The 57,671-nt window shown below is 71.5% G+C and carries 48 protein-coding genes (1 of these 48 running past the window's edge); 22 read left to right on the top strand and 26 right to left on the bottom strand.

Annotated features, from left to right (window positions below; translation table 11 throughout):
- Both IF88_RS0119395 and IF88_RS0119390 read left to right on the top strand, forming a co-directional pair.
- A protein-coding gene (locus IF88_RS0119395; protein WP_030713567.1) for an MFS transporter crosses the window boundary here: on the top strand, positions 1-1,065 show its 3' portion. It extends 174 nt beyond the left edge of the window; the window shows 1,065 of its 1,239 coding nt (coding positions 175-1,239); its start codon lies off the left edge, out of view; the stop codon is at positions 1,063-1,065.
- The gene (locus IF88_RS0119390) at positions 1,062-2,048 is read left to right on the top strand and encodes a hypothetical protein (protein WP_030713565.1); all 987 of its coding nucleotides are present in this window, start codon (positions 1,062-1,064) and stop codon (positions 2,046-2,048) included. Before IF88_RS0119395 ends, IF88_RS0119390 begins: the two co-directional genes overlap by 4 nt.
- Positions 2,049-2,094: 46 nt before the next feature.
- On the opposite strand, the gene IF88_RS42190 is transcribed toward IF88_RS0119390, so the two are convergent.
- From IF88_RS42190 to IF88_RS0119370, 4 genes are all read right to left on the bottom strand, one after another.
- The gene (locus tag IF88_RS42190) at positions 2,095-2,592 is read right to left on the bottom strand and encodes a hypothetical protein (RefSeq protein WP_051837175.1); all 498 of its coding nucleotides are present in this window, start codon (positions 2,590-2,592) and stop codon (positions 2,095-2,097) included.
- A gap of 217 nt (positions 2,593-2,809) precedes the next feature.
- Complete coding sequence (locus IF88_RS0119380; RefSeq protein ID WP_030713553.1) at positions 2,810-3,460, bottom strand: hypothetical protein; 651 nt, start codon at positions 3,458-3,460, stop codon at positions 2,810-2,812.
- Positions 3,457-4,272 (bottom strand): ATP-binding cassette domain-containing protein, encoded by an 816-nt coding sequence (locus IF88_RS0119375; protein WP_030713551.1) that lies wholly within the window; start codon positions 4,270-4,272, stop codon positions 3,457-3,459. The genes IF88_RS0119380 and IF88_RS0119375 overlap by 4 nt, the downstream gene beginning before the upstream one ends.
- Positions 4,269-4,943: an AIM24 family protein gene (locus IF88_RS0119370; protein WP_030713549.1), complete on the bottom strand. Its 675-nt coding sequence runs from the start codon at positions 4,941-4,943 to the stop codon at positions 4,269-4,271. Before IF88_RS0119370 ends, IF88_RS0119375 begins: the two co-directional genes overlap by 4 nt.
- A 71-nt stretch (positions 4,944-5,014) precedes the next feature.
- Here IF88_RS0119370 and IF88_RS0119365 point away from each other — a divergent pair, with 71 nt between their 5' ends.
- The 4 genes from IF88_RS0119365 to IF88_RS0119350 all read left to right on the top strand — a co-directional run bounded on the left by IF88_RS0119365 (position 5,015) and on the right by IF88_RS0119350 (position 10,100).
- Positions 5,015-5,767: an aminoacyl-tRNA hydrolase gene (locus IF88_RS0119365; protein ID WP_051837172.1), complete on the top strand. Its 753-nt coding sequence runs from the start codon at positions 5,015-5,017 to the stop codon at positions 5,765-5,767.
- A 133-nt stretch (positions 5,768-5,900) separates the two neighbouring features.
- Positions 5,901-7,304, top strand: coding sequence for a DUF692 domain-containing protein (locus IF88_RS0119360; RefSeq protein WP_030713543.1), 1,404 nt, complete (start codon positions 5,901-5,903; stop codon positions 7,302-7,304).
- Positions 7,301-8,359 (top strand): TIGR04222 domain-containing membrane protein, encoded by a 1,059-nt coding sequence (locus tag IF88_RS0119355; protein ID WP_030713541.1) that lies wholly within the window; start codon positions 7,301-7,303, stop codon positions 8,357-8,359. Before IF88_RS0119360 ends, IF88_RS0119355 begins: the two co-directional genes overlap by 4 nt.
- 100 nt (positions 8,360-8,459) lie before the next feature.
- A complete protein-coding gene (locus tag IF88_RS0119350) occupies positions 8,460-10,100 on the top strand; it encodes an alpha/beta fold hydrolase (protein ID WP_030713538.1) in 1,641 nt (546 codons plus the stop codon).
- 113 nt (positions 10,101-10,213) lie between these two features.
- On the opposite strand, the gene hemQ is transcribed toward IF88_RS0119350, so the two are convergent.
- Positions 10,214-10,927, bottom strand: coding sequence for a hydrogen peroxide-dependent heme synthase (gene hemQ, locus IF88_RS0119345; RefSeq protein ID WP_030713537.1), 714 nt, complete (start codon positions 10,925-10,927; stop codon positions 10,214-10,216).
- A 4-nt stretch (positions 10,928-10,931) separates the two neighbouring features.
- Entirely contained in the window at positions 10,932-12,437 is a 1,506-nt protein-coding gene (gene hemG, locus IF88_RS0119340) for a protoporphyrinogen oxidase (protein ID WP_078892991.1), read from the bottom strand.
- A 138-nt stretch (positions 12,438-12,575) separates the two neighbouring features.
- On the opposite strand from hemG, the gene IF88_RS0119335 reads away from it, so the two are divergent.
- On the top strand, positions 12,576-13,709 hold the full coding sequence (locus IF88_RS0119335) for a DUF4349 domain-containing protein (protein ID WP_063754816.1): 1,134 nt from the start codon (positions 12,576-12,578) through the stop codon (positions 13,707-13,709).
- Positions 13,710-13,769: 60 nt separating this feature from the next.
- Entirely contained in the window at positions 13,770-15,152 is a 1,383-nt protein-coding gene (locus tag IF88_RS0119330) for an FAD-dependent oxidoreductase (RefSeq protein WP_030713528.1), read from the top strand.
- A gap of 96 nt (positions 15,153-15,248) precedes the next feature.
- Here the strand turns inward: IF88_RS0119330 and hemE are convergent, their stop codons facing one another.
- The gene (gene hemE / locus IF88_RS0119325) at positions 15,249-16,313 is read right to left on the bottom strand and encodes a uroporphyrinogen decarboxylase (protein WP_030713525.1); all 1,065 of its coding nucleotides are present in this window, start codon (positions 16,311-16,313) and stop codon (positions 15,249-15,251) included.
- A gap of 91 nt (positions 16,314-16,404) precedes the next feature.
- Here hemE and IF88_RS0119320 point away from each other — a divergent pair, with 91 nt between their 5' ends.
- From IF88_RS0119320 to IF88_RS0119310, 3 genes are all read left to right on the top strand, one after another.
- Positions 16,405-17,067 (top strand): DUF3000 domain-containing protein, encoded by a 663-nt coding sequence (locus tag IF88_RS0119320; protein ID WP_030713522.1) that lies wholly within the window; start codon positions 16,405-16,407, stop codon positions 17,065-17,067.
- Positions 17,068-17,338: 271 nt separating this feature from the next.
- A complete protein-coding gene (locus tag IF88_RS0119315) occupies positions 17,339-18,001 on the top strand; it encodes a helix-turn-helix transcriptional regulator (RefSeq protein WP_007267191.1) in 663 nt (220 codons plus the stop codon).
- Positions 18,002-18,151: 150 nt separating this feature from the next.
- Positions 18,152-19,435: an HRDC domain-containing protein gene (locus IF88_RS0119310; protein ID WP_030713519.1), complete on the top strand. Its 1,284-nt coding sequence runs from the start codon at positions 18,152-18,154 to the stop codon at positions 19,433-19,435.
- Between the two features lie 54 nt (positions 19,436-19,489).
- Here the strand turns inward: IF88_RS0119310 and IF88_RS0119305 are convergent, their stop codons facing one another.
- Positions 19,490-20,662 carry an alpha/beta hydrolase gene (locus IF88_RS0119305; RefSeq protein WP_030713516.1) on the bottom strand — a complete coding sequence of 391 codons (1,173 nt, stop codon included), beginning with the start codon at positions 20,660-20,662 and terminating at the stop codon, positions 19,490-19,492.
- Positions 20,663-20,979: 317 nt separating this feature from the next.
- Here IF88_RS0119305 and IF88_RS0119300 point away from each other — a divergent pair, with 317 nt between their 5' ends.
- From IF88_RS0119300 to IF88_RS0119290, 3 genes are all read left to right on the top strand, one after another.
- Positions 20,980-22,206: a thiolase family protein gene (locus IF88_RS0119300; protein ID WP_030713513.1), complete on the top strand. Its 1,227-nt coding sequence runs from the start codon at positions 20,980-20,982 to the stop codon at positions 22,204-22,206.
- Entirely contained in the window at positions 22,203-24,332 is a 2,130-nt protein-coding gene (locus tag IF88_RS0119295; RefSeq protein WP_030713511.1) for a 3-hydroxyacyl-CoA dehydrogenase NAD-binding domain-containing protein, read from the top strand. Before IF88_RS0119300 ends, IF88_RS0119295 begins: the two co-directional genes overlap by 4 nt.
- A gap of 91 nt (positions 24,333-24,423) precedes the next feature.
- Positions 24,424-25,464, top strand: a complete 1,041-nt coding sequence (locus IF88_RS0119290) for an LCP family protein (protein ID WP_030713508.1) — start codon at positions 24,424-24,426, stop codon at positions 25,462-25,464.
- Positions 25,465-25,530: 66 nt separating this feature from the next.
- Here IF88_RS0119290 and IF88_RS0119285 read toward each other — a convergent pair whose 3' ends face one another.
- The 6 genes from IF88_RS0119285 to IF88_RS0119260 all read right to left on the bottom strand — a co-directional run bounded on the left by IF88_RS0119285 (position 25,531) and on the right by IF88_RS0119260 (position 34,039).
- Positions 25,531-27,015 (bottom strand): amino acid permease, encoded by a 1,485-nt coding sequence (locus tag IF88_RS0119285; RefSeq protein ID WP_030713505.1) that lies wholly within the window; start codon positions 27,013-27,015, stop codon positions 25,531-25,533.
- 132 nt (positions 27,016-27,147) lie between these two features.
- The gene (gene dxs, locus IF88_RS0119280; protein WP_030713502.1) at positions 27,148-29,064 is read right to left on the bottom strand and encodes a 1-deoxy-D-xylulose-5-phosphate synthase; all 1,917 of its coding nucleotides are present in this window, start codon (positions 29,062-29,064) and stop codon (positions 27,148-27,150) included.
- A 261-nt stretch (positions 29,065-29,325) separates the two neighbouring features.
- Entirely contained in the window at positions 29,326-30,612 is a 1,287-nt protein-coding gene (locus tag IF88_RS0119275; protein WP_030713499.1) for a sugar ABC transporter permease, read from the bottom strand.
- Between the two features lie 26 nt (positions 30,613-30,638).
- The gene (locus tag IF88_RS0119270; RefSeq protein WP_030713496.1) at positions 30,639-31,427 is read right to left on the bottom strand and encodes an ATP-binding cassette domain-containing protein; all 789 of its coding nucleotides are present in this window, start codon (positions 31,425-31,427) and stop codon (positions 30,639-30,641) included.
- Positions 31,428-31,591: 164 nt separating this feature from the next.
- Positions 31,592-32,707 carry a sugar ABC transporter substrate-binding protein gene (locus IF88_RS0119265; protein ID WP_030713494.1) on the bottom strand — a complete coding sequence of 372 codons (1,116 nt, stop codon included), beginning with the start codon at positions 32,705-32,707 and terminating at the stop codon, positions 31,592-31,594.
- A gap of 117 nt (positions 32,708-32,824) precedes the next feature.
- Positions 32,825-34,039 (bottom strand): ROK family transcriptional regulator, encoded by a 1,215-nt coding sequence (locus IF88_RS0119260; RefSeq protein ID WP_030713492.1) that lies wholly within the window; start codon positions 34,037-34,039, stop codon positions 32,825-32,827.
- A gap of 377 nt (positions 34,040-34,416) precedes the next feature.
- Between IF88_RS0119260 and mgtA the strand changes: the two genes are divergently transcribed.
- Positions 34,417-35,754 (top strand): magnesium-translocating P-type ATPase, encoded by a 1,338-nt coding sequence (gene mgtA, locus IF88_RS0119255; protein ID WP_324617202.1) that lies wholly within the window; start codon positions 34,417-34,419, stop codon positions 35,752-35,754.
- A 168-nt stretch (positions 35,755-35,922) separates the two neighbouring features.
- Here the strand turns inward: mgtA and IF88_RS0119250 are convergent, their stop codons facing one another.
- The 4 genes from IF88_RS0119250 to acnA all read right to left on the bottom strand — a co-directional run bounded on the left by IF88_RS0119250 (position 35,923) and on the right by acnA (position 42,287).
- Complete coding sequence (locus IF88_RS0119250; RefSeq protein WP_030713485.1) at positions 35,923-36,849, bottom strand: carbohydrate ABC transporter permease; 927 nt, start codon at positions 36,847-36,849, stop codon at positions 35,923-35,925.
- 13 nt (positions 36,850-36,862) lie between these two features.
- The gene (locus tag IF88_RS0119245; protein WP_030713482.1) at positions 36,863-37,807 is read right to left on the bottom strand and encodes a carbohydrate ABC transporter permease; all 945 of its coding nucleotides are present in this window, start codon (positions 37,805-37,807) and stop codon (positions 36,863-36,865) included.
- A 42-nt stretch (positions 37,808-37,849) separates the two neighbouring features.
- The gene (gene ngcE, locus IF88_RS0119240; RefSeq protein WP_037806374.1) at positions 37,850-39,274 is read right to left on the bottom strand and encodes an N-acetylglucosamine/diacetylchitobiose ABC transporter substrate-binding protein; all 1,425 of its coding nucleotides are present in this window, start codon (positions 39,272-39,274) and stop codon (positions 37,850-37,852) included.
- A 295-nt stretch (positions 39,275-39,569) separates the two neighbouring features.
- The gene (gene acnA, locus IF88_RS0119235; RefSeq protein WP_030713477.1) at positions 39,570-42,287 is read right to left on the bottom strand and encodes an aconitate hydratase AcnA; all 2,718 of its coding nucleotides are present in this window, start codon (positions 42,285-42,287) and stop codon (positions 39,570-39,572) included.
- A gap of 519 nt (positions 42,288-42,806) precedes the next feature.
- Between acnA and IF88_RS0119230 the strand changes: the two genes are divergently transcribed.
- Both IF88_RS0119230 and IF88_RS0119225 read left to right on the top strand, forming a co-directional pair.
- Positions 42,807-44,336: a helix-turn-helix domain-containing protein gene (locus IF88_RS0119230; RefSeq protein WP_030713472.1), complete on the top strand. Its 1,530-nt coding sequence runs from the start codon at positions 42,807-42,809 to the stop codon at positions 44,334-44,336.
- A gap of 182 nt (positions 44,337-44,518) precedes the next feature.
- On the top strand, positions 44,519-45,109 hold the full coding sequence (locus IF88_RS0119225; protein WP_051837168.1) for a hypothetical protein: 591 nt from the start codon (positions 44,519-44,521) through the stop codon (positions 45,107-45,109).
- On the opposite strand, the gene IF88_RS0119220 is transcribed toward IF88_RS0119225, so the two are convergent.
- Both IF88_RS0119220 and IF88_RS0119215 read right to left on the bottom strand, forming a co-directional pair.
- Complete coding sequence (locus tag IF88_RS0119220; protein ID WP_030713466.1) at positions 45,110-46,072, bottom strand: MerR family transcriptional regulator; 963 nt, start codon at positions 46,070-46,072, stop codon at positions 45,110-45,112.
- Between the two features lie 114 nt (positions 46,073-46,186).
- Positions 46,187-46,414, bottom strand: coding sequence for a hypothetical protein (locus IF88_RS0119215; RefSeq protein ID WP_030713464.1), 228 nt, complete (start codon positions 46,412-46,414; stop codon positions 46,187-46,189).
- A gap of 170 nt (positions 46,415-46,584) precedes the next feature.
- On the opposite strand from IF88_RS0119215, the gene IF88_RS0119210 reads away from it, so the two are divergent.
- Entirely contained in the window at positions 46,585-46,833 is a 249-nt protein-coding gene (locus tag IF88_RS0119210; protein WP_030713461.1) for a hypothetical protein, read from the top strand.
- A gap of 12 nt (positions 46,834-46,845) precedes the next feature.
- Here the strand turns inward: IF88_RS0119210 and IF88_RS0119205 are convergent, their stop codons facing one another.
- A complete protein-coding gene (locus IF88_RS0119205; protein WP_030713458.1) occupies positions 46,846-47,151 on the bottom strand; it encodes a putative quinol monooxygenase in 306 nt (101 codons plus the stop codon).
- A gap of 222 nt (positions 47,152-47,373) precedes the next feature.
- Here IF88_RS0119205 and IF88_RS0119200 point away from each other — a divergent pair, with 222 nt between their 5' ends.
- From IF88_RS0119200 to IF88_RS0119190, 3 genes are all read left to right on the top strand, one after another.
- A complete protein-coding gene (locus tag IF88_RS0119200) occupies positions 47,374-48,792 on the top strand; it encodes a cytochrome P450 (RefSeq protein WP_030713455.1) in 1,419 nt (472 codons plus the stop codon).
- Between the two features lie 81 nt (positions 48,793-48,873).
- Positions 48,874-49,155 carry a hypothetical protein gene (locus tag IF88_RS0119195; RefSeq protein ID WP_030713452.1) on the top strand — a complete coding sequence of 94 codons (282 nt, stop codon included), beginning with the start codon at positions 48,874-48,876 and terminating at the stop codon, positions 49,153-49,155.
- 138 nt (positions 49,156-49,293) lie between these two features.
- Complete coding sequence (locus IF88_RS0119190) at positions 49,294-49,812, top strand: FBP domain-containing protein (protein WP_030713449.1); 519 nt, start codon at positions 49,294-49,296, stop codon at positions 49,810-49,812.
- A 36-nt stretch (positions 49,813-49,848) separates the two neighbouring features.
- On the opposite strand, the gene IF88_RS0119185 is transcribed toward IF88_RS0119190, so the two are convergent.
- A complete protein-coding gene (locus tag IF88_RS0119185) occupies positions 49,849-51,402 on the bottom strand; it encodes an MFS transporter (RefSeq protein WP_030713446.1) in 1,554 nt (517 codons plus the stop codon).
- A gap of 83 nt (positions 51,403-51,485) precedes the next feature.
- Here IF88_RS0119185 and IF88_RS0119180 point away from each other — a divergent pair, with 83 nt between their 5' ends.
- The gene (locus IF88_RS0119180; RefSeq protein WP_030713443.1) at positions 51,486-53,573 is read left to right on the top strand and encodes a S9 family peptidase; all 2,088 of its coding nucleotides are present in this window, start codon (positions 51,486-51,488) and stop codon (positions 53,571-53,573) included.
- Positions 53,574-53,663: 90 nt separating this feature from the next.
- Here IF88_RS0119180 and IF88_RS0119175 read toward each other — a convergent pair whose 3' ends face one another.
- The 4 genes from IF88_RS0119175 to IF88_RS0119160 all read right to left on the bottom strand — a co-directional run.
- Positions 53,664-54,689, bottom strand: a complete 1,026-nt coding sequence (locus tag IF88_RS0119175) for an oligopeptide/dipeptide ABC transporter ATP-binding protein (RefSeq protein WP_030713440.1) — start codon at positions 54,687-54,689, stop codon at positions 53,664-53,666.
- Positions 54,686-55,690, bottom strand: a complete 1,005-nt coding sequence (locus IF88_RS0119170) for an ABC transporter ATP-binding protein (protein WP_030713437.1) — start codon at positions 55,688-55,690, stop codon at positions 54,686-54,688. The genes IF88_RS0119175 and IF88_RS0119170 overlap by 4 nt, the downstream gene beginning before the upstream one ends.
- Entirely contained in the window at positions 55,690-56,676 is a 987-nt protein-coding gene (locus tag IF88_RS0119165) for an ABC transporter permease (RefSeq protein ID WP_030713434.1), read from the bottom strand. The genes IF88_RS0119170 and IF88_RS0119165 overlap by 1 nt, the downstream gene beginning before the upstream one ends.
- On the bottom strand, positions 56,673-57,671 hold a 999-nt coding region (locus tag IF88_RS0119160; protein ID WP_107050571.1), incomplete at its 5' end, for an ABC transporter permease. The genes IF88_RS0119160 and IF88_RS0119165, both read right to left, overlap by 4 nt.

The following is a 57,671-nucleotide window of genomic DNA, read 5'->3' as shown; positions in this document are numbered from 1 at the left end:
CCCCTCCAGTTCGGCTTCCTGGACGGGATGTTCAACGGGGCCACCGCCCTCGTGCGGCTGCTCGGCGGCCGGCTCGCCGACCGTCGCGGCCGTCACAAGCGGGTCGCCGGCGCCGGCTACCTGCTCTCCGCGCTGTCCCGGCTCGGGCTGCTCCTCGCCGGGGGCGCCACCGCCGGGATCGCCGCCGCGCTCGCCGCCGACCGCCTCGGCAAGGGCATCCGCACCGCCCCGCGCGACGCCCTGATCTCGCTCAGCGGGCCCCCGGAGGCGCTCGGCCGGTCCTTCGGCGTGCACCGTGCCATGGACACCACGGGCGCCCTCCTCGGGCCGCTCGCCGCGTTCGCCGTGCTGTGGGCGACCGCCGACGCCTACGACGCGGTGTTCGCCGTCAGCTTCTGCGCCGGCCTGCTCGGAGTGCTCCTGCTCGTCCTGTACGTCCCGGCCGCGGCCACCGCCGTGCCCGGACCCGCACGCCCGCCCAGGACCGCGGCCCTGCGCGACCCCGTCTTCCGCCGCGTCCTGTACGCCGCGGCCCTGCTCGGCGCCACCACCGTCGGCGACGCCTTCCTCTACCTGCTGCTCCTGCGCGGTCTCGACCTGCCGCCCGCCCTGTTCGCGCTGCTGCCGCTCGGCGCCGCCGCCGTCTACCTCCTGCTCGCCGTCCCCGCGGGCCGGTTCGCCGACCGGTCCGGACGACGGCCGGCCTTCCTGCTCGGGCACGGCGCCCTGCTCTGCGCGTACGCCGTGCTGCTGGCGCCCGTCTCCTGGCCGACCGTCATCGCCGTCCTGGCCCTGCTGGGGATCTTCTACGCCGGCACGGACGGCGTCCTCATGGCACTGGCCGCGCCGGCGCTGCCCGCGCAGGGCCGGGCGGGCGGACTCGCGCTGCTGCAGACCGGCCAGGCACTGGCCCGGCTGCTCGGCGCCGCCGGGTTCGGGGCGGTCTGGACCCTCTGGGGACAGCGGCCCGCCCTGTGGGCGGCCGTCCTCGCGCTGACCGGGGCGCTCGTGGCCGCCTCGCGCATCCTGCCCGCCGCTCCCCCGACCACCCCGGAGGCACCGTGAACCCCCCGTCCCGACGGCTGCGCCTGACCTTCGTCATCGCCGCGGTCCTGCTGCTGGCGGGAGGCTCACTGGGCTACGTCCTGCACGCGCGGCACCGGGAACGGCCGCCCGGGCAGCGGGCCGACGCCTCCTTCACCCTCGCGGAACCCGGCCTCTACTTCCGGGACTCGGCCGGCGGACGGGTCGCGCGCCAGGGCGGCCCGGGCCTGCCGCGGGTGACGGGCGGCCCTTCCTGCGACCGCTTCCACGCCGCCGGCGAGCACGCCCTGTGTCTGCGCAAGCTGCCCGGGGTCCCGCCCCGCACCGATGCCCTCGTACTCGACCGGCGGCTGCGCGAGATCCGCCGGGTGACCGTGCCCGGCATCCCCAACCGGGCCCGCGTCTCCGCCTCCGGGCAGCTCCTGTCGTGGACGACCTTCACGACCGGCGACTCCTACGCCACCACCGCGTTCTCCACCCGGACGGCGATCCTGGACCTGCGCACCGGCTATCTGGTCAAGTCGATCGAGCAGATCCCGTTGACCCTCGGCGGGGCCCGGCACCACGACTCCGACGTCAACTACTGGGGCGTCACCTTCGCCGCCGACGACAACCGTTTCTACGCCACCGTCTCCACCCGGGGCACCACCCACCTGGTCGAGGGAGACCTGCGCGCCTGGTCGGCGAAGGCACTGCGGGAGAACGCCGAATGCCCCTCGCTGTCACCGGACGGCACGCGCGCCGCCTTCAAGAAGAAGGTCTCCGACGACCCCCGGACGCCCTGGCGGCTGTACGTCCTCGACCTCGCGACGATGCGCGAGCACCCCTCGGCCGAACCCCGCAGCGTCGACGACCAGGCCGCCTGGCTGGACGACTCGACCCTCGCCTACGCCCTGCCGGGACAGGACGGCCGCGCGAGCGACATCTGGTCGGCCCGGGCGGACGGCACGGGCGAGCCCCACCTCCTCGTCCCGGGCGGTTCCTCACCCGCCGAGGTGGGCTGAGGGGTACCGTGCCGCCTGTCGGCACGGCACCCCTCAGAGTCCTGACCTACCGCTTGACGGGGGTGTTCGGCAGGGGCGAGAACCCGGTGCCGCACGCCGCCACGATGGTCGACGGCGCGAAAGGCGTGCTGTCGCTGGTGCACACGGCCTGGTGCTGTGCCCCGTCGCGGGTCAGCAACGTGATGTAGAGCAGACCCGGGTTGCTCTCGGTGACCGAGGTCGCGGTGCCGATGACGCAGTCCGGCGCGTTGTCGAGGAGGCCCAGGTTGATCCACACGCCCGGGTTCCGGCTGTCGTTGAGGAACGCGTGTCCTTGCGCGTCGCTCGCGACACGGAAGATCACGCCGTCCGGGAAGTTGACGTAGTCCGGAGCGGCAGAGCTGACGTCGCGGGCGCCGCACTTCTTGCCCGCAGCCATGGAACTGCTGGGATCCGCGGTCCCCGGGCCGTCGTCGGCGACCGCGGACGGGACCATGAGCGCCCCGAGCAGTACCGCTCCCGATACGACCGACATGCCCCGCGCGGCCCAAGCCAGCTTCTTCATGTGCTTCCTTTCCTGGAGGGAGGCCCTCCGCTGCATGCAGCGTGGCCACTTCTACGGGAACGGGCATCCCCGCACCCGACGGAATGGTCACCGGAAGCCATGAGTCATCACTCTTTGGAACTGCGAGAACCTACGAATGGCGGCGGCCGGGCAGCCATCTGCCCGGTGGCCGCCGAGCCGGCCGCGCCGGGGCCGGCCCGGGCTTCGCGGACCCGTTCTAGGCGTTCCGCGCGGCGGCGAGGCAGGCCGCCGCACCCGCCGCGCCCGCCAGCAGCAGCGCCCCCGCGAAGGCCGCGAGGGGCAGCGGTGCGCAGCCCGAGCGCGCCCCCGCGACCAGGGCGGACAGCGCACCGCGGGCCGGGGAGGGCGCGAGGACCAGGGCCAGCAGGGAGCCGAGGGCCGCGGCCAGGACCCCGTAGCCGCGGCGCCGCACCAGCGGCCTGCTGCACAGCGCCCCCACGGCGGCGCCGGTCAGCGCGCACACCGCCACCGTCAGGCCGCCCGAAAGGGCGGTCCGGGCGGGGTCGGGCCCGGTCCCGTCACCGAGCAGCAGCGCCACGGCCGCGCCCGCCGCGCCGGTGAGCAGCGCCCCGGCGAGGGCGGTGAGCAGGGCCGCCGCGTGCACCCGTACCGGACCGGCTGCGGCGGCCGTGACGTCGCGGGCCGCGGCCGGCTCGTTGCCGACGCAGATCCGGACCAGCCAGGCCGTGAGCGGGACCAGGCCCACGGCCGCGTAGCCGAGGGAGTCCAGTACCGGGTCGCCCGGCCGGATCCCGACGGCCACGAAGGCGGCGTACAGGGCGAAGGGGGCGAGCCAGCGCTGGGAGCGCAGCAGCAGGGCGCCCTGGTAGCGGAGCAGAGCGGTCACGGCAGTTCCTCCACGGCGCGGACGTGCCAGGGCGGCCGGGCGGTGAGCAGGACGCGCAGGACCTCGTCGGAGCGGGCGCCGTCCACGGTCAGCACCACGGCGCCGTCGGGGCCGGGACGCCCGTCGAGCCCCGGCGGCAGCGGGCCGCCGGGCGTCCCGGCGGCGCGGATCCGTACGCGGGGCCCCGCCGGCCCTGACCGGGGAACGGGAACCAGCGCGGCCCCCTCGACCCGGTGGTGCGCGTCGGGGGCGCCCGCGAGCCGGCCCGGGTCGTGGTCGACGAACACCACAGTGGCTCCGGAGGCGGTGCGTTCGGCGACGGCGAGGTCCAGCTCTGCGCGGGCCGCGGCGTCCAGCCCGGTCCAGGCTTCGTCGAGGACGAGGAGATCCGGCTCGGCGAGCAGGGCCTGGGCGACGGCCACCTTCTGGCTGGTCCCCTTGGACAGTTCGGCCATCGGGGTGCGGGCGTGCCCGGCGGCCCCGAACCGGTCCATCCAGTGCTCCGCCCGCCGGGCCGCCACGGTCCGCCCGAGCCCGTGCACCCGGCCCAGGTGGGTCAGGTAGGAGACGGCCGTGAGCGGCAGCGCCGCCGGGAAGCGCTCGGGTACGTAGGCCGTGCGGCGCGGGCGGCCGTCGACGCGCCCCTCGGTCGGCGTGTCGATCCCGGCGACGAGCCGCAGCAGGGTGGACTTGCCGCCGCCGTTGCCGCCCTCGATCCGTACGAGGGCTCCGGGCGGCAGCTCCAGCGAGACCCCGCGCAGCACCCAGGGACGGGTCCGCCCGTAACGCCGGCCCACACCGGTGAGGTTCAGTGCGCGGCCGCCGTCTCGGTGACCTCGCTCGGGCGGACGATGACGAAGCCCTCGCCGCGCAGCATCAGCTGGACGGCCTCGCCGGAGCCGCCGCGGATCATCGAGCCGACCGACTGGGAGCGGTGCAGGCCGGTCTCCAGCTGGGCGCTCCAGCCGACGACCGCGTCCGTGTCGACGTAGACCGGGGCCTGGGCGGTGACCGGGATGATGATCGGGTTGCCGTCGCAGATCACGGCGAGCTTGCCGGTGCCGGTGAAGACGCTGTTGAAGAGGCCGCCGCCGGTCATGCCGGCGCCCTTCACCATCTTGATCTCGTAGGACAGGGTGGGGTCGAAACAGAGCACGTTGCGGCCGTTGACGGTGAGGGCGTCGCCCGGCTCGAAGTCGATGATGAAGCAGTTGGCCGCCTGGTGGGCGAACCAGGCCTCGCCCTGGCCGCGTACGGACATGAGCGCCAAGCCCTCGCCCGTCACGGCGCGCTTGAGCATGCCGCCTATGCCCTGGCCCTTGCGCTCGAACTGGAGGTTGCCGCGGAAGGCGACCATCGAGCCCTGACGGGCCAGCATTTCACCGTTGACGTTGTACTTGACGGACTTGGCGTTCTGCAGGCTCATGCCGGGGGTGACGGCGGCCTGGGCCAGGTTCTCGGACGCGAAAAGATCACTCTTCATGCCGTCGATCCTCACCCGCGGCGAGCACCCGGGACATCCTCCTTGAGGTGGAGCCTGGCATCCTTGGCGGGATGAGCAGCCAGCACACGAACGACATCTCCGACGTGCCCGCGGTCGGCGCGGACAGCCCGTTCCGGCAGGAGCACGCCCTGCGCGACGAGGCCCCGCAGTTCGTCCTGCCGCTGGTGGTCCGGATCGAGAAGGCCGAGCCGCCGGCCCGGACCGACGCCCTGGAGACGGCGGCCCGCGCGGTGCTGGTCCTGCTCACCGACGAGCGGGCGCAGGGCGAGGGCGAGTGGGCCGAGGCGGTCCGCGACTGGCAGGACGCGCGGATCCGCAAGGTGGTCCGGCGCGCCCGCGGGGCGGAGTGGCGCAAGGCGCAGACCCTGCCGGGCGTCACGGTGCACGGTGACACCTCGGAGGTACGGGTCTTCCCGCCGGTGCCCCTGGACGGCTGGCCCAAGGAGCTCGCGAAGCTCCAGGTGTCGGGTACCGATCTGGACGATCCGGAGCCGGTGGCCGCGGTCGAGGACCCGGAGCTGCCGGTGCTGTGGCTCAACCCCGGCCTCGACATGTCGGCCGGCAAGGCGATGGCGCAGGCCGGGCACGCGGCGCAGCTGGCGTGGTGGGAGCTGACCGGCGCGGAGCGGGCCGCCTGGCGGGACGCCGGCTTCCGGCTGGCCGTACGGACGGCCGCGCGCGAGCGGTGGGCGGAACTGACCGGGACCGGGCTGCCGGTGGTCCGCGACGCCGGGTTCACCGAGATCGCGCCGGGCAGCGCGACGGTGGTCGCCGACCATCCGGCGCTGCGCGCCCGGCTCTGACGGCGTCGCCCCGAAGACCCTGCGCGTTCGCGGGAACCTCAAATGTTGCTCTGAACGTCCCCCGCTGCGGTTGGCGCGACCGCGCCGGGGCCATGACATCGGCACACGATGCGTTGAGAGGGGGCGAGGGGACATGAAGCCCATGGCACACCTGGGGGTGGGCATCGGCTGGCGGCCGGAGATCGCGGACGCCGTCGAGCGGCTGCCCGGCCTCGACTGGGTCGAGGTGGTGGCCGAGAACATCTGCTCGGGGCACCTGCCCGAGGCACTGCTGCGGCTGCGCGAGCGCGGCACGAGCGTCGTGCCGCACGGGGTCTCGCTCGGCCTCGGCGGCGCCGACCGGCCGGACCCGGCGAAGCTCGCGGCGCTCGGCGAGCGGGCGGTGGCGCTGGGGGCGCCGCTCGTCACCGAGCACATCGCCTTCGTACGGACCTCCTCGCCGGTGCTGGAGGCCGGGCACCTGCTGCCGGTGCCGCGCACGCGCGACGCGCTGGACGTGCTGTGCGAGAACGTACGGATCGCGCAGGACGCGCTGCCCGTACCGCTGGCGCTGGAGAACATCGCGGCGCTGTTCTCGTGGCCGGGCGAGGAGCTGACCGAGGGGCAGTTCCTCACGGAGCTGGTCGAGCGGACCGGTGTCCGGCTGCTCATCGACGTGGCCAACCTGCACACCAACCGGGTCAACCGGGGCGAGGACCCGGCGGCCGTCCTGGACGCGATCCCGTTGGAGGCGCTGGCGTACGTGCACGTGGCGGGCGGGGTCGAGCGGGGCGGCGTCTGGCACGACACGCACGCGCACCCGGTGCCGCCGGTGGTCCTCGACCTGCTCGCCGCGCTCCGCTCGCGGGTGGACCCGCCGGGCGTGCTGCTGGAGCGGGACGACGACTTCCCGCCGGAGGCGGAGCTCGCGGGCGAACTGGAGGCGATCCGGGCGGTGGTGACGGCCGGCCCCGCAGCGGGGCTCCGGGCGGAGCCCGCGCCGGAAGCCGCAGCCGTATCGGAGGCCGCCGCCGGGCAGGAGGGCGTGCGCGAAGCCGCCGCCCGGCAAGAGGGTGTGCGCGAAGCCGCCGCCCGGCAGGAGGCCGCACCGGAGGCCGCCGCCGGGCCCGGGCTCCCCGTCGCCACCGAGCCGGTCCGGACCCGGGTCGCGCTCGGGCAGGCCGCGCTGCTGTCGGCGCTGGTGGCCGGGACCCCCGTACCCGAGGGCTTCGACCGCGGGCGCGTCCGGGTGCAGGCCCGGGCGCTGGCCGCCAAGCGGGCCGACGTGGTGGCCAAGGTGGCTCCGGAGCTGCCCGGGCTCCTGGGCGGCAGCGGCCCGTACCGCGAGGCCTTCCTCGCGTACGCCAAGGGCCGCCCGATGACCGCCGGATACCGGCGGGACGCGCTGGACTTCGCCGAACACCTGCTGATCCAGGACCTGCCGGCCGATCCGGCCGCCCGGCGCCGGCTCACCGCCTGGTGGCGGGAACGGGCCGGGGTGCGGCCGCCCCGCCGGGTCGTCCGCTGGGCCCGCGCCCTCGCGGGGAGGGCGGCATGAACCTCCTCGCCGTGGCGCTCTGGACCGCCGTCGCCGTCTCCTCCTTCCTGCTGCTGCGCGGGGTGCGCAGGGGCCGCCCCGCCACGGCGGGACCCGCGGCCGCTCTCCACGACCTGTCCGAGGCCGCCTTCGTGGTGGGCGGGCCCGCCACCGTCGTGGACGCCGCGCTCGTCTCGATGCTCGGCGACGGCCGCCTCGTGGTCGGCGGTCCGGGCATCGTCCAGGTGCGTCCCGGGGCGCGGGCCACCGACCCGGCCGAGCGCGCCGTGCTCCAGGCCTACGCGGGAGCTCCCTCGGGCTGGCTCTACCAGGTGCGCTACGCCGCCATGTGCGACCCGGCCGTCCAGGAGATCGGGGACGCGCTGGCCGACCGCGGGCTGGTCCGCCCGCCCGGATCCGGGCGGAGCCGGCGCCGCTGGGGGCTGGTCCAGACCGTCGTGTGCGCGCTCCTGATCCCGGTGTCGCTGGTGCTGACCTTCGTGGGGCTCGCCCTCGACAGCGGCGCCCAGGTGCCGTTCATCGTGAAGGTGCTGCCGGTGCTGGTGATCGGCATCGTCGTGGGCGTGATCGGCTCGGTCCGGGCCAGAAGCCGGATCACCGGGGCGGGGCTGCGGGCGCTGCGGGCGCTGCGTTCCGCGTACGTGAACGACCGGACCCCGCACGTCCAGACCGCCCTGTTCGGGCTGCGCGGCCTGCGCGACCCGTACCTGCGGCAGCAGCTGGTGCCCGCCGCCCGCGGCACCCGGCTGGCCGCCGCGCAGTCGGGCGCCCGCTCCCACCACACCCACACCCACGGCTCGTCGTCCCATTCCTCGGACATGCTGCTGCCGGTGGTCTGGTGCGCCGCGAGCGACGGCGGGAGCGGGGGCTCGGGCTGCGGGGCCTCGGGCGGTGGCTGCGGTTCCGCCGGCAGCGGCTGCGGGGGCAGCGGCTCCGGCTGCTCCGGCGGCAGCGGTTCGAGCTGCGGCAGCTCCTCCGGTTCCAGTTGTTCGAGCAGTTCGGGCTCCAGCTGTTCCAGCAGTTCGAGTTCGAGCTGTTCCAGCAGCAGTTCCTGATGGGCCGAGGGGGGCCACGGCGGACACCCGCCGGTGATCCTTTACAACGGACACGGCCCGGCCTCTCATCACTTCATACGATGAGAGGCAGGCCCCCGTCATGCGGACGCGACTCGCGCGCCACGGCGCCGCCGCGGCGGCGCTCTCCCTCGCCCTGTGCACACCGGCCGTCGGGGCCGCCGGGGCCGAGTCGGCCAAAGCCGCCGCCACCGCCACCGCCGACGCCGAGTCGGCCGGAGCCGCGCTCGCCGCCCGCCGCGCCGCCACCGCCCGCCTCGACTTCCGCGCCTGCCCCGCCGTCGAGGGGCTGTCCGGCCCGGTCCGCTGCGCCGAGCTGCGCGTACCGCTGGACTACGCCCGCCCCCACGGCCCGCAGATCTCCCTCACCGTCAGCCGGGTCGCCGCCACCCCCGCCCGCGGAGCCGTCCGCCAGGGCGCGCTCGTCCACCACCCCGGCGGCCCCGGAGCCTCCGGGATGCACTTCCCGCTCGTCGCCGAACTGCCCGAGTGGCAGCGGATCGCCGCCGCCTACGACCTCGTCGGCTACGCCCCGCGCGGTGTCGGCCGCTCCGCCCCGCTGTCCTGCCAGGATCCCGCCGCCCGCGCCACGGGCCCCACCCAGGAGCCGGCCGAGCCCTCCCCCGCGTACAAGAGGCAGCGCGCCGGGGCCGCCCGGGCCTACGCCCGCGGCTGCGCGCAGCGGGCCGGCGCGGCCCTGCCGTACTACTCGACCCTGAACAACGCCCGCGACCTGCACGTCCTGCGCGCCGCGCTCGGCGAGGACCGGCTGACCTTCCTGGGCGCCTCGTACGGCACCTACCTCGGCGCCGTCTACGCCACCCTCCACCCGGGCCACGTCCGCCGGATGGTCCTGGACTCGGCGGTCGATCCCGACCCGCGCCGCGTCTGGTACCGCAACAACCTCGCCCAGGCGGCCGGCTTCGAGCGCCGCTGGTACGACTTCCGCGCCTGGGCCGCCCGGCACCACGGCACGTACCGCCTCGGCGCCACCCCGGCGGCCGTGCAGGCGAGCTTCGAGCGGGTCCGGGACGCGGTGGCCCGCAAGCCCGCCGGCGGGCGGGTCGGCACCGGCGAACTCCGCGCCGCCTACCTCCAGGCCGCGTACTACGACGACGTCTGGCCGCAGCGGGCGTCGGCCCTGGCGGCCTTCCTGCGCGGCGATCCGGCGCAACTGGCCGCCCAGGCCGCTCCGGACCCGGCCGGGGCGGCCGCGGCGGAGAACGCGACGGCCGTCTACACGGCGGTGCTGTGCAACGACGCCCCCTGGCCCGCGGACTGGGAGACCTGGGACCGCGACAACACCGAGCTGGCCCGCACGGCCCCCTTCGAGACCTGGGCCAATGCCTTCCTGAACCTGCCGTGCGCTTCCTGGCCGGTGGCCCGGCGGCAGCGGCCGGTGGCGGTCGAGGGGCCGGTCGGGCTGCCGCGGACGCTGGTGGTCGCGGCGGAGCGGGACGGGGCGACCCCGTACCCGGGAGCGCTGGAGCTCCAGCGGCGGCTCGGCGCCGGGGCCGGGCTGGTGACGGAGGCGGGGTCCGGCTCGCACGGAGTTGTCGGCGGACGCAACGACTGCGTGGACCGTCACGTGGAGCGGTATCTGCTGACGGGCGCCATCCCGGGATGGCGCGTCACGTGCGCGCCGCATCCGGAGCCCGCACCGGTGTCGCTGGACGACCGGGCAGCGAGCGCCCGCAGGGCGCTGCTGCCGCCAGTCGTCTGAACTTCCGGGCGGGATCTCCGGCTGCGTCGTTTCGGGGGCAGGGCCTCCCGATCCACCGGAGGAACTCACCTGACGGTGTGGTCGTCCTCCGGTCCTTCCCCCCAGGGGAGGTATCAGGCGAGCCCGGCCACCAGATCGGCGACGGACTTGCGGCGTCCGGTGTAGAAGGGCACCTCTTCCCGGACGTGCATACGGGCCTCGGAGGCGCGCAGGTGACGCATGAGGTCGACGATGCGGTACAGCTCGTCCGCCTCGAAGGCCAGCATCCACTCGTAGTCGCCCAGCGAGAAGGAGGCGACGGTGTTGGCGCGGACGTCGGGGTAGCCGCGGGCCATCTTGCCGTGGTCGGCGAGCATGCGGCGACGGTCCTCGTCCGGCAGCAGGTACCAGTCGTAACTGCGCACGAAGGGGTACACGCTGACGTAGTCGCGCGCGACCTCGTCGGCCAGGAAGGCCGGGATGTGCGACTTGTTGAACTCGGCCGGGCGGTGCAGGGCCATGTTCGACCACACCGGCTCCAGCGCGCGGCCCAGCTTCGTGCGGCGGAACAGGTTGTACGCGGTCTGCAGCTCGTCCGCGGTCTCCGCGTGCCACCAGATCATGATGTCGGCGTCGGCGCGCAGGCCGGAGACGTCATAGGTGCCGCGGACGGTGATGTCCTTGGCGGCCAGCTGGTCGAACAGCTCCTGGACCTCGTCGGCGAAACCGGCGCGGTTCTCGGGCAGGACGTCCTTCAGCTTGAAGACGGACCACAGGGTGTAGCGGATGACCTCGTTGAGGTCCTTCGCCTTCTTCCCCGCGTTGGGAATCTTCTCTGGTGCAGTCATGTTCCTATTGTCCCGTGCGCTGATCAGTGGTCGGCGCCAGGGGTGCCGTACGCGCACCGAGGGAGGCGAGCACCGCCTCCGCGGCCCGGCCGGCCCCGGCGATGCAGGCCGGGATGCCCACCCCGTCGTAGAGCGCGCCGCACACCGCGAGGCCCGGCAGGGCGGCGACGGCGCCGCGGATCCGGGCGACGCGGTCGAGGTGGCCGACCGGGTACTGGGGCAGCCCGCCGTCCCAGCGGGTCACGGTGGAGGCGACCGGCCGGGCCGCGAGGCCCACGGCCTCGCCGAGGTCGGCGAGGGAGACGTCGACCAGCTCGCCGTCCTCGCGCCCCAGGTCGGCCTCGTCGGCGTACCGGCCCACCGAGGTGCGCAGCAGGAAGAGCTCGGGATCCGCCCCGGCCCAGGCCCACTTGTTGCTGGAGAAGGTGGAGGCCTTGATGGTCCGGCCGTCCACGGGCGGTACGAGGAACCCGCTGGCGCCACCGTCGGCGACGGCGGCCGGCAGGTCGGAGCGGCGGAAGGCCATGGTGACCAGGGCCATCGAGGCGTATTCGACCCCGCGCAGCTCGGCCGCCGCGGTGGGCGCTAGCCCGTCGAGCAGGCGGGCGGCGGGCCCGGCCGGGGTGGCCAGGACCACACCGTCGGCTTCGATCGTCCCGGCGGTCCCCGCGGTCCCGGCGCCGACCACGATCCGCCAGCCTTCAGCCGTACGCATGACCTCGGTGACGGGGGCGCCGGTGACGATCCGCGCTCCGGCCGCGCGGCAGGCCTCGGCCACGGCGAGCGGGAGCCGTCCGATGCCGCCGTCGATGCCGGCGAAGACCGGACCGGCCTGCTGGGGCTGGGCCGCGGCCCTGCGCTGCAGTTCCCGTACGCCGTCGGACAGCAGGGCGTGCGTCCGGGCGGCCTCGAAGAGCTGGGGGACGGCGGCCCGCATGGAGATGCGGTAGGCGTCGCCCGCGTAGACCCCGCCGAGCAGCGGCTCCACCAGCCGGTCGACGACCTCGTGGCCGAGCCGGGCGGCGACGTACGCGCCGACGGCGACGTCCTCGCCGATCTCGGCGGGCGGCAGTTCGCGTTCGGCCTCGATGCGGGCCAGGCCCTCCGCGGAGAGCACGCCGGAGGCGGCGAGCGGCCCCGGGTCGCCCGGGACCCCCATGACGTGCCCGCGCGGCATCGGCCGGAGCGCGCCGCGGGTCCACAGGTGGGCGGTGGCGGTGGCGGGGGGCTGGACGGCTTCGCCGAGGCCCACGGCCCGGGCGAGGTCCACGCCTTCGGGGCGACGGGCGAGCATGGATTCGGCGCCGAGGTCGACGCGGGCCCCGGCGAGCTCGCCGGCGTACAGCTTGCCGCCGAGGCGCGGTCCGGCCTCCAGCAGCGTGACGCGGGCGCCTTCGGCGAGCAGCCGGTGGGCCGCCGCGAGGCCCGCGATGCCGCCGCCGATGACGACGACGTGGCCGGGGGAGCCCGGTCGGCCCGGCCGATCCGTACGCATGTCCGCTTCGTGCATGGACACATCGTCTCAGACCGATCTCCGAGGCCGGACCGTGACCGCATCGGGACCGGCCCGGGACCGTGTGAGCGAAACCCGCGACGGGACTCCGAGCGTCGAAACGGCAACACCAGTCGATCTCCGGGGGTTTGCACGATGCGTGCTCCACACAGACACCGTTCCGCGGCGGCCCTGGCCGCCCTCTCCCTGACCGGGGCGCTCGCGCTCACCGGCTGCGGCGCCGACGGCGGGGGCAAGACGTCCTCGGCCGACCGGGCGGCGGTCGCGCCGGCGCCCGCCCAGGACGGCAAGGCCCCGGAGGGGGCGAAGGGCGCCGCGGCGGCTCCGGCCCCGTCCGCGGCTCCGGGCGACAAGAACGCCCCGCCGGCGGCCGCGGTCCGCCCGAACGTGATCCGCACGGCGACGCTCGGCATCGAGACGACGGACGCCCAGAAGGCCCTCGCCGCGGCCCGCGCGGCGGCCGACGGGGCGGGCGGCTACGTCGGCAACGAGTCCACCCGGCGCGGCGAGGACGGCCGGATGACCTCGACGGTGACCCTGCGGGTGCCCGGCGAGCGCTACGACGCGGTGCTCGGCGCCATGGAGGGCAGAGGGAGGCTCCTGCACCGCAAGGTCGACGCGCAGGACGTCACCGAGAAGGTCGCCGATATCGGCAGCCGCGTCGCGTCGCAGCAGGCCAGCGTGGCCCGGGTGCGGGAGATGATGGGCAAGGCCACGGCGCTGAGCGAGGTGGTGATGCTGGAGAGCGAGCTGAGCCGGCGTCAGTCCGACCTGGAGTCGCTGCAGGCGCAGCAGGCGGCGCTGAAGGACCAGACCTCGATGGGCACCATCACGCTGGAGGTCTCGGAGCCCGCGCCGAAGCCGGCGGCCGCGGACAAGAAGAAGGAGAAGGAGCCCACCTTCCTGGGCGCCCTGAAGGGCGGTTGGGAGGTCTTCACCAAGATCGTGCGGTATCTGACGGTGGCGGTGGGCGCGCTGCTCCCGTTCGCGCTGACGGCGGCCGTCGTGGCGCTGCTGGTCCGGCTGTACCGGCGGCGGCGCCCGGCCCGCCCGAAGGCGGCCCCGGTCACGGCGTCGGCCCCGCGCACGGCGTCGGCCCCGCGCACGGCCCCGGCCCCGAGCACGGCCCCGGTCACGGCCCCGGCCCCGAGCACGGCCCCGGTCACGGCCCCGGTCTCGCAGCGGACCGCGACCGCGGCCCAGGTCCCCGCGCCCCGGACGCCGGCTTCGGACCCCGAGGCAGACGCGGACACGAACGTGCAGGACTGAACGCGTGTTCGGCCGTAGCGTGTCACCATCCGATGTCGGGGTGAAGGGGCGGTACGGACGATGGCGACGGAACGACTGGTGGTGGTCGGCGGTGACGCGGCGGGGATGTCCGCCGCGTCACAGGCCCGCAGGCTCAAGGGCCCGGAGGAGCTGGAGATCGTCGCCTTCGAGCGCGGGCACTTCACCTCGTACTCCGCGTGCGGCATCCCGTACTGGGTCGGCGGCCGGGTCGCCGAGCGCGACGACCTGATCGCCCGCACCCCCGAGGAGCACCGCGCGCGCGGCATCGACCTGCGCACCCGCACGGAGGTCGTTGAGCTGGACCTGTCCGGATCCCGGGTCCGCGCCCGCGATCTGGACAGCGGATCCGAATCCTGGACGGGCTACGACAAGCTCGTCCTGGCCACGGGCGCCCGTCCCGTCCGCCCCCGGCTCCCCGGCATCGGCGCGCACGGGGTCCACGGGATCCAGACCCTGGACGACGGCCAGCGCCTGATGCGGTCGCTGGAGCGCACCCCGGGCCGCCGGGCGGTCGTGGTCGGCGCGGGCTACATCGGCGTGGAGATGGCGGAGGCCCTGGTGGAGCGGGGCTACGAGGTGACCGTGCTGCACCGGGGCGCGCAGCCGATGGCCACGCTGGACCCGGACATGGGCGGCCTGGTGCACAGCGCGATGAACCGCATGGGGATCCGTACGGTCTCCGGCGCCGAGGTCACGAAGATCCTCACGGACGAGCAGGGCCGGGCCCGTGCGGTGGCCACGGCCGCGGGCGAGGAGTACGAGGCGGACGTGGTCGTGCTCGGCATCGGCGTGGAGCCCCGTACGGCCCTCGCCCGCGCCGCCGGCCTGCAGCTCGGCCCGTCGGGCGGCATCCTCACGGACCTCTCGATGCGGGTGCGGGGCCACGAGGACATCTGGTCGGGCGGCGACTGCGTGGAGGTCCTGGACCTGGTCGCGGGCCGCACCCGGCACATCCCGCTGGGCACGCACGCCAACAAGCACGGTCAGGTCATAGGCTCGAACGTGGGCGGCGGCTACGCGACGTTCCCGGGGGTCGTCGGCACGGCGGTCAGCAAGGTCTGCGACCTGGAGATCGCCCGTACGGGACTGCGCGAGCGGGACGCCCTGGAGGCGGGCCTGCGCTTCGTGACGGCCACGATCACCTCCACCACGACCGCGGGCTACTACCCGGGCGCGGCGGAGATGACGGTGAAGATGCTGGCGGAACGCCGCACGGGCCGCCTGCTGGGCGTCCAGATCGTCGGCGGCGCGGGGTCCGCGAAACGCGTGGACATCGCGGCGGTCGCCCTCACGGCGGGCATGACGGTGGACCAGATCGTCGCCCTCGACCTGGGCTACGCCCCGCCCTTCTCCCCCGTCTGGGACCCCGTCCTGGTGGCGGCCCGCAAGGCCGTCTCCGCGGTCCGCTCGGCGGGGGTCTAGCCCTCGGCTCCGTCGGATGTGCGAAACGCCGGTCCGTGCCATGTCATGCACGGCACGGTACCGACGTCTCGATCTTGCTCGGGTGCGGTTTTCCGCTCAGCGGGCCGTCTTGGTGTGGACGTAGTCCACCAGGCGGGTCAGGGCGTCCGGGTCGGTCGTCGGGAGGACGCCGTGGCCCAGGTTGAAGACGTGGCCCTCCAGTCCGGCCGCGGCCGCGAGGACCTCGTCCGTCTTGGCCTCGACGGCCTCCGTCGTGGAGAAGAGCACCGCCGGGTCCAGGTTGCCCTGGAGCGCCTTGCCGGGACCCACGCGGCGGACGGCCTCGTCCAGCGCGACCCGGTAGTCGACGCCCATGACGTCGGCGCCGGCCTCGCCCATGAGGCCGAGGAGCTCGCCCGTGCCCACGCCGAAGTGGATCCGCGGGACCCCGTACGAGGCGACGGACTCCAGGACCTTCGCCGACGCGGGCATCACCGAGCGGCGGTAGTCCGCCGGGGCGAGCGCGCCGACCCAGGAGTCGAAGAGCTGGACGGCGGAGGCGCCGGCCTCGATCTGGACCTTCAGGAAGGCGGAGGTGATCTCCGCGAGGCGGTCCAGCAGGTCGGCCCACAGCTCCGGGTCCCCGTACATGAGGGCCTTGGTGTGCTCGTGGTTCTTCGAGGGGCCGCCCTCGACGAGGTAGCTCGCGAGGGTGAAAGGCGCGCCCGCGAAACCGATCAACGGCGTGGCGCCCAGTTCACTCGTGAGCATGCCGATCGCCTCGGTGACGTAGGAGACGTCCTCGGGGGTGAGATCGCGCAGCTGTGCGAGGTCCTCGCGACGGCGGATCGGCTGGGCGACGACCGGGCCGACGCCCGGCTTGATGTCCAGGTCGACGCCGATGGCCTTCAGCGGGACCACGATGTCCGAGAAGAAGATCGCCGCGTCGACGTTGTGGCGCCGCACCGGCTGCAGGGTGATCTCGGTGACCAGGTCGGGGCGCATGCAGGACTCCAGCATGGCCGTGCCCTCGCGCACCTTGCGGTACTCCGGGAGGGAGCGCCCGGCCTGCCGCATGAACCACACCGGGGTGTGCGGCACCGGCTCGCGTCGGCACGCCTTCAGGAAGGCGGAATCGTACGTCTGACTCGGCTGGCCCGTCGGGCGTTCGTTGGCGCTCACGACCCAAATCTTCGCACGTATGAAGAAGTGCCCGACCCGGCGCGGGTGTCCCTGCGCCGTACGGCCGCACATACCGCCTAGTCTTCCCCGCATGGCTGCGGCTCAGGGACGATTTTCAGATGGCGCTGACGGTGTGGACAGCGCGAAGGAGAGCTCCGTCCCGCTCCCGTTCCGCCGGGCGGTCGACGGCTTGAAGAAGGCGCGGCTGCGTGCCGGCATCGAGATCGACCCGACGAAACCGCCCCAGAGACTGGCCCCGCACGCCTACGCGCTGGAGGCCGCGGTGGTCGACGGTGAGGACGACCTCGCCGACGGCCGGCTGATCCTGCTCCACGATCCGGCCGGGCACGACGCCTGGCACGGGACCTTCCGGCTGGTGACGCTCGTACGGGCCGAGCTGGAGCCCGAGATGGCCGCGGACCCGCTCCTCCCCGAGGTCTGCTGGTCCTGGCTGACGGGTGCGCTGGACGCGCGCGGGCTGACGTACGGGGAGGCGAGCGGAACCGTGACCATGGCGGGCTCGCACTACTTCGGCGGGCTCGCGGAGCGGCGCCCGGCCACGCAGATCGAGATCAGAGCCTCGTGGACGCCCCGCGAGGGCGTGGGCGGGGTGCCGGACACCTCGGCGCACCTGGCGGCGTGGTGCGAGCTGCTGTGCCAGATCGCGGGGCTGCCGCCGGTGGGTCCGACGGACACCGCCACGGGGGTCGTCTCCCTGCCACAGCGGCGCGGTCCGCACCACCCGCAGCCGTAGGGCCGTACGGCCGCCCCCGCGGACGCCGGGAGACACCGGAACGACCGGTCGAGGCCCGCAACGGCGTGTCGGAAGGCGGCATCCGATGCGGGCTTCTGATCACCCGATGATCGATCGTGCGTCCGAATTGCCCGAATTGTTACTCACCAAATCGTGATCATTCCCTAAAGCCGGGCGGGTGACGTGCCGAAGGAGTCAGTGACCATCCGTACGGTTCGCACCGGCTTCCTTCCCCGAGCCGGCCGTCCCGCCACTCCCCCAGGAGGCCTAGGTGTCCGTTCTTCTCGAGCAGCCCGCAAGCCTGGTCGCCTACCGCCCGAACAAGCCGACGGCCATGGTCGTCGTGGCCGACCCGCGCGTCCGCTCCACCGTGACCCGCCATCTGTGGGCCCTCGGAGTCCGTGACGTGATCGAGGCGTCGTCCATCGCGGAGGCCCGCCCCCGCGTCGGCAGCCCGCGCGACATCTGCGTGGCCGACGTACACCTGCCCGACGGTTCCGGTCTCACCCTGCTCTCCGAGACCCGCGCCGCCGGCTGGCCCAACGGTCTGGCCCTGTCCGCCGCCGACGACATCGGCGCCGTGCGCAACGCCCTCGCGGGCGGAGTGAAGGGCTACGTCGTCACCGGTACGCGGACCAACATCGGGCTCCCCACCCGCCCCGGCGCCGCCCCCATCGGCGCCGCGGCCGCCCGTATGCACCGCCGCCCCCCGGGTGCCCCGAGCCACCCGGGCGGCTACCGCGAGCTCTCCGGCCGCGAGGTCGAGGTCCTGCGCCTCGTCGCGGAGGGCCAGTCCAACAAGGCCATCGGCGTCTCGATGGGCCTGTCCGCCCTGACCGTCAAGTCCCACCTCGCCCGCATCGCCCGCAAGCTGGGCACCGGTGACCGCGCCGGAATGGTCGCCGTCGCGCTGCGCACCGGGATCATCCACTGAGCGCGGGGCGGAGCCCCCGGATACCGTCCCCCGGACCCGGTCCGGGGGAACCTCCCGGGATACCCCCGGAAAACTCCCCGCGTACTGCTCGCGCCCGTCGACGGAACGTTCCGGCGACGGGCGCGTCGTATACACGGATACCCTTGACCGGTGACCGACGCCCAAGAGACCGCAGCAGACCTGCGCACCACCACCGGGGGCGGCCCCCCGGACGACGTCGTTGTTCCGCCCGGTGGGCTGCCGATCCCGTTGCTGGAGCCCCGTGAGGGGATCCCGCCGGTGGTCGCCGACGCGGACGCCCTCGCCGAAGTGGTCGCGGCCTTCGCCGCGGGCACCGGCCCCGTCGCCGTCGACGCCGAGCGAGCCTCCGGATACCGCTACGGCCAGCGCGCCTACCTGGTGCAGCTGCGCCGCGAGGGTGCGGGGTCCGCGCTGATCGACCCGGTGGGCTGCCCCGACCTGTCCTCGCTGGGCGAGGCCCTGTCCGGCACCGAGTGGATCCTGCACGCCGCCACCCAGGACCTGCCCTGCCTGCGCGAAATAGGCATGGTGCCCACCTCCCTCTTCGACACCGAGCTGGCCGGCCGCCTGGCCGGCTTCCCCCGGGTCGGACTCGGCGCGATGGTCGAGAGCGTGCTCGGCTACGCGCTGGAGAAGGGCCACTCCGCCGTCGACTGGTCCACCCGTCCGCTTCCCGAGCCGTGGCTGCGCTACGCCGCACTGGACGTGGAGCTGCTGGTGGACCTGCGGGACGCGCTGGAGAAGGAGCTGGACCGGCAGGGCAAGCTGGAGTGGGCCCACCAGGAGTTCGACGCCATCGCCTCCGCCCCGCCCGCGCCGCCCCGCAAGGACCCGTGGCGCCGTACGTCCGGCATGCACAAGGTGCGCCGGCGCCGTCAGATGGCGGTCGTACGGGAGCTGTGGGAGTCCCGGGACCGGATCGCGCAGCGGCGCGACGTGTCGCCCGGCAAGGTGCTGGGCGACGCCGCGATCGTCGAGGCCGCGCTGGCCCTGCCCGCGAACGTGCACACCCTGTCCGCGCTGCCCGGCTACGGGCAGCGGATGGGCCGCCGCCAGCTGGACCAGTGGATGGCCGCCGTGGACCGGGCGAAGGCCCTGCCCGAGAGCGAGCTGCCGCAGCCGGGGGCGACCCCGGCCGGTCCGCCGCCGCCGCGCTCCTGGGTGGACAAGGACCCGGCGGCCGCGGCCCGGCTGTCGGCGGCCCGTACCGCCGTCTCAGCGCTGGCGGAGGCCCTCAACCTGCCCCAGGAGAACCTGATCACCCCCGACACGGTCCGCCGGCTGTGCTGGGAACCGCCGCAGCGGCTCGACGCGGACACGGTGGCGCAGGCCCTGGCCGGCTACGGCGCCCGCGCCTGGCAGATCGAACAGGTGACGCCGGTCCTGGTCACGGCCCTGACCGCGATCGCGTAGGAGGTCGCCCGCCGTGCCCCCGGTCCGCGACGCACGGACCGGGGCACAGCCGGATCAGAGCGGTTGCTCGGTGTAGTCGCCGTCCGTGTCCATGAAGAAGGTCCCCTTCGTGTGGCCGTCGATCTCCGTGTGCTTGAGCCACTTCCGGGACAGGTGGTGGACGTGCTTGACCACCCGCTCCCAGGGGATCTGGTGGCCCGCGCAGGCGACCTCGAAGTGCATCTTCTTCGGACCCGGGATGGCCTTGTAGAGCTCGGTGACCGAGAGGAAGGGAACGGTGCCCGGAGCGCTGTTCACCGTCTTGTCGTGCTCGCCGACGACGATGAGCACCGGCACCTTGTGGCCGAGGATGTTGTCCACCTTGGCGCCGGCCTTGTTCCAGCCCCACCAGAAGGCGTTGCGGAAGCGCAGCACGCCCGAGGGGACGCCGGACACCGGCGGCCCCCAGTTGCGGCCCACCACGTCACTCTCCATGATCGCCGCCCACACCGTCTCGACCATGCCCTCCTCACGCTGCTCGTCGCCGCAGCCGAGTTCCTTGTCCCAGGCGTCTTCGAAACCGTCCCGGCCGGCGATGTTCATCGGGAAGGTCCACAGGGAGGGCGGAGGGGGCAGCGCATCCGGCCGGTCCCACTTGGTGCCGGGCTTGCTCGTGGGTCCGTCCGGCCGGAAGACCGGGGCCAGCAGGAACAGGCTGGAGACGTTGTCCGGGTACTGGATGGCGTACGGGCCGAGCGCCACCGCGGCGGCGGACCAGCCGAAGAGGGCGACCTTCTCCACACCACGCTCGGCCTTGATGTATTCGACGACACTGTGGACCTCGGCCCAGTCGCTCGCCGAGTCGCCGAGGTGCTTGGCGTACGACGGGGTGCAGGGGGCCGCCAGCGGGTGACCGTCGAGCAGGAGCTTCGTCTGCTGGGCGGCAGCGGTGTTGCACGGCTCGTTCATGACCGCCGGACGCGGCGAGCGGCCGTGGCCCTGGAGGTCCATGGCGAAGACGTCGAAGCCCGCCTTGGCGAGGAACTGCATCCAGTTGTACTCGCCGGTGCCCAGGTCCGCGCCGGGCAGCACGGGGACGCTGCGACCGTGCAGCATCAGGACGGCCGTGCGCTGGGTGGGATTCTTCGTGCCGTCGCGCTCCCGGACGAAGAGTTTGATCACCTCGCCCTCGTTGACGGGGAGTGTGGAGGCGTGCTTGACCTCGTGGTCGACCGCCTTGATCAGCATGGCGGGGGTCTCCGTTCAGGTCGGCCGGGTAGGGGGCGGGCGCCCCGTACCCGGCCAGGATCCGCACGCGCGTGCGCCCGGTGCATCGACAGGGCCGCCCGGACCGGGTGTTCGACCCGTTCGGGTAGCCCGGGGCGCTCCGATCGGACGGGCGCGAGGAGGGGGCGCGCGCGGGGTGCGGAGTGTGACCTTCGCCGCTGTTCGGGGAGGGGGTGTGCACGTCGGTTACCGACAAGTAGCATGGCCGGGTGAGCGGGCGCTCAGTGATGGGCCGCCCCCGCGCAGCAGTGCACACCCGCACCTGGAGGAGAGCCAACGTGCCTCGTACCGTCAGGGACGTCGTCTTCGTCGACGGCGTCCGCACCCCGTTCGGCAAGGCGGGCCCGAAGGGCATCTACCACGAGACCCGCGCCGACGACCTCGTCGTGAAGGCGATCCGGGAGCTGCTGCGCCGCAACCCGGACCTGGACCCCAAGAAGATCGACGAGGTCGCCATCGCCGCGACCACGCAGATCGGCGACCAGGGCCTCACGCTGGGCCGTACGGCCGGCATCCTCGCGGGCCTCCCGCAGTCCGTCCCGGGCTACTCCATCGACCGCATGTGCGCCGGCGCGCTGACCGCCGTGACCGCCGTCGCGGGCGGTGTGGCCTTCGGTGCGTACGACGTCGCCCTCGCCGGCGGTGTCGAGCACATGGGCCGCCACCCCATGGGCGAGGGCGTGGACCCGAACCCGCGCTTCGTCTCCGAGAAGCTGGTCGACGAGTCCGCCCTGTTCATGGGCATGACCGCCGAGAACCTGCACGACCGGTACCCGACGATCACCAAGCTCCGCGCCGACGAGTACGCCGTGCGCTCGCAGGAGAAGGCCGCCAAGGCGTACGCCGACGGCAAGATCCAGCAGGACCTGGTCCCGATCTCGGTGCGCAACACCAACGAGGCGGCCGGTGAGACGGGCTGGGGCCTGGTCACCACCGACGAGCCGATGCGCCCGGGCACCACGCTGGAGAACCTGGCCGGCCTGAAGACCCCGTTCCGTACGCACGGCCGGGTCACCGCGGGCAACGCCGCCGGTCTCAACGACGGTGCCACCGCCGCGATCATCGCGTCCGAGGACTTCGCCCGCGAGAACAACCTCCCGGTCAAGATGCGCCTCGTCTCGTACTCCTTCGCCGGTGTCGAGCCGGAGGTCATGGGCTACGGCCCGATCCCGGCCACCGAGAAGGCCCTCGCCCAGGCCGGCCTGTCCATCGAGGACATCGGCCTGTTCGAGATCAACGAGGCGTTCGCCGTGCAGGTGCTCGCCTTCCTGGAGCACTACGGCATCGCCGACGACGACGCCCGCGTCAACCAGTACGGCGGCGCCATCGCCTTCGGTCACCCGCTCGCCTCCTCCGGCGTGCGCCTGATGACGCAGCTGGCCCGTCAGTTCGAGGAGCAGCCGCACGTCCGCTACGGCCTGACCACCATGTGCGTCGGCTTCGGCATGGGCGCCACGGTCATCTGGGAGAACCCGCACTTCACCGCCGAGGGAGACGCCAAGTGAGCACCACCACTGAGCTCCTGAAGGGCGCGGCCGAGCTGTTCCCGGACGAGGTCGTCACGTCCGCGCACGTCCGCCACCTGGACCTGCCGTTCGGCGCCGGGCGCTTCGCGCTCATCACGCTGGACAACGGCTTCGACCACACCAAGCCGACCACCTTCGGCCCGCAGTCCCTCGCCAACCTGAACGCGGCGATCGACCAGGTCGAGCAGGAGGCCCTCGCGGGCTCCATCGTCGGTGCGGGCATCACCGGCAAGCCGTTCATCTTCGCGGTCGGCGCCGACCTCAAGGGCGTCGAGCTGCTGAAGAACCACGACGAGGCGCTCGCCATCGGCAAGGGCGGCCACGACGTCTTCAAGCGACTGTCGGCCCTCGCGGTCCCGACCTTCGCGTACTACAACGGCGCGGCCATGGGCGGCGGCGTCGAGGTCGGCCTGCACTGCACCTACCGCACCGTCTCGAAGGCCATCCCCGCCTTCTCGCTCCCCGAGGTCTTCCTCGGTCTGGTCCCGGGCTGGGGCGGCTGCGCCCTGCTCCCGAACCTGATCGGCGCCGAGCGCGCGGTCTCGGTGATCATCGAGAACTCGCTCAACCAGAACAAGCAGCTGCGCGGCAAGCAGGTCTTCGACCTGGGCATCGCGGACGCCCTGTTCGAGGGCGCGGACTTCCTGGAGCAGTCGCTCCTGTGGACCGCGAACGTCCTGAACGGCACCACCGAGGTCGTCCGCGCCGAGGTCGACCGCGGCGAGGCCTGGGACGCGGCCGTCGCCAAGGGCCGCTTCATCGCGGACTCCAAGGTGCACGGCGCCGCTCCCGCCGCCTACCGCGCGCTGGACATCATCGCCGCGGCCAAGGACGGCGACCTCCAGGCCGGCTTCGACGCCGAGGACACGGCTCTGGCCGACCTCATCATGGGCGGCGAACTGCGCTCGGGCATCTACGCCTTCAACCTGGTCCAGAAGCGCGCCAAGCGCCCGGCCGGTGCCCCGGACAAGTCCCTGGCCCGTCCGGTCACGAAGGTCGGCGTCGTCGGCGCGGGCCTGATGGCCTCGCAGCTGGCGCTGCTGTTCCTGCGCCGCCTGGAGGTGCCGGTGGTCCTCACCGACATCGACCAGGAGCGCGTGGACAAGGGTGTGGGCTACGTCCACGCCGAGATCCAGAAGCTGCTCGGCAAGGGCCGCATCAACCAGGACAAGGCCAACCGCCTGACCGCCCTGGTGACCGGTGTGCTCGACAAGGCCGAGGGCTTCGCGGACGCGGACTTCATCATCGAGGCCGTGTTCGAGGAGATGTCCGTCAAGCAGAAGGTGTTCGCGGAGGTCGAGGCGGTCGCCCCGGCGCACGCGATCCTCGCCACCAACACCTCCTCGCTGTCGGTGTCGGAGATGGCCTCCAAGCTCCGCCACCCGGAGCGCGTGGTCGGCTTCCACTTCTTCAACCCGGTCGCGATCCTCCCGCTGCTGGAGATCGTCCGCGGTGAGCAGACCGACGACGCCTCGCTGGCCACGGCCTTCGGCGTCGCCAAGAAGCTGAAGAAGACCGCGGTCCTCACCAAGGACGCCCCGGCGTTCGTCGTGAACCGCATCCTGACCCGCTTCATGGGCGAGATCCAGAACGTCATCGACGAGGGCACCCCGGTGGTCACGGCGGAGAAGGCCATCGAGCCGCTCGGCCTGCCGATGTCCCCGCTGGTGCTGCTGGAGCTCGTGGGCCCGGCGATCGGTCTGCACGTCTCCGAGACCCTGAACCGCGCCTTCCCGGAGCGCTTCACCGTCTCCCCGAACCTCGCGGCGGTCGTCAAGGCCGGCAAGCGCGGCTTCTACGTGTACGACTCCGGCAAGCCGGAGCTGGACCCCGAGGTCGCCGCCCTCCTGGTGCAGGGCGACTCCGTCCTGACCGAGGAGCAGGTGCGCGACCGCGTCCTGGACGCGGTGGCGCAGGAGATCGGCCTGATGCTGGAGGAGGGTGTCGTGGCCGAGGCCCAGGACATCGACCTCTGCCTCATCACCGGTGCCGGCTGGCCCTTCCACCTGGGCGGCATCACGCCGTACCTGGACCGTGAAGGCGTCTCGGAGCGCGTGAACGGCAAGAAGTTCCTCGCCCCCGGCCTGGCGAGCGTCCCGGCCTAGTCCGGGTCGCGGACGGCCATTCCACGGCCCGGCCCGCCCCCTTCGGGGGGCGGGCTTCGGCCGTTCGAATATCTGTCTAAGATTCACCCCCATGACGGAAACGCACGCGCGGCCCAGGCGCCGCCGACGCCGCATTCTGCGGATCACCCTGCTGCTGGTCGCCGTGCTGATCCTGGGCGCGGCCGGGGCCGGCTGGTGGACGTACAGCCATCTCAACGGCAACATCGACAGCGTCGACCTGGATCAGGCGATCGGGGACAACCGCCCCCCGAAGGTGGTCGCGAACGCGCAGAACATCCTGGTGCTCGGCTCCGATTCGCGCGCCGGAGCCAATGCCGACCTCGACCACGGCGACGTCAGCGGCGCCCGCTCGGACACCGCGATGCTGGTGCACATACCCGAGGGCCGGGCCAAGGCGACCGCGGTGAGCATCCCCCGCGACACCCTCATCACCCGGCCCGAGTGCAAGGACCGCGACGGCAAGACCGTGCCGTCCGCGAAGCGGGTCATGTTCAACTCCGTCTACTCGCTCGCCGGTCCGGCCTGTGTGGTCAACACCGTGGAGCAGCTGTCCGGGGTACGCGTGGACCACTTCGTCGAGGTGGACTTCGCCGGCTTCAAGGGCCTGGTGGACGCGCTGGGCGGGGTCACCGTCACCCTCGACAAGCCGATGAGCGGCGCCAAGGGCGGTCTGAAGCTGGACGCGGGCACGCACCGGCTGAACGGCACCGACTCGCTCAAGTTCGTCCGTACCCGCTACGGCTACGGCGACGGCAGCGACCTCGGGCGCATAGGCCTGCAACAGCAGTTCATGCTGGCGATGCTGTCGGAGATCAAGAAGCAGGACGCCCTCGGCAACCCGGCCCGGCTGTACAAGCTCGCGGACGCCGGGACCAAGTCGCTGACCACCGACTCCGATCTCGCCTCCCTCACCGCGCTGTCCGACTTCGCGCAGAGCATGAAGGGCGTGAACCCGGACACGATGGAGACGATCATGCTGCCGGTCGCCTACGACAAGGTCGACCCGAACCGCGTGGTCGTGGCCGAGCCGCAGGCGACCCAGCTGTGGGAGGCCCTGCGCAACGACCAGAAGGTCCCCGCCTCGGCGAAGGACTCCCCCGCCAAGGGCTGACGGGCCCGCGCACGCACGAGCCGGCCGTACGGGTGACCCGTACGGCCGGCTTCGTGTTTCCCCGCGCTAGAACTTCGCGTCGGCGCCGACCTGGCCGAGGCGGCTGTGTGAGCGTCCGTAGAGGAAGTAGACGACGATGCCGATCGCCATCCAGATGCCGAAGCGGGCCCAGGTCTCGACCGGCAGGTTGAGCATCAGCCAGAGCGAGGCCGCGATCGACAGGATCGGGATCACCGGCACCCACGGGGTGCGGAAGGACCGGTGCAGGTCGGGGCGGGTCTTGCGCAGGATGATCACGCCGAGGGCGACGAGCACGAAGGCGAACAGGGTGCCGATGTTCACCAGTTCCGCGAGCTTCTCCAGGCTGGTGAAGCCGGCGACGACGGCGATGACCCCGCCGAGCAGGAGCGTCGCCCGGTAAGGGGTGCGGTACTTGGGGTGGGTGACGGAGAAGACGCGCGGCAGCAGTCCGTCACGGCTCATCGCGAAGAACACGCGGGTCTGGCCGAGCAGCAGGATCATGCTGACGGTGATCAGGCCGACGGCCGCACCGAGACTGATGGCACCGGAGAAGAAGGGCTGGTTCACCGATTTGAAGGCTTCGGCCAGTGGCGCGGTCGGTGACATCTCCGAGTACTTCTGCATGCCGGTGACCACCAGCGTCACGGCGACGTAGAGCACGGTGCAGACCAGCAGCGAGCCGAGGATGCCGCGCGGCATGTCCCGCTGGGGGTTCTTGGTCTCCTCGGCCGCCGTGGCCACGACGTCGAAGCCGATGAAGGCGAAGAAGATGAGGGAGGCCGCGGTGAAGATGCCCATGACGCCGAAGTTGGTGGGCGCGTAGCCGAAGAGCACCTGGACCAGTGGCGCGTGCCAGCCGCCGCCCGCCTCCTGCGGCTGGGCCGGAGGGATGAACGGCGAGTAGTTGTCGGCCTTGATGAAGAACAGGCCGGCGATGATGACCAGCAGGACCACGATGACCTTGATGGCGACGACGATCGCGGTGATCCGCGCCGAGAGCTTCGTCCCGACGACCAGGATCGCCGTCAGGACCAGGATCAGCAGGAAGGCCAGCAGGTCGAAGCTTCCTCCCGCGTCCGGCCCCTCCAGCGCCCTGGGCAGGTCCCAGCCCAGGTTGGTGTGCATCAGGTGGCGCACGTACCCGGACCAGCCGACCGCGACGACGGCGGTGCCGAGGGCGAACTCCAGTACCAGGTCCCAGCCGATGATCCAGGCGGGCAGCTCACCGATCGAGGCGTACGAGAAGGTGTACGCGGATCCGGCCACCGGCACGGTGGACGCGAACTCGGCGTAGCAGAGCGCCGCGAGAGCACAGACGATGCCCGCCGCCACGAAGGCCAGGGCGGTGGCCGGTCCGGCGTTGTTGCGGGCCGCGATGCCCGTGAGGACGAAGATGCCGGTGCCGATGATGACACCCACACCGAAAACCGTCAGGTCCCAGGCGGAGAGCGACTTCCGGAGCGCGTGTTCCGGCTCCTCCGTGTCACGGATGGACTGCTCCACCGTCTTGGTGCGGAAGGGGCTGTTCATATCCCTACTCACCGACGCACCTCCGAAACAGGTGTCGACGCACGCGAACGGGCCGGGAGGCCCACCCCTCCAAGGGTGATCTCCCGGCCCGTGACGTGCAACCGCGCGGCGATCTAGTGGCCGGTACCCGACCTAGTCGACGGCGGCGGCCGGCTCGCTGTCGTAGCGCCCGTCCAGCTTCGCCACCAGGCCCGTGACCTGCCGTGCGATGTCCGGGGCGGTCAGCCCGATCTCGGCCATGACCTCCTTGCGGGAGGCGTGGTCGAGGAAGCGCTGCGGGATGCCGAAGTCGCGCAGCGGTACGTCGACGCCCGCGTCCCGCAGGGCCTGCGAGACGGCGGAGCCCACACCACCGGTGCGGCCGTTGTCCTCGACGGTGACGACCACGCGGTGGCGGTCGGCCAGCGGGGCCAGCGCCTCGTCCACGGGCTTGACCCAGCGCGGGTCGACCACGGTCGAGGTGATGCCCTGCTTGTCGAGCAGGTCGGCGATCTCCAGGCACATCGGGGCGAGCGCGCCGACCGAGACGATCAGTACGTCCGGTCGGGTGACGTCGGCGCCGGGAGCGCGCAGCACGTCCATGCCGCCGACCTTGCCGACGGCCGGGACGGCCGGGCCGACGACGCCCTTGGAGTAGCGGACGACGGTCGGCGCGTCCTTGACCTCGACGGCCTCGCGCAGTTGGGCGCGCAGCTGCTCGGCGTCACGCGGGGCGGCCAGTCGCAGACCGGGCACGACCTGCATGATCGACATGTCCCACATACCGTTGTGGGAGGCGCCGTCGGTGCCGGTGACACCGGCCCGGTCCAGGACGAAGGTGACCCCGCACTTGTGCAGGGCCACGTCCATCAGAACCTGGTCGAAGGCGCGGTTGAGGAAGGTGGCGTACACCGCGAAGACCGGGTGGGCGCCGCCGGTGGCGAGGCCCGCCGCCGAAGTGGCGCCGTGCTGCTCGGCGATGCCGACGTCGTAGATCCGGTCCGGGAAGGCGTCCGCGAACTTCTTCAGGCCGACCGGCTGGAGCATGGCCGCGGTGATGCCGACGATGTCCTTGCGCTCCGTGCCGAGCTTGACCATCTCGTCGGCGAAGACGGAGGTCCAGCTGGCGGCGTCGGTGCTGACGGGCAGGCCGGTGTCCGGGTGGATCGGACCGATGCCGTGGAAACGGTCGGCCTCGTCCTGCTCCGCGTGGGTGTAGCCGCGGCCCTTCTGGGTGAGGCAGTGCACGATGACCGGGCCGCTGAAGCGCTTGGCGCGCTGCAGGGCCGACTCCAGGGCCTCGATGTCGTGGCCGTCGATGGGGCCGATGTACTTCAGGCCCAGGTCCTCGAACATGCCCTGCGGGGCGATGAAGTCCTTGAGGCCCTTCTTGGCGCCGTGCAGGGTCTCGAAGAGCGGCTTCCCCACGACCGGGGTGCGCTCCAGGATCTCCTTGCCGCGGGCCAGGAAGCGCTCGTAGCCGTCCGTGGTGCGCAGGGTGGCCAGGTGGTTCGCGAGGCCGCCGATGGTGGGGCCGTACGAGCGCTCGTTGTCGTTGACGACGATGACGAGCGGGCGGTCCTTGGCGGCGGCGATGTTGTTCAGCGCCTCCCAGGCCATGCCGCCGGTCAGCGCGCCGTCGCCGATGACGGCGGCGACGTGGTGGTCCTCGCGGCCGAGCACCTCGTTGGCCTTGGCGAGGCCGTCGGCCCAGCCCAGCACGGTGGAGGCGTGCGAGTTCTCGATCACGTCGTGGTCTGACTCGGCGCGCGAGGGGTAGCCGGACAGGCCGCCCTTGGAGCGCAGGTTGCCGAAGTCCTGGCGACCCGTGAGCAGCTTGTGGACGTAGGCCTGGTGGCCGGTGTCGAAGAGGACCTTGTCCTTGGGCGATTCGAAGACCCGGTGCAGGGCGATCGTCAGTTCGACCACGCCGAGGTTGGGGCCGAGGTGCCCGCCGGTCTTGGAGACGGCGTCGACGAGGAAGGACCTGATCTCTGCGGCGAGCTGGTCGAGCTCCTCCTGGCTGAGCCGGTCCAGATCGCGCGGTCCCTTGATGCGGGTCAGCAGCACCCGTGCCTCCTTGCAGTTGCTTGCTGGTCTGTCGAGTCTAATGTTCCGCTGCGCGGCGCGGTCATCGGGCCGTACCGGCGGAGTCACAGCTTTGTCATACATGTACGCACCACCACGCGGCCACACGTCACATACGGGCGTATATCCGCACAGGAGTACCCGCGCATGTACGCACGGATGCCCGGCGCCACGTGAGTGGCGCCGGGCACTGTGACCGGTCTTACCGCCGGATGCCGCTCCGGCGCGCAGTCGGTCGCGCCGTCAGGCGCGTCCGGCCGTCTTCTGGGTCTTGCGCGAGACCGAGTCGATCACCACGGTGGTCAGCAGCACCGCACCGGTGATCATGTACTGGATCGGCGTCGCGATGCCTTCCAGTGCCAGACCGTACTGGATCGAGACGATGACCATGACGCCGAGGAGGGCGTTCCAGGTCCGGCCCCGGCCGCCGAAGAGGCTGGTGCCGCCGATGACGGCCGCCGCGATCACGTTCATCAGCAGGTCGCCGGCGCCGGCGCTCTGGTTGGCCGCCGCGATCTTGGAGGCCCAGAACAGACCGCCGATGGCGGCGAAGGTGCCGGAGATCGCGAAGACCGTGATCCGGATCCGGGTGACGTTGATGCCCGCTCGGCGGGAGGCCTCGACGCTGCCACCCAGTGCGAAAACGTTTCGCCCGAACGTCGTGCGGCGCAGCAGGAAGTCCGTGACGACCAGCGCCAGCAGGAAGAGCACCACCGCGAGCGGCAGGCCCTTGTACTGGTTGAACAGCACGGCGGGACCGAAGGTGCACAGCGCGAGCAGGCCGGTGCGCAGCAGGATCTCAACGAGCGGCCGGGAGGGCATCCCGGCGGCCTCGCGGCGCTTCGCGTCGAAGAAGGCCGCGAGGAAGTAGCCGGCCACCGCGAGCGCGGCCAGCCCGTAGGCGACGGCCACGTCCGAGAAGAAGTACGTGGTCAGCTGGCCGACCACGCCGTCGGAGTCGATGTTGATCGTGCCGTTGCTGCCGAGGATCTGCAGCATCGCACCCAGCCAGAAGAGCAGGCCCGACAGGGTGACGGCGAAGGCCGGGGCGCCGATCCTGGCGAAGAAGAAGCCGTGGATGGAGCCGATCACGGCGCCGCCCGCCACGGCCGCGAGGATCGCCAGCCATTCGTTCACGCCGTGGGTGACGGCGAGGACGGCGACGATCGCGCCCGAGACGCCGCTGACCGAGCCGACCGAGAGGTCGATCTCGCCGAGCAGCAGCACGAAGATGATGCCGATGGCGATCATGCCGGTGCCGGTCATCGTGATCGCGATGTTGCTGAGGTTCTCCGGGGAGAGGAAGTTCGAGTTCAGCCCCTGGAAGATGGACCAGATGATGATCAGGCCGATGACGACCGGGAGGGAACCCAGGTCGCCGGCCTTCATCTTGCGCTTGAACTCGCCCACGTATCCGGCGAGACCCTGCTCCCTGACGAGGAGGCGGGGGTCCACGGCCGGGATCGCGTCGTGGGCCGCCGCCGGGTTGACCGGGTCGATGTGCTCCTGACCGGCGGGGCCCTTGCCCAGTGGATCGGTGGCGGGGTTCTGGGTGCTCACTTGCCGGCCTCCGAGGTGCGGGCCGCCCGGCGGGTCACGGCGTTGTCCGTGGCACCGGTGATGGCGGAGATGATCTCTTCCTGCGAGGTGTCGGCGACGTTGAAGACACCGTTGTTGCGGCCGAGCCGCAGGACCGCCACCTTGTCGGCGACGGCCTTCACATCGGCCATGTTGTGGCTGATGAGGATGACGGCGTGGCCACGCTCGCGCAGCCGCTCCACCAGGTCGAGCACCTGTGCGGTCTGCTCGACGCCGAGCGCGGCGGTGGGCTCGTCGAGGATGACGAGCTGGGGCTCGCCCAGCATGGAACGGGCGATCGCCACGGTCTGGCGCTGACCGCCGGAGAGCGAGGCGATGGGGATACGGACGCTGGGGATCCGGATGGACAGGGTGGTCAGGAGCTCGCGGGCGCGCCGCTCCATCTCCACCTCGTCGAGGACGCCGTAGCGCTTGAGCTCGCGACCGAGGAAGAGGTTGCCGACGACATCGATGTTGTCGCACAGCGCCAGGTCCTGGTAGACCGTCGCGATGCCCAGGTTCTGGGCGTCATGGGGCTTGCCGATGGAGACCGGACGGCCCTCCCACTCGATGACACCTTCATCGATGGGGTGCACGCCGGCGATCGTCTTGACCAGCGTGGACTTTCCGGCACCGTTGTCGCCGACGAGGGCGACCACTTCACCGGAGTGGATCTCGAGTTCTACGTCGGTCAGGGCCTGAACGGCGCCGAACCGCTTCGAGACCCCTCGCAACGCCAGCACGGGCGCAGCGGACACATGAACCATCTCCTTCGCCGCCTGACCGGCGGGGATGTCGTGCAAAAGAGCAGGAGCGGGGCGAATGGGGGGAGGATCGTTTCTGCCCGGCGCCCCGCCGCGTGGCGGGGATGAGGTGGGCGGGGCGCCGGTCAGGCACGGGGGCCGCCTCGCGAGGAGGCGACGGGGGGCCGCTACTTCAGGCCGGCCGCGGCGCAGGCCGCCGCGTACTTGTCGGTGCAGATCTCGGCGGCCGAGTAGACGCCGTCCTTGACGACCGTGTCGTTGATGTTGGCCTTGGTCAGCGAGACGACCGGGATCAGCACGGACGCGACGCCCTTGGTGGTCGGGCTGTCGACGGTGGAGGTGGTGACTCCGTCGAGCTTCTCGCCCTTGGCGAGGGCGACGGCCATCTTCGCGGCGGCCTCGGCCTCGGGGGCGTACGGCTTGTAGACGCTCATGAACTGCTCGCCCGCGACGATGCGCTGCACACCGGCGAGTTCGGCGTCCTGGCCGGTGACCGGCGGCAGGGGGGAGACGCCGGCGGCCTTGAGGGCGGTGATGATGCCGCCCGCCATGCCGTCGTTGGCGGAGTAGACGCCGATGACCTTGTCCTTGCCGAGCGCGGAGAGCGCGGCCGCCATGTTGGTGTTGGCGTTCTCCGGCTTCCACTCGACGGTGTCGTACTCCTTGCCGACGTTCACCTTGCCGTCGAGGACGGAGTGCGCACCGGACTTGAAGAGCTTGGCGTTCGGGTCGGTGACCGAGCCGTTCATCATGACGATCTGGCCGTCCTTGGCCTTGTCGCCCAGCGCCTCCAGCAGCGCCTTGCCCTGGACCTTGCCGACCTCTTCGTTGTCGAAGGAGGTGTACGCGTCGATCGGGCCCTCGGCCAGGCGGTCGTAGGCGATGACCGGGATGCCGGCGTCCTTCGCCTTCTTGACCGAGCCGGCGATGGCCTTGGAGTCCACCGCGTCGACGATCAGGACGTCCACCTTGTTGGTGATCATCGTGTCGACCTGGGAGTTCTGCGTGGTCGCGTCCTGCTTGGCGTTGGCGTAGACGACCTTGCCCTTGCCGCCGGTGAGCTCGGCGACCTTCTTCTCGATCAGCGGCTTGTCGAACTTCTCGTAACGCGCGGTCTGGTTCTCCGGCAGGAGCAGGCCGACCGTGATCGCGTCGCCCTTGGCAGCGCCGGAGGACTCCTTCGTCGTGTCGCCGGCTTCCTTCGCACTGCCGCAAGCGGCGAGCGAAACGGCCATGGCACCGGCGGCAACAGCAACGGCGGCTCTGCGCATACGCGTGTTCATTACTTGAACCTCCCTGACGAGGCCGCAGCACTGCGGCCGAGGTGGATGTGAGTCAACCCCGGCCGCGTTTTGCCGTCAAGGAGTGAATCCTTAACGAGATGACAACGGTGCCATCCGTTATCTACCTGAAGGCAAGACGGCGGGAGCTCGCACTCCACTTCCATGGTCTGACAAAAGTGTCGAATCGCCCATCTCGCTGAGTACGAGCGCCAGCGCGCCCAGCACCTCGGCCCGCCCCCCCAGGGACCCGGTCAGCACCGACAGTTGCCGTGCCGCGCTGGGAATCGCGTACCTCCCCACTGATTCACGGATGGGGGCCAGGACCAGTTCACCGGCCTCGGCGAGCGAGCCGCCCAGCACCACGCGGCTGGGGTTCAGGAGGTTGCACAGACTGGCCACGCCGCTGCCGATGTGGCGGCCCACGTCCGTGATCACGCGGCGGCAGCCCGGGTCCCCGTCCCGGGCCAGTTCGACCACCCGCTCCATCGTCAACTCCGGTCCGTGCGTGCCCTGGAGCAGCGGCAGGACGTACCGGGCGGCGGTGAAGGTCTCCAGGCAGCCGCGGTTGCCGCAGCGGCAGACCGGGCCCGATTCGTCCAGCGTGATGTGCCCGATCTCGCCCGCGGTGCCCCCCGGTCCGCGGTAGATCTGACCGTTGATGACCAGGCCGGCGCCGACGCCGCTGGCCACCTTGATGTAGGCCAGGTCCTTTACTCCCCGCCCACTCCCCCAAACGAGCTCACCGAGGGCTCCGAGGTTCGCGTCGTTGTCCACGTACACCGGCACGCCGAGGCGCTGTGAGAGCTCCTGGCGGGGGTTGATGCCCGCCCAGCCCGGCAGGATCGCGGTCGAGCCCAGGGTCCCGGACTCCACGTCGATCGGGCCGGGCACGCCGAGACCGACGCCGATGACCTTCTCCAGCCCGACCCCGATGCCCGCGATCAGCCGCCCGACCAGGGCCTCCGCCCGGTTGAAGCCGTCCGTCCAGGAGGCGTCGACGTCCAGCGGCTCGGACTCCTCGGCCAGCACCTGATGGGCCAGGTTCCCCACCGCCACCCGCAGGTGGGTGTGGCCGAAGTCGACGCCGATGACGATCCCCGCGTCACCGCTGAGCGAGACGCTGCGCGCGCGCCGGCCCCCCGCCGAGGTGTCGGTGACCTCGACGGTCCCGCCGTCCTTCAGTTCCCGGACGATGTTGGAGACCGTGGCCGCCGACAGTCCGGTGGTGCGGGCGATCTCCGCCTGGGTCAGCGATCCCGCGAGCCGCACCGCCCGCACGACCCGTTCGAGATTCGCGCGATGCAGCGAGGACTGCGATCCGGGAGTCTGCACGACTCATCCACTCCTGCCCATAAGCGACGGCAAGCCGTCGCCCCCCGGCCGGGACACGTCGCGGTTTCGCGCTTCGAGACCCCGGCGTCTCTCCAACTTGTGAACCTTAAGTCGAGCCTTTGCGCATCCACACGTCAAGAGGCTGACACGGCACGAAACGGCCGTACTGGCCGATAGGGGGAGGGAACCGGCCCCCTGATCGTGCTACGGTCGCGGAGGCGCCGGTCCTCTGCGGCCTTTCCGGCCGGATCGGGCGCCTGTCGTGACAGCGCTACGCGAGGAGGTGTTCGGGATGAGTCCCGATCGAAGTCCTTGCCGCGCTCCCCTCGGCTGACCTGTTGATCAGCTGACGCCCGCCCGAGTGCGCACGGCCGCGGATCACCGCTGTCCCGTGCGCGGTCGCGTTTCTTTCCATTCTCTTCCTTCCGCGCCTCCCGGCAGCTCCGCCGGGCGCGCTCCTCCGGGCTCCCCCACGGCCGTCGCCGAGGCGCGCCCCGGGACCAGCGTGGTGGCACGTCACCCGGATCGCGGAGGACAACAACCGCCGGGGCCTGCGGGTCCTCGCCGTCGCCACCCGCACCGTCGGCACTCCGCGCGACACCTACACGGTCGCCGACGAGGACGGACCGACCCTGGTCGGCTTCCTCGCCTTCCTCGACCCGCCGAAGGCCGACGCCGGGCGCGCCCTGCAGGGCCTGGCCGACAAGGGCGTCGCCGTCAAGGTGGTCACCGGCGACAACGACCTCGTGGCCGCCCGGGTGTGCGCCGACGTCGGCATCGAGGTCGGGCACGTGGTGCTCGGCGGCGAGGTCGACGGCCTCGACGAGGCGGGGCTGCGCGCGCTGGCCGCCCGTACGACGGTCTTCGCCAAGGTCAACCCGGTCCAGAAGGCCCGCATCGTCCGGGCGCTGCAGGCCGACGGCCCCACAGTCGGCTTCCTCGGCGACGGCATCGCCGCGCTGCGCGACGCCGACGTCGGCATCTCGGTGGACACCGCCGTCGACATCGCCAAGGAGTCGGCGGACGTCATCCTGCTGGAGAAGGACCTGACCGTCCTGGAGCAGGGCGTCGTCCAGGGCCGCACCACCTTCGGCAACACGATCAAGTACATCAAGATGACGGCGTCGTCGAACTTCGGCAACGTCTTGTCGGTGCTGGTGGCCAGCGCCTTCATCCCCTTCCAGCCGATGCTCGCGATCATGCTGCTGGTCCAGAACCTGGTCTACGACATCTCGCAGCTGGCGACCCCGTGGGACCGGATGGACGAGGAGTACCTGCGCAAGCCCCGCAACTGGGACGCCAAGGGCATCGGCCGCTTCATGATCGCCATCGGCCCGGTCAGCTCGGTCTTCGACATCTCGATGTTCCTGATCATGTGGCACGTCTTCGGGGCCGGCAGCGAGGCGAGCCAGTCCCTCTTCCAGTCCGGCTGGTTCATCGAGGGCCTGCTCTCGCAGACCCTGGTCGTCCACATGATCCGTACCCGGAAGATCCCCTTCATCCAGTCCCGCGCCTCCTGGCCGGTGATGGTGACGACGGTCCTCGCGGTGCTGACCGGACTGTGGCTGCCCTTCTCCCCGCTGGCTCCCGCGCTCGGCTTCGTGGCCCTGCCGGCGAGCTACTTCCCGTGGCTGATCGGCGTGCTGCTCGCGTACTGCACGCTCACCCAGCTGGTGAAGACCTGGTACATCCGCACGTTCGGCACCTGGCTCTGAGCGGCCTTCGGCTTCGAGGCGGTGTGCCTGGAGGCGCAGGAGGCCCACGTCCGGCACCGGCTGCTGACCGCCGAGGGCGAGGGGCCCGGGCGCCGGAGGAGGCGGTCAGCACCCTCTCGCTCGACCCTTCGGTCTCGGCGGTCGGCTGGTCGGTGGTCCCCGCGTGACCTACTTCAGGGTGGCGGAGGTCAGGCCGGCCTGGATCTGGCGCTGGAAGGAGAGGTAGACCACCAGCATCGGGAGCATCGCGATCGTCACGCCGGCGAACAGCACCGGCAGGTCGGTCTCGTAGCCCTGCTGTTGCTGGAGCTGGATCAGACCCTGGGTCAGCAGGTAGCGCTCGGGGTCCGATCCGGTCTGGGGCTGCATCAGCACGGAGGGCAGGATGTACTGGTTCCACTGGCCCAGGATGTTGAATATCCCGACGCTGATCAGGCCCGGCTTGGCCATCGGCACCATCACCTGGAAGAAGATCCGGGTGTCGGAGGCCCCGTCGATCACCGCCGCCTCGTGCACCGCCGTCGGCAGCGTGCGGAAGAACGAGTGCATGAAGAAGACGGTGAACGGCATCGAGTAGGCGACGTACACGAGGATCAGGCCCTGGTACGTGTTCAGCATGTCGAAGCGCTTGACCATGAAGAACAGCGGGACCAGCGCGAGGAAGACGGGGAACATCGCCCCGCTGACGAAGAAGTAGTAGATGAACCGGTTCCCCGGGAAGGGGTAGCGGGCCAGTACGTACGCCGCCATCGAGCCGAGCAGCATCGTCAGCGGGACCGAGAACGCCATCACGATCAGCGTGTTGGCGAAGTAGTCGCCGATGCCCTTGTCCCAGGCCCGGCCGAAGGCGTCGACGTTCCAGTTGGCGGGCCAGCTGAGGGCCGAGCCGCCGATCTGCGCGTCGGTCTTGAAAGAGCCGAGCGCCAGCCAGATCAGGGGCAGGACGATCAGTATGGCCCAGACGGCGAGGAAGCCGTGGGAGAAGACGTTGAGGACCGTGCCCTCGGAGCCCTTTCCGCCCCGTTCCCCGCCAGGGCCGGCTTCCCCGGACCCCTCCGCGGCCTTTTCGCCCGGAGCCTTGATCACTGTGGTCATGAGGGTCTCCCGCTCAGAACTCGATGCGCTCGCGGCGGGTGGCGCGCAGCGTGATGACGGAAAGGATCATGGTGAGGACGAGCATGACCACGCCCATGGCGCAGGCGTAGCCGCTCTTGCCGAAGTAGAGGAAGTTCCTCATCAGCACCGTGGCCATGACCTCGCTGTGGTGGTCGGGTCCGCCGCCGAACTGGCCGGAGGTCATGGTGGACACGAGGACGAACATGTCCATCGCGGCGATGCCCAGGTAGACCGCGGAGGTCTGTACGGAGTCCCACAGCAGGGGCAGCGTGACCTTGAAGAAGGTCTGGGCGCGCCCCGCCCCGTCGAGCAGGGCGGCCTCGTAGATGTCCTTGGGTACGGACTGCATGGCCGCCGAGAAGAGCACGAGGTAGAAGCCGACTCCGTGCCAGACGACCACGAGGAGCAGGCACCAGAGCACGAGCCTCGGCTCGTTGAGCCATTCGACGGGGTGCAGCCTGTCGACCAGGCCGAGCTTGATGAGGACGCCGTTGAGCAGGCCGCCCTCGTCGGTGCGGTACACGGCCCCGAAGAGCACCGCGAGGATGGCGAGGGAGAGCACCTGCGGGAAGAAGTAGACGATCTTGTAGAAGCCCGATCCCCGCACCCCCTGCACGCCGCCGGCCCCGCCCCGCCCGCCCGCGTTCACCATGAAGGCGAAGAAGAGGGCGAGCAGGATGGTGACCGTCGGGACGAACACCAGGAGCAGCAGGTTGTGCCACAGGGCGCCGCGGAAGACCTCGTCCTCCATCAGGGCCGTGTAGTTGTCCACCCCGACGAAGTCGAAGGTCGGCGACTGGCCCGTCCAGTTGGTGAAGGAGTAGCCGAACGTCTGTACGTACGGCCAGATGACGAAGGTCAGGTACAGCGCGAGGGGTGCGAGGAGGAAGCCGGCGATGAAGCCGCTCCGTCCCCTGCCCTGGGCTACTTGGCTCATGGTGTCCGTCCCTGGTGTGCCGGTGACCGGTGGGGCGCGCGATCAGCTGCGACGGTTGTTCTTGGCGTTCGGGTCCTGCGCCGCCTTGTTTACCGCAGCCTGAGCCCGCTTGATCCACTCCTTCGGCTGAATCCGCTTGGCCATCAGTTCATTGGACGCGTCCTGGATGGCCGTGTCCATCTCGCTGTACCAGTCGGGGTAAAGGTAATTGAAGGTGTTCGTCCCCGCCGCCTTGAGGGCGGTCACCGCGGACTGGGTGCCCGGCCGCAGCTTGACGCCCGGGTCCACGCCGTCCTTGACCACGGTGAGCGAGTTGGCCTGCTGGGCGAAGATCGTCGACCACTCGCGGGAGAGCATCGAACGGATGAACTCCAGGCCGGCGGCCTTGTTGGCCGCCTTCTCCGGAACGATGAAGGGCTCGCCGGCGCCGGCCCGGATGGCCTCGAAGGGCAGCTTGCTGTCGGCCAGCAGCGGGACCGGCAGGAACTGCATGTCGAAGTCGTCGGGCGTCTGCTTGAGCTGCTCGTTCTCCAGCCAGGAGCCGGAGGGGATGAAGGCCGCCTTGTACTGGTTCCACGCGGTCTGGGACTCGGTGTGGGTGAGGCCGTTGGTGCCCGGCAGCAGCAGGTCCTTCTCGACCACCTCGTAGACCGCCTCGACGGCGGCGAGGGCGGCCGCGCTGCCCTCGAAGGCGTTCGGCTCCAGGTTGTCGATCGCCTTCATGGCCTCCAGACCGCCCTTCTTGGCGATCAGGTCCATGATGACGACGTTGATGTAGTACGGGAACTTGCCCTGGTGGGCGAGTCCGCCGATGCCGGCCTCCTTGGCCTTCGCGCAGACCGCGAGGAACTCGTCCCAGGTCTTGGGCGGCGCCCAGCCCTTCTCCTTGAAGAGCTTGCCGGAGTACCAGAAGCCGAAGACGGTGTAGACGTAGTTCAGGGAGACGAACTTGCCGCCCTGCGTGCCCTGTTCGACGGTGCCGGCGATCAGCAGGTCGCGGACCTTCTTGCTCGGGTCGTCGAGCGCGGGCGCGTCGAGCACCGGGGTGAGGTCGGCGAGCTGGTTGCTCTTGAAGAGCACGTCCAGCTTGATCTTCTGGGCACCGGAGTCGTCGACGACGTCCGGCGGGTTCCCGCCGTTGAAGCGCGTCTGGAGCTTGCCGGTGATCTCCTGGGTGCCGAGGTGGGAGCTGGTGGTGCCCCACTTCTTGTCGAAGGCGGCCTCCCAGGCCTTCGCGTAGTCGTCGCCGAACCCGCCCTTGAAGACGACGACGTCGAGCTTGCCGCCCTTGGCGACGCCGAAGGGGTTCTCCTTGGTCACCGCGGCCTTGTCCGGCCCCTTCGTCGTGCCCTCACCGCCGGAGGCGCAGGCGGACAGGAAGCTCATCGTGGGCACCGAGATCAGTCCCAGCGCTGCGGAGCGCTTGATCAGGTCACGGCGGCCGAGGCCCTCACCAGTGGATCCCATGCTCATGTCCTCGCCTTCGTCAGAAGTGTGAAGGAGGCCGGAAATCACGACGGCACCGCGCATACGGACATCACCGCAGGTCCCCGCCATCCCCCGGTCCGGCGCCGCTCAGTGCCGCGACGATCCGGACGCGCACAGGTATAGTCCACTTCCGCTCGTGTGAGCAAGATCATGCACACGGTTGCCTGTCAGCTTTTCCGAGTTGAGACCTCCCCGAAACCTGGCCCCGGCCGGAAAAGGCGGAAGGGCCGTACCCCCTTAACGGGGATACGGCCCTTTGGTGCCGCTACGGTGCTCAGCCTCGGATGAGGTTCCGGAGCACGTACTGCATGATGCCGCCGTTGCGGTAGTAGTCCGCCTCACCCGGCGTGTCGATGCGGACGACCGCGTCGAACTCCACACCGGTGTCGGTGGTGACCTTGACGGTGCGCGGGGTGGTGCCGTTGTTCAGCTCCTCCACACCGGTGAAGGCGAAGGTCTCCTCGCCGGTGAGGCCCAGGGAGGCGGCCGTGGCGCCCTCGGGGAACTGCAGGGGCAGGACGCCCATGCCGATCAGGTTGGAGCGGTGGATGCGCTCGTAGGACTCGGCGATGACGGCCTTGACGCCGAGGAGCGCGGTGCCCTTGGCGGCCCAGTCGCGGGACGAGCCGGAGCCGTACTCCTTGCCGGCCAGGATGACCAGCGGGATGCCGGCGGCCTGGTAGTTCTGGGAGGCGTCGTAGATGAACGCGACCGGCGCGCCGTCGACGGTGAAGTCGCGGGTGAAGCCGCCCTCGGTGCCCGGCGCGATCTGGTTGCGCAGGCGGATGTTGGCGAAGGTACCGCGGATCATGACCTCGTGGTTGCCGCGGCGGGAACCGTACGAGTTGAAGTCGCGGCGCTCGACGCCGTGCTCGGTGAGGTACTTGCCGGCCGGGGTGTCGGCCTTGATCGCACCGGCCGGGGAGATGTGGTCGGTGGTGACCGAGTCGCCCAGCTTCGCCAGCACGCGGGCGCCGGCGATGTCGGAGACCGGGGTGGTCTCCATCGTCATGCCCTCGAAGTAAGGGGGCTTGCGGACGTAGGTGGACTGCGGGTCCCACTCGAACGTGTTGCCGGTCGGGATCGACAGCGCCTGCCACTGGGCGTCGCCCGCGAAGACGTCCTGGTAGGACTTGTTGAACATGTCCTCGCCGATGGCGTTCGCCACGACGTCGTTGACCTCGGCCTCGGAGGGCCAGATGTCCTGGAGGAAGACCGGCTTGCCCTCGGTGTCGACGCCGATGGCGTCCTTGGTGATGTCCACCTTCATGGAGCCCGCGATGGCGTACGCGACGACCAGCGGCGGGGAGGCCAGGTAGTTCATCTTGACGTCGGGGTTGATCCGGCCCTCGAAGTTGCGGTTGCCGGAGAGCACCGAGGTGACCGCGAGGTCGTGCTCGTTGATCGCCTTCGAGATCTCCTCGTCCAGCGGACCGGAGTTGCCGATGCAGGTGGTGCAGCCGTACCCGACGAGGTTGAAGCCCATCTTGTCGAGGTACGGGGTCAGGCCGGCCTTGTCGAAGTAGTCGGTGACGACCTTCGAGCCCGGGGCCAGGGTGGTCTTGACCCACGGCTTGCGGGTCAGGCCCTTCTCGACCGCCTTCTTGGCCACGAGCGCCGCGGCGACCATGACGTAGGGGTTCGAGGTGTTGGTGCAGGAGGTGATCGCGGCGACGGTGACGGCGCCGTGGTCGATCTCGAAGGAGGTGCCGTCGGCCAGAGTGACCGGGGTCGGCTTCGACGGGGCGCCGTTCGGGTGGTTCGCCGGGGCGTCGGAGGCCGGGAAGGACTCCTTGCCCGCCTCGTCCACGTCGTCGACGTAGTTGCGCACGTCCTGGGCGAACTGCTCGGCGGCGTTGGCCAGGACGATGCGGTCCTGCGGGCGCTTCGGGCCGGCGATGGAGGGGACGACCGTGGAGAGGTCGAGCTCCAGCTTCTCGGAGAAGTCCGGCTCGGCGGCCGGGTCCAGCCACAGGCCCTGCTCCTTGGCGTACGCCTCGACCAGCGCGACCTGCTGGGCGTCGCGGCCGGTCAGGCGCAGGTACTTCAGGGTCTCGTCGTCGATCGGGAAGATCGCGGCGGTGGAGCCGAACTCCGGCGACATGTTGCCGATGGTGGCGCGGTTCGCGAGGGAGGTGGCGGCGACGCCCTCACCGTAGAACTCGACGAACTTGCCGACGACACCGTGCTTGCGCAGCATCTCGGTGATGGTGAGCACCAGGTCGGTGGCGGTGGTGCCGGTGGGCAGCTCGCCGGTCAGCTTGAAGCCCACGACGCGCGGGATCAGCATGGAGACCGGCTGGCCGAGCATCGCGGCCTCGGCCTCGATGCCGCCGACGCCCCAGCCCAGCACGCCGAGGCCGTTGACCATGGTGGTGTGCGAGTCGGTGCCGACGAGGGTGTCGGGGTACGCCTGGCCGTTTCGGACCATGACCGTGCGGGCCAGGTGCTCGATGTTGACCTGGTGGACGATGCCGGTGCCCGGGGGGACGACCTTGAACTCGTCGAAGGCGGTCTGGCCCCAGCGCAGGAACTGGTAGCGCTCCTTGTTGCGGCCGTACTCCAGCTCCACGTTCTGGGCGAACGCGTCCTTGGTGCCGAACTTGTCGGCGATGACCGAGTGGTCGATGACCAGCTCGGCCGGGGCCAGCGGGTTGATCTTCGACGGGTCACCGCCGAGGGCCTTGACGGCCTCACGCATGGTGGCGAGGTCCACGACGCAGGGGACGCCGGTGAAGTCCTGCATGATCACGCGGGCCGGCGTGAACTGGATCTCCTCGCTGGGCTGGGCCTGCGAGTCCCAGTTCCCGAGCGACCGGATGTGGTCGGCGGTGATGTTCGCGCCGTCCTCGGTACGGAGCAGGTTCTCCAGCAGGACCTTCAGGCTGTAGGGAAGGCGGGCGGAGCCCTCGACCTTGTCCAGCTTGAAGATCTCGTACGACTCGTCGCCCACCTGCAGCGTGCTGCGGGCGTCGAAGCTGTTCGCCGACACGACAGTCTCCTTCATGCATGAATTCGCGCGTATAACCGCATCCTGCCGCCACGCCCCTTGGCCAATCCGCTAAGGTAGGGCTAAGTTAGGTAACCCTTACCAGCGGGGGCGGCTGCGGTACGCCTTCGGCAGATATCTCGATGTCGAGATAACTCTAGTACATGTCGGGGTCCGGGGACGAGGCGCGCACCCGCGGACCGGCCCCGATCTGCCTCCGCCCCGCCGCCGACCCGCCTCCCGGCCTGCCTCCGACCCGCCTCCCACCCGCTGCCGACCCGCCGTCGGCGAGGCGCTTCGGGCCGCCGCGGCCCACCCCCGCCCACCGACCCCACTCCCCACACGGGGGCGGCCGCGGCGGAGATACGCTCACCCGTCTGCCCGGCCGGACCGTCGAGGCATCACACGCATGCGAAGCCACTATGGGACCTGACGGCCAATAACCCCCAAATCGCCCATCTGACACACCCATCCGGCATACCCAGCGCGGGAGTCATCTCATATCTGAGATAACGTGCCCCCATGGCAGACGACTACCTCGTACGCATCGGCAAGCTCATCCGTGACGCCCGTCAACACCGGGGCTGGACACAGAGTCAGCTCGCCGAAGCACTCGGCACCAGCCAGAGTGCCGTGAACCGGATCGAGCGCGGCAACCAGAACATCAGCCTTGAGATGATCGCCCGCATCGGCGAAGCGCTCGACAGCGAGATCGTCTCCCTCGGCTACGCCGGCCCGATGCACCTGCGAGTGGTCGGCGGCCGCCGGCTGTCGGGCGCCATCGACGTCAAGACGAGCAAGAACGCGTGCGTCGCACTGCTCTGCGGCTCGCTCCTCAACAAGGGCCGTACGGTGCTGAGGCGGGTGGCCCGCATCGAGGAGGTCTACCGCCTCCTGGAGGTGCTCAACTCCATCGGTGTCCGCACCCGCTGGATCAACGACGGCGTGGACCTGGAGCTGGTCCCGCCGGCCCGCCTCGACCTGGAGGCCATGGACGCCGACGCGGCGCGCCGGACCCGGAGCATCATCATGTTCCTGGGCCCGCTGCTGCACCGGATGGACAGCTTCCGCCTCCCGTACGCCGGCGGCTGCGACCTCGGCACCCGCACCATCGAGCCGCACATGATCGCCCTGCGCCGCTTCGGCCTGGACATCACCGCGACCGAGGGCATCTACCACGCGAAGGTCGAGGCCGGGGTCTCCCCTGACCGCCCGATCGTCCTGACCGAGCGCGGGGACACGGTCACCGAGAACGCGCTGCTGGCCGCCGCCCGGCACGACGGCGTCACCGTCATCCGCAACGCCTCCTCCAACTACATGGTCCAGGACCTCTGCTTCTTCCTGGAGGCGCTGGGCGTCAAGGTCGAGGGCGTCGGCACCACCACCCTCACCGTCCACGGCGTCCCGAACATCGACGTGGACGTGGACTACTCCCCCTCCGAGGACCCGGTCGAGGCGATGAGCCTGCTCGCCGCGGCGGTCGTCACGGAGTCGGAGCTGACCATCCGCCGGGTGCCAATCGAGTTCATGGAGATCGAGCTCGCGGTGCTGGAGGAGATGGGCCTCGACCACGACCGCTCGGCGGAGTACGTCGCGGACAACGGCCGCACCCGCCTCGTGGACCTCACCGTCCGCCCGTCCAAGCTCGAAGCCCCGATCGACAAGATCCACCCGATGCCGTTCCCCGGGCTGAACATCGACAACGTCCCGTTCTTCGCGGCCATCGCCGCCGTCGCGCAGGGCCAGACCCTGATCCACGACTGGGTGTACGACAACCGCGCCATCTACCTGACCGACCTCAACCGCCTCGGCGGCCGCCTCCAACTCCTGGACCCCCACCGCGTCCTGGTGGAGGGCCCCACCCGCTGGCGCGCCGCGGAAATGATGTGCCCCCCGGCGCTCCGCCCGGCGGTGGTCGTCCTCCTCGCGATGATGGCCGCGGAGGGCACCTCGGTCCTGCGCAACGTCTACGTGATCAACCGCGGCTACGAGGAACTCGCCGAGCGCCTCAACTCGGTCGGCGCCCAGATCGAGATCTTCCGCGACATCTGAGCAAGCCGCAGGTCAGAACGCCTCCCCTTTCCCCTGGGCCGTCGCCGGTGTCTCCGCCCCCGCGGAGGACCCCGCCGACGGCCCGGGGCGATCACCCCCCTTGCCTCCCGTGCCCTCCTTGCCCCCCCCTTGCCGCTGACCGCAGACAGGGAACACAAGTGAATCTTCCGCGCACTCGCACCATGTCCGTGCTGTCGGTTCTCGGAGCGGGTGGGGTGATCGGCACGCTCGGTGCGCTCGCGGGCACATTCGACGGCCCGGTTCTCCACGTCGTGAACCTCGTGTTCTCCGCGGGATGGTCGTGGGCGTGCTTCGCCTTCCTGATCGGATACACCCGAGCGTCGAAGACGGAGTCGGCCTGGCTGGCCTCTACGGCCTTGGCCGTCGGCGTGGCCGTCTACTACCTGCTCAAATCCCTGAGCCCCGCCGCTCCGATCGGCATGACATCCGACGGAATGAGCAGCGAGGGCATATCTTCAGGAATTCTGAGCTGGGGAATTTGCGCTTTTGTTTTCGGAGCCCCGTTGGGTCTTTTCGGGAATCTGGCACGGATCCCCGGAATCGGCGGACTTCCGTTCCGCCTCCTTGTTCCGCTCATCGCCTTCGTCGAGACCTCTGCCCGCCTGAAGGTGGAAGCGGACTCTGCGGGACATTTCGTCGAAGTCACCTGGAGCACGATTCGCGTGATCGTTGTCCTCACTGCCGTGGCTCTCGTAGCGCACACGGTGTGGCAGTGGGCGCGCTCGGCACGAAAGTCCGAAAGCCGGGCCTGATCAGGTGCGCAGGGCCTGGATGAGCCAGGGGTACACCGGGATCAGGTTCGGTACGACCTGCCAGCCGTTGACGATCCACACCAGCCGCCAGTACCGGTCCACCCGGGGATCGTGGGCCTCTTCGAACTGCCGGGCCATCCAGTCCCGGAAGTCCCTGTCAGGGGTGCGTGCGAACACCTCGGCGAAACGGTGCACGAGGTCGTCGATGACGGGCGCGCCCCTGTCGCTCCGCGGGTCGATGCCCGACTCCATCGCCTCCATGACCGTCTGGCGCGCGAACTCCATCAGTTCGTCGCCGGCCGCGCTTTCGATGTCGAGCGGGCGCCCGGCGGCCTGCCGGCCGGCCGTCCGGCGCATCCGGGCGCGGAAGTCCTCGTCGCCGACCAGCTCGGCGAGTTCCACCCACGCGGCGACCTGCTCGCCGGACGGATCGTCGGGGAGGTCGGGAAGGGCCGCGCGGACCATGGCCGCCGCGGCGGGTTCGGCGTCCGCCGTGCCGAAGGTCCCGAGGGGCCTGAGAGTCCCGAGGGTCCCGAAGGTGCCCTCGACGAAATCGTCGGTCAACCGTCGGCGTTCCTCGCCGGACAACTGCGTGAGCCTGTGCATGAGCGTGATCTCCTCAGGGCTGGACCCGCCTGCGGCCACGGCTCGCAGCACGCTCCGGCGCAGTCGCAGCGCCCGGATCTGGACGTCCGTGGCGTCGGCGTGCGCCGCGGCGACGTCCGCCACGGAGAGCTCCCGGTCCAGTACCCGTTGGACCGTGGCCAGGTCCATGCCCAGCTCGCGCAGGGTGCGCAGGAGTTCCAGACGAAGCAGTGCGTCGAGGTCGTAGAGCCGGTAGCCGGCGGGGGTTCGAGTGGTCGGCGCCACCACCCCGGCATCGGAGTAGAACCGGATGGTCCGCACGGGCAGGCCCGTCCGCCGGGAGAGCTCGCCGATGGAGTAGAGGGTCGTGGCGTCCATGTCCCCTACTCTGCGGTCTCCAGTCACTGGAGACTCAAGGCGTTTCCCGGCCGGGCCGCGACCAAGACTTCTTCGGCCTCATCTCCCGTACTGCTCGGTACAAGTTTCAATCTTCTATACGCTCGCCGGCGTCGATGCGGCGGCCGGCGGCGTGGCAGCGGCGGCGACAGGCTGGGTGGCGGCCGACTGCGGCTTGGCATCGGCGCCGGACTTCTTCGGTGAATCGCCCAGGAACGGGGTCAGGAACCAGAGGCCCGCCAGGACCGTTGCGACGACCTTCTTCACCTGGCCACCCACGCCGACGAAGAGTGTGGATTCGCTGATGCCCGCCGTCGTGGGCAAGCCCTTTCGGGGAGGCGGAAAAGGCCGTCGAGGACCTGATCGACAAGGAACTCACCGCGTTCAGCGCGTACAACGACGTCGAGCTTCCCGCCGCCCACGCGGACTGGGTCGCCTGCTTCCAGAGCCCCGAGGAGGGCACGAAGCTCCTTCCGCAGTACGCGAACACGAGCGTGCACCTCGTCGCGCCCGGCACGCGGTGTCCGGCCGAGCAGAACACCGATCTCCACCCGAAGTCCACGCCCACGCCCCCCACGGACGACGACGACAGCTCGTCCGGCGGATCGAGTACGGGCGGCGCGAGCTCGGGCACCGTCACCCCGGGCGCCTACTGCTCGACGTCCGGAGCGACCGGGATCGGCAAGACGAACGGCAAGCTCTACACCTGCAAGGGCCCGGGCCAGAAGCGCTGGCGTCTCTGACCTCGCGGCCGACTACAGGGCGCCCCGCGCGGTTCCTGCCGGGCGGGGCTGGAGGATCGTTACGTCGGCGGGCTGGTCACGCAGGGCGTTGAGTTCGGGTCCGAGCTTCGCCATCACCTCGCCGTTCGCGTGTGCGTCGAGCTCCGCCTGGCCGGCCCACTTCTCGATGATCACGATCGAGGTCCCGTCGGTGTGCAGCGCGTAGAGCTCGCAGCCGGGTTCGGCGTGGACGGCATCGATGTGGCGGGCGTACGTGGCCAGGGCTTCCTCCAGCAGCCCGGGCTTCGGGTGGATCACGGCGGTGACGACGACGGACATCGGGAACTCCTTCAACGAGAGGGGCATTGGCGGGCGTTGGCCGGAACTGACGGGCGTTCGCCAGGGTAGGTGATCTCGCGTCACGCACCGCGTGCTGATCACCTTGTGGACCGCCCGAGGTCCCAGGGGCATCGGTATTCGGCCGGAAGGGGCGGGGATCCTGGCCATACGTGCCGGGAGACCGGCAGAATCGGGCCTCCGGTACCGGACGAGGGAGTGGGCATGGCGGGTGGTGCGGACACAAGGGCCGGTGCGGGGGCGGAGGTTCCCGAACTCGTCGGGGTCCCGCTGCTCGGGTCGCTCTTCGACCTGAAGTCGGACTCCCTCGGCACCTATCTGCGGGCGCAGCACCGGCACGGAGACCTCGTACGGGTCACGGCCGGCCCGCCCGGGATGCGGGCCGAGCTGTACTGCGTCTTCTCACCCGAGGGCGCCCAGCAGGTGCTCGCCTCCGACTCGGCCAACTTCCGCAAGGACAACGCCTTCTACCAGGAGGTCCGGGACTCCTTCGGCAACGGGCTGCTGACCAGCCAGGACGAGGACTACCTGCGTCAGCGACGGCTGGTGCAGCCGCTCTTCACCCGGCGCCGGGTCGACGGCTACGCCGGGGCCGTCGCCGCCGAGACCACATCGGTCATCGCCGCGTGGGAGGAGGCCCTGGACGGCGTCGTCGACGTCTCCGACGAGATGACGCACCTGGCTCTGCGCGCCGTGGCCCGGATCCTCTTCGGTGCCGACGTCGAGGCCACCGCCGACGTCGTGGCCCGGTGCTTTCCGGTCATCACGGACTACGTGCTGCGCCGCGGCTACTCCCCCGCCAACGTCCCGCGGCACTGGCCCACCCCGGGCAACAGGCGGGCGGCCGCCGCGATGGACGAGCTCTACGGAGTGTGCGACAAGATCATCGCTGAGCGGCGGGGCGGGCCCGGCGCGGACGCCGCCGGCCAGGACGGCGGCGGCCAGGACGGCGGCGACGACCTGCTGACGCTGCTCGCCGCCGCGAGGAGTTCGGACGACGGGGAGTTCGACGCCGCCGAGCTGCGCGACCAAGTGCTGATCTTCCTGCTCGCCGGGCACGAGACGACCGCCACCTCCCTCTGCTTCGCCCTGCACCTGCTGGCGCGCCATCCCGAGGAGCAGAGCCGGGCCCGCGAGGAGATCTCCCGCGTGCTGGGCGACCGTACGCCCGAGGCCGCCGACCTGGACCGGCTCCCGTACCTCACCCGGGTGCTGAAGGAGGCCATGCGCCTGTACCCGGCCGCGCCCGTCATCGGCCGCAGGGCCGTCGTCGACACGAGGATCGGGGAGCACACGGTCCCCGCGGGCGCGGACGTGATCGTGGCGCCCTGGGTGACGCACCGCCACCCGGAGCACTGGCCGGACCCGGACCGCTTCGACCCCGAGCGCTTCACGCCGGAGGCGGAGGCGGCGCGGCCGCGCTACGCGTGGTTCCCCTTCGGCGGCGGTCCGCGCGCCTGCATCGGGCAGCACTTCTCGATGCTGGAGTCGGTGGTCGCGCTGGCGATGATCCTGCGGGCGTACGAGTTCGAGGCCGTGGACACCGAGATCCCGGTCGGGGCCGGGATCACCCTGCGGGCGGACGGCCCGGCTCGCTGCCGGGTCCGTCGCATGGTGGGGTAGCGGCCGTCCGGCCATCATGGCGGGATGGACGAGGACATTCCGGATAGATTGTCACCGTAGGTACGGCGCCCGCCGCGCGCGATGCTGCCCGGCTCGCCCACCCCGAAGCCGCTGCGGCGCCGGATCGACGGCGGCTTCTTCGCCTTCTGGTTCCTGAGCGCGCTCCCCGACGACCTGCCCGGGGCCGGGGCCGAGCTGCTTGACCCGTTCGAACGGATCGGCCGTCCGTTCGGCCGGCTCTTCCACGGCCCGGCGCTGCGGGGCGGCTGGGAGAGCGAGGCGGGCCGCTTCGCCCTGGCCCTGCACGGCTTCCACTGGACGCGCTGCGGGTGGACCCGGCCTTCGCCGACGGGTCCTGGCTGACCCTGCGGATGGACACCCGGGCCGATGCCACCCGGCTGCGCGACGCGCTCGCGCAGAAGCTCCAGCCACCGGTACGGCACCGGATGGCTCCGGATATTGAGGTGCGATCGGTCAGACCGGGCCATAAGGTCGATGCCCGTGGAACCACTCAGTGAGAAACAGATCCGTGCGTCCTTCGTGAACTGCACCAAGGGCGAGGCCGCGCGGCTGCGCCTGCCGCTCGACTTCGCCGAACTGCCCTGGGAAGACCTGGACTTCCTGGGATGGGTGGATCCGGGTGCGCCGCTGCGGGCCCACCTCGTGCTGCCGCGGGAGGCGGGGCCGCTGGGGATCTCCCTGCGCGTACCGTCCGTGGGCCGTACCAGCGCGGTGAAGTCCAGCCTGTGCCAGATCTGCCTGACGGGTCACGCGTCCTCGGGGGTCACCCTGCTCGCCGCGCCCCTGGCGGGCGCCCGCGGCCGCGAGGGCAACACGGTCGGCACCTACATCTGCGCCGACCTCGCCTGCTCCCTGTACGTACGCGGCAAGCGGCAGCCGAAGCTGCGGACCGGAGGCCACGAGGAGTCCCTGACCCTGGACGAGCGCCTCGCCCGCATGTCGGGCAACCTGGACGCCTTCGCGGCCCGCGTCACCGGCGCCGGGGTCACCGCGGTGTGAACCCGGCGGCCCCGCCGGGATCCCCGCAGGGGCGGTCTAGGTGCGGTCCGCCGCCGGGGTGTGGTTGCCCTGGAGGCGTTCGAGGTCCGAGGGGCGCACCTGGATGGCGAACAGCGCGATCGCCGCGCCGACCAGGGTGAACATCGCCGCCACGACGAAGGCCGCGCTGATGCCGGAGGTGAGGATCTGGTCGCTCCACGGCTTCGGGACCTGGCCGGTCTGTTGGAAGGCCGCCCGCTGTGCGGGGGTGGCCGTGCTGAGGAAGCCGGCCACTTGGTCCTTCGCCTCGTTGCGGCTCGCCGTGCCGAAGACCGTCACCAGGATCGACAGGCCGAGGGACCCGCCCACCTGCTGCATCGTGTTGAGCAGTCCGGACGCGGCTCCCGACTCCCGGTCGGGGACGTTGGACAGGGCCATCAGGGTCAGCGACACGAACTGCAGGCCCATGCCGAGGGCGAAGAGCAGCATCGGGCCCAGGATGCTGCCCAGGTACGTCGAGTGGACGTCCGTCTGCGTCAGCCAGCCGAGCCCGGCCGCCGAGGACAGGGCGCCGCCGACCATGAACGGTTTGGGCCCGAACTTCGGGAGCAGCTGCGAGGTGAGCCCGGCGCCCAACGCGACCATCACGCTGACCGGGAGGAAGGCGAGACCGGCCTGGACCGGGCTGAAGCCGAGCACGATCTGCACGAAGAGGGTCAGGAAGAAGAACATGCCGAAGATCGCGCAGGCGAGCATGAGCATGATCCCGTAGGTCCCGGCCCGGTTGCGGTCGGCGAACATGTGCAGCGGGGTAATGGGCTGGGGCGAGCGCCGCTCGTTCAGGATGAACAGGGTCAGCAGGACCACGGCGGCGCCGAAGGAGCCGAGGGTCACCGGGTCGCGCCAGCCCTCCTGGGAGGCCCGGATGAAGCCGTAGACCAGGGCGACCATGCCCAGGGTGGACAGCAGCGCACCGGCGAAGTCGAAGTGTCCGGGATGGCGTTCGGACTCGTGCAGGACCTTCGTGGCCAGTACCGCGATCAGGACGGCGATGGGGACGTTGACGAAGAGCACCCAGCGCCAGTCGAGCCATTCGACGAGGATGCCGCCCGCGAGCAGGCCGATCGCGCCGCCGGCCGCCGAGACGCCGGCGAACACGCCGAAGGCCCGGTTGCGTGCGGGGCCTTCGCGGAAGGTGGTGGTGATCAGCGCGAGGGAGGTCGGGGAGGCGATGGCGCCGCCGACGCCTTGGAGGGCGCGGGCCGCCATCAACTGACCCTCGTTCTGGGCGAGTCCGCCCAGGAAGGAGGCCAGGCCGAACAGCAGGACGCCGAAGATGAAGACCCGTTTGCGGCCGAGGATGTCGCCGGTGCGGCCACCGAGGAGCAGCAGGCCGCCGAAGGCGAGGGTGTAGGCGTTGACGACCCAGGAAAGGCTTTCGGTGGAGAAGCCGAGCGCGGTCTGGATGTGGGGCAGCGCGATGTTCACGATCGTGATGTCGAGCACCACCATGAGCTGACAGGAGGCGATGACGAACAGGGCGAGTCCGTTGCCGCTTCCTCGGACCTTGCCATCGGTCCCGCTGCTGCTCGGCGTTGCGTTCGGGTCCACCCTTTCGACGCTAAGCCCGCGCCCCTGGGGTCACCACTCGAACGGCCTAGTGGTAGTGACATTGCACATGTCACACTACGATCATGGATGACTTCCTCAGGCTCTCCGCGAGCACGGCCCGCTTCTCCTACGGAGCCCCGCGCGCGTTCTCCTTCGGGGACGACGGCCGGCTTCTCTGGTTCCTCCGCTCCACCGGCCCCACCGACGCCTTCGACAGCCTCTGGGTGCTCGACACCGCCACCGGCGCCGAGACCCGGCTTGCCGATCCGCGCGAGCTGTGCCCCGAGCCGGGGGCCCTCCCGGACGCCGAGCGCCGACTGCGCGAGCGGATCCGGCTCGTCGCCGCGGGGATCGGCTCGTACGCCCTCTCCGGGGACGGCCGGCGCGCCGTCTTCGCGCTGTACGGGCGGCTCTACGGGGTCACCGCCACCGGAGACGGGAAGCCCGAGGAGATCCCGGCCGCCGGACCCGTCGTGGACCCGCGGCCCAACGCCGACGGCTCGCGCACCGCGTACGCGGCCGACGACGCCCTGTACGTCGCCCCGGGGGGCCGGGTCAGCCCGGCCGACGGGGCCCGCTGGGGCCTCGCCGAGTTCGCCGCCGCCGAAGAGCTGGGCCGCTCCCGCGGCCACTGGTGGTCCCCGGACGGGGTCACCCTGCTGGCCGCCCGGGTCGACGAGTCCGCCCTCCAGCGGCGGTACTTCGCCGACCCGGCGCACCCCGAGCTGCCGGCCGAGGACTTCGCCTACCCCGAGGCGGGCGGGCCCAATGCCGACGTCCAGCTGTGGGTGCTGCGCGAGGGCGAGGGCGAAGGCTCAGGCGAGGCCGGCGGCCCGGCCCGGGTTCGGCTCGACTGGGACGCCGCGACCTACCCCTACGTATCCGACGCGGGCTGGGAGTCCGCCGGGGAGATCCTGCTGACCGTCCAGGACCGGCTCCAGCAGAACGTGCTGCTGCTCTCCGCCGACCCGGCCACCGGCCGTACCACCGAACTGTCCCGCACCACGCACCCCCGGTGGGTGGACCCGGACCTCCCCGGCACCCCGGCCCGGCTCGCCGACGGGCGGATGCTGACCGCCGCCGACACCGAGGGCGGCGCCGCCCGGGCCCTCGCGGTGGACGGCCGGCTGCTCACCGGGGACGGGATCCAGGTCCGCCGCGTGGCCGGGGTCCACCAGGACCGGCTGCTGATCGAGGCCGGTCTGCGCGACCCCGCCGAGCAGCAGGTGCTGCTGCTGGACCCGGCCACCGGCGAGCTGACCCCGGTGGCCGACGGACCCGGCGTGCACAGCGTCCAGGCCTCGGCCGGGATCCTGCTGCTGACCTCGGCCGGTGCCGACGGGGTCCGGCGCACCCTGCGCACCCCCGACGGGCGGGAGTTCACCCCCGCCGACCTGTCGCAGCCGCTGCCCTACCGGACGGTGCCCCTCCTGGAGCGGGTCACCGAGCACGGCATCCCCACCGCCGTCGTGCTGCCCCGCGACCACGTGCCCGGCCGGAAGCTGCCCGTCCTGATGGACAGCTACGGCGGTCCCGGCATGCAGGACATCACCGTCGACCCGCGCCGCTGGCAGCTCCGCCAGTGGTGGGCCGACCAGGGCTTCGCGGTGGTGACCGTCGACAACCGCGGGACCCCGCACGTCTCCCCCGCCTACGCCCAGGCGATGTACCGCGGCTTCTCCGAGGTCACCCTCGACGACCAGGTCGCGGCCCTCCACGCGCTCGCGGCCCGCCACGGCGAACTCGACCTCGGCCGGGTGGGGGTGCGCGGCTGGTCGTACGGCGGCTACCTCGCGGCCATGGCGGTGCTGCGCCGCCCGGACGTCTTCCACGCGGCGGCGGCCGGCGCCGCGCCGACGGACTTCCGGCAGTACGACACCGCGTACACGGAGCGGTACCTCGGCCTCCCACAGGAGCACCCGGACGTCTACGAGCGCGACTCCCTCATCCCCGACGCCCCCGGGCTCTCCCGCCCGCTGCTGCTCATCACGGGCCTGGCCGACGACAACGTCCACCCCTCCCACACCCTGCGCCTCTCCCAGGCCCTGACCGACGCGGGCCGCCCCCACCAGCTCCTGGCCCTGCCGGGCATCACCCACATGACCCCGGGCGGCACCCGCGAGAAGCTGATGGCCCTGGAACTGGAGTTCTTCCGCCGCGAACTGGGCTGACGCGAACCGGGCCGAGTACGGCCGCGGACAGCGGGAGGGGCCCTGGAGACGCCTTTGTCTCCGGGGCCCCTCCCCTTCCCCGGGTCCCCGTCAGTCGCCGGGGAAGTGGCAGGCCACCTCGCGGGAGACGGCGGGTTGGAGCAGTGGGCGTTCGGTGCGGCAGATCGGCTGTGCCTTGGGGCAGCGGGGGTGGAAGGTGCAGCCGGGGGGTGGAGCGGCCGGGCTCGGCGGGTCGCCGAGCAGCACGATCCGCTCCCGCCGCCGTTCCGCCGCCGGGTCGGGCAGCGGGACGGCGGACAGCAGCGCCCGGGTGTACGGGTGCTGCGGGTTCTCGTAGAGGGACTTCTTGTCCCCGATCTCGACGATCCGGCCGAGGTACATGACGGCGACCCGGTCGCTGACCCGTTTGACCACCGACAGGTCGTGGGCGATGAACACGTAGGCGAGGCCCAGTTCGGCGCGCAGCCGCTCCATCAGGTTGACGATCTGGGCCTGTACGGAGACGTCCAGCGCGGAGACCGGCTCGTCGGCGACGATCAGCCGGGGGCTGGTGGACAGCGAGCGGGCGATGCCGATGCGCTGGGCCTGGCCGCCGGAGAACTCGTGCGGGTAGCGGTCGATGTGCTCGGGGATCAGCCCGACGAGCTCCATCAGCTCGGCGGCGCGGCGGCGGGCGTCGCTCGCGCTCCAGCCCTGTACCAGCAGCGGGTCGGAGATGATCCGGGCCACGGTCTGGCGCGGGTTCAGCGAGGAGTGCGGGTCCTGGAAGACCATCTGGATGTGCTTGCGCAGCGGGCGCATGCCGGACGGGGAGAGGCGGCTGATGTCCTTGCCCTCGAAGGCGATCCGGCCCGAGGTGGGTTCCAGCAGCCGTACCAGCATCCGTCCGGTGGTGGACTTCCCGCAGCCCGACTCCCCGACCAGGCCGAGGGTCTGGCCGGCCGCCAGGTCGAAGGACACCCCGTCGACGGCGCGCACGGGCGCCCCCCGGCGCCCGGTCACGGATCGTCTGCCGGGGAAGGTCATGGTGAGGTCCTGTACGGACAGCAGGGCGGGGGCGCTCTCTCGGACGGCCGTCTCCTGTGCGTCGCTCTCGTGTGCGGCGGTCTCGGTCATCGGGCCGCCTCCTCGGCGGTACGGGTCGGGGCTCCGGCGAAGTGGCAGGCGACCGTCCGCTCCGGTCCGTCCCCGTACGCCTCCGGCTCGGGCCGTACGTCGGTGCAGCGCGCGGCCGCCCGGGGACAGCGCGGGGCGTAGGCGCAGCCGGAAGCCGGTGCGAGCAGGGACGGCGGGGAGCCGGGGATGAAGGGCAGCGGCTCGTCGTCCGCACTGTCGAGGCGGGGCAGCGAGTCGAGCAGGCCCCGGGTGTAGGGGTGGGCGGGGTCGGCGAACAGTTCGTCGGCCGGGGCCTGTTCGGCGGCCCGGCCGCCGTACATGACCAGTACCTCGTGGGCGACGCGGGCGACGACGCCCAGGTCGTGGGTGATCATCACGACGCCGAGTCCGCGCTCCTGCTGGATCCGGGCGATCAGTTCCAGGATCTGCGCCTGCACGGTGACGTCCAGGGCGGTGGTCGGTTCGTCGGCGATCAGCAGGTCGGGCTCGCAGGCCAGGGCCATGGCGATCATCGCCCGCTGCCGCATGCCGCCGGAGAACTGGTGCGGGTACTCCCGTGCGCGCCGGGCCGGTTCCGGGATGCCGACCTCGCCGAGCATGTCGACGGCGCGTTTGCGCGCGGCGGCCCGGCCGGCCTTGAAGTGCACCCGGAAGTGCTCGGCGATCTGCTCGCCGACCGTGTAGTAGGGGTGCAGGCTGGAGAGCGGGTCCTGGAAGATCATGGCGATCCGGCGGCCGCGGACGCGGGAGAGCTCCCGCTCGGACAGGGTGGTCAGCTCCTGTCCCGACAGCCGCACGGAGCCGCCCACCTCGACCGTGCCCCGGTGCAGGCCCATGACGGCGAGCGAGGTGACGGACTTGCCCGAGCCCGACTCGCCGACGATGCCGAGGGTGCGTCCCGCCTCGACGGTGAAACCGATCGAGTCGACGGCCCGTACGGTCCCGCGCTCGGTGGTGAACGTGACGCGCAGGTCGCGTACTTCGAGGAGCGGAGCGGTCATCAGTACCTCACTCTCGGGTCGATGACGGCGTACAGGACGTCGACCAGGAGGTTGGCGACGACGATGAAGAAGGCGGCGAGCAGCGTGACTCCGAGGACCACGGGCTGGTCGGAGTTGACGAGGGCGCCGTAGAACAGCCGCCCGATGCCCGGGAGCCCGAAGATGGACTCGGTGATGACGGCCCCGGCGAGCAGGCCGCCCAGGTCCATGCCGAAGATGGTGAGGATCGGGGTCATCCCGGAGCGCAGCCCGTGTTTGACGACGACGGTCCGTTCGGGCATGCCCTTGGCGCGGGCGGTGCGGATGTAGGGCTCGGCCATCGCCTCGATCATCGAGCCCCGGCTCTGGCGTGCGTACATGGCGGCGTACAGCAGGGCGAGCGCGGTCCAGGGCAGGAGCAGGTTCGACGCCCAGGCGAGCGGGTCGTCGGTGAAGGCCTGGTAGGTGGGGTAGGGCAGGAGGCCGGCGATGCGGATGACCCCGTAGATGAGCATCACCGAGGTGAAGTACACGGGCAGCGAGGCGGCGGCGACCGCCCCGACCATCAGAGCCTTGTCGGTGGCGGTGTCCTTGCGCAGGGCGGCGGTGACCCCGGCGCCCAGCCCCAGGACCAGCCACAGCGCGGCCGCGCCGACGGCGAGGGAGGCGGAGACCGGGAGCCGGTCCATGAGCAGGTCCCACACGGGCAGGGAGTTCTCGTACGAGTAGCCCAGGCACGGGAAGTCGCAGGCGACGGCGTACTGGCCGGTGCCGAGGGTGCGGCCGGTGAAGATGCCGGTCAGGAAGTCGGCGAACTGCCGCCACAGGGGCTGGTCGAGGCCCAGGTACGTCCGTACGTCGGCCAGGCGCTCGGCGCTGCAGGTCTTGCCGCAGGCGGCCGCGGCCGGGTCGGCGGGCAGGACGTGGAAGATGAGGAAGGTGACGGCGGCGATGGCGAGGAGCACCCCGGCGAGGGCGAGCAGCCGGCGGGCGAGGTAGGCGATCACGTGCGGCCGCCCCTCGGGTCGAGGATGTCGCGCAGCGCGTCGCCGAGCAGGGTGAAGGCGAGGACGGCGAGGAAGAGGAAGACGCTGGGGATGACGAAGTACATGGGGTCGGTCTCGTAGTAGGCGACGGACTCGGCGATCATCTGGCCCCAGGAGGGGGTGGGTGGGCGGACTCCGACGCCGAGGTAGCTCAGGGCGGCCTCGGTGCTGATCATCCCGGGGATGAGCAGGGTGGTGTAGGCGATGACCGGGCCGGAGACGCCCGGGAGGATGTCGCGGGTCAGGATCCGCCAGGGGCCGGCGCCGCCCACGCGGGCGGCGTCGACGTACTCGCGGTGCTTGAGGGAGAGGGTCTGGCCGCGGACGACGCGGGCGACGCCGGGCCAGCCGAAGACCCCGATGACGGAGGTCATGAGGACGATCCGGTTGACGTCCTTGGCCACGGACAGCATCGCGATCATGAAGATCAGCGAGGGGAAGGACATGGTGAGGTCCATGAGCCGGGACAGGACCGCGTCGGTGCGGCCGCCGAAGTAGCCGGCGGCGATTCCGGCGGCGGTACCGGCGACGACGACGACGGCGGTGGCGGCGAAGGCGATGAGCAGGGAGACCTGCGCGCCGTGGACCACGCGGGCGAACAGGTCGCGGCCGGTGACGGGTTCGACGCCCAGCCAGTGCTCGGGGCTGATCCCGCCGAAGGAGCCGAGGGGCTGGCCGCCGAGATAGGGGTCGATGGCGGACTTGTCGAACTCTTCCGGGGACCAGCCGCCGAGGGCTCCCAGCCAGGGGGCGGTCGCGGCCATCAGGACGAAGAGGAGGACGACGCAGAGGCTGACGCGGACGGCGGGGCGGCGGCGGAGCTCGCGCCGTGCGAGCTGCCAGGGGCTGCCGCCGGTGGCTGCCGCGGGCGGGGCCGGGGCGGCATCGGGAGCCGGGGCCGTGCCGGGGGCCGGGGCAGTGCCGGGGGCTGGGGCAGTGCCGGGGGCCGGGGCGCT

The sequence above is a fragment of the Streptomyces sp. NRRL F-2580 genome (assembly GCF_000720115.1).
Taxonomy (GTDB): Bacteria; Actinomycetota; Actinomycetes; order Streptomycetales; family Streptomycetaceae; genus Streptomyces.
The sequence above is the reverse complement of the archived record's forward strand: the minus strand, read 5'-3'. Positions and strand labels throughout refer to the sequence as shown.

Coding starts and splice junctions, on each gene's coding strand:
- IF88_RS42190 (WP_051837175.1), bottom strand. CDS start 2,592: ATGAAGAAGCTGGCTTGGGCCGCGCGGGGCATGTCGGTCGTATCGGGA.
- IF88_RS0119370 (WP_030713549.1), bottom strand. CDS start 4,943: ATGAAGAGTGATCTTTTCGCGTCCGAGAACCTGGCCCAGGCCGCCGTC.
- IF88_RS0119365 (WP_051837172.1), top strand. CDS start 5,015: ATGAGCAGCCAGCACACGAACGACATCTCCGACGTGCCCGCGGTCGGC.
- IF88_RS0119360 (WP_030713543.1), top strand. CDS start 5,901: ATGAAGCCCATGGCACACCTGGGGGTGGGCATCGGCTGGCGGCCGGAG.
- IF88_RS0119355 (WP_030713541.1), top strand. CDS start 7,301: ATGAACCTCCTCGCCGTGGCGCTCTGGACCGCCGTCGCCGTCTCCTCC.
- IF88_RS0119350 (WP_030713538.1), top strand. CDS start 8,460: ATGCGGACGCGACTCGCGCGCCACGGCGCCGCCGCGGCGGCGCTCTCC.
- hemQ (WP_030713537.1), bottom strand. CDS start 10,927: ATGACTGCACCAGAGAAGATTCCCAACGCGGGGAAGAAGGCGAAGGAC.
- hemG (WP_078892991.1), bottom strand. CDS start 12,437: ATGCACGAAGCGGACATGCGTACGGATCGGCCGGGCCGACCGGGCTCC.
- IF88_RS0119335 (WP_063754816.1), top strand. CDS start 12,576: ATGCGTGCTCCACACAGACACCGTTCCGCGGCGGCCCTGGCCGCCCTC.
- IF88_RS0119330 (WP_030713528.1), top strand. CDS start 13,770: ATGGCGACGGAACGACTGGTGGTGGTCGGCGGTGACGCGGCGGGGATG.
- IF88_RS0119320 (WP_030713522.1), top strand. CDS start 16,405: ATGGCTGCGGCTCAGGGACGATTTTCAGATGGCGCTGACGGTGTGGAC.
- IF88_RS0119305 (WP_030713516.1), bottom strand. CDS start 20,662: ATGCTGATCAAGGCGGTCGACCACGAGGTCAAGCACGCCTCCACACTC.
- IF88_RS0119290 (WP_030713508.1), top strand. CDS start 24,424: ATGACGGAAACGCACGCGCGGCCCAGGCGCCGCCGACGCCGCATTCTG.
- IF88_RS0119285 (WP_030713505.1), bottom strand. CDS start 27,015: ATGAACAGCCCCTTCCGCACCAAGACGGTGGAGCAGTCCATCCGTGAC.
- IF88_RS0119270 (WP_030713496.1), bottom strand. CDS start 31,427: ATGGTTCATGTGTCCGCTGCGCCCGTGCTGGCGTTGCGAGGGGTCTCG.
- IF88_RS0119265 (WP_030713494.1), bottom strand. CDS start 32,707: ATGAACACGCGTATGCGCAGAGCCGCCGTTGCTGTTGCCGCCGGTGCC.
- IF88_RS0119250 (WP_030713485.1), bottom strand. CDS start 36,849: ATGACCACAGTGATCAAGGCTCCGGGCGAAAAGGCCGCGGAGGGGTCC.
- IF88_RS0119245 (WP_030713482.1), bottom strand. CDS start 37,807: ATGAGCCAAGTAGCCCAGGGCAGGGGACGGAGCGGCTTCATCGCCGGC.
- ngcE (WP_037806374.1), bottom strand. CDS start 39,274: ATGGGATCCACTGGTGAGGGCCTCGGCCGCCGTGACCTGATCAAGCGC.
- IF88_RS0119230 (WP_030713472.1), top strand. CDS start 42,807: ATGGCAGACGACTACCTCGTACGCATCGGCAAGCTCATCCGTGACGCC.
- IF88_RS0119225 (WP_051837168.1), top strand. CDS start 44,519: ATGTCCGTGCTGTCGGTTCTCGGAGCGGGTGGGGTGATCGGCACGCTC.
- IF88_RS0119220 (WP_030713466.1), bottom strand. CDS start 46,072: ATGGACGCCACGACCCTCTACTCCATCGGCGAGCTCTCCCGGCGGACG.
- IF88_RS0119205 (WP_030713458.1), bottom strand. CDS start 47,151: ATGTCCGTCGTCGTCACCGCCGTGATCCACCCGAAGCCCGGGCTGCTG.
- IF88_RS0119200 (WP_030713455.1), top strand. CDS start 47,374: ATGGCGGGTGGTGCGGACACAAGGGCCGGTGCGGGGGCGGAGGTTCCC.
- IF88_RS0119195 (WP_030713452.1), top strand. CDS start 48,874: ATGCTGCCCGGCTCGCCCACCCCGAAGCCGCTGCGGCGCCGGATCGAC.
- IF88_RS0119180 (WP_030713443.1), top strand. CDS start 51,486: ATGGATGACTTCCTCAGGCTCTCCGCGAGCACGGCCCGCTTCTCCTAC.
- IF88_RS0119175 (WP_030713440.1), bottom strand. CDS start 54,689: ATGACCGAGACCGCCGCACACGAGAGCGACGCACAGGAGACGGCCGTC.
- IF88_RS0119170 (WP_030713437.1), bottom strand. CDS start 55,690: ATGACCGCTCCGCTCCTCGAAGTACGCGACCTGCGCGTCACGTTCACC.